The sequence below is a fragment of the Methyloceanibacter methanicus genome (genome assembly GCF_001723285.1).
GTDB classification, from domain to species: domain Bacteria; phylum Pseudomonadota; class Alphaproteobacteria; order Rhizobiales; family Methyloligellaceae; genus Methyloceanibacter; species Methyloceanibacter methanicus.
This window is the reverse complement of the sequence record NZ_LPWG01000011.1, coordinates 54,671-111,266: the sequence shown is the minus strand read 5'-3', so window position 1 is coordinate 111,266 and position 56,596 is coordinate 54,671. Positions and strand designations below refer to the sequence as shown.

Annotated in this window: 49 protein-coding genes, 1 tRNA gene and 4 pseudogenes (2 of these 54 cut by a window edge); 34 read left to right on the top strand and 20 right to left on the bottom strand. The window is 64.4% G+C overall.

Annotated elements, in window-relative coordinates; genetic code table 11:
* Positions 1-428: the 3' portion of a hypothetical protein gene (locus AUC68_RS08020; RefSeq protein WP_069437160.1), read on the top strand. The gene continues 118 nt to the left of window position 1, outside the view; the window shows 428 of its 546 coding nt (coding positions 119-546); its start codon lies off the left edge, out of view; it ends in the stop codon at positions 426-428.
* 59 nt (positions 429-487) lie between these two features.
* Positions 488-1,659 (top strand): annotated as a pseudogene (locus tag AUC68_RS18685) (outer membrane beta-barrel protein).
* Here AUC68_RS18685 and galU read toward each other — a convergent pair.
* On the bottom strand, positions 1,607-2,545 hold the full coding sequence (gene galU, locus AUC68_RS08005; protein WP_069437157.1) for a UTP--glucose-1-phosphate uridylyltransferase GalU: 939 nt from the start codon (positions 2,543-2,545) through the stop codon (positions 1,607-1,609). The pseudogene AUC68_RS18685 and the gene galU sit on opposite strands and share 53 nt — an antisense overlap.
* Before the next feature lie 159 nt (positions 2,546-2,704).
* Here galU and galE point away from each other — a divergent pair, with 159 nt between their 5' ends.
* The 8 genes from galE to AUC68_RS15825 all read left to right on the top strand — a co-directional run bounded on the left by galE (position 2,705) and on the right by AUC68_RS15825 (position 10,960).
* Positions 2,705-3,697: a UDP-glucose 4-epimerase GalE gene (gene galE / locus AUC68_RS08000; protein WP_069437156.1), complete on the top strand. Its 993-nt coding sequence runs from the start codon at positions 2,705-2,707 to the stop codon at positions 3,695-3,697.
* 101 nt (positions 3,698-3,798) lie between these two features.
* Positions 3,799-4,092 carry a hypothetical protein gene (locus AUC68_RS15830; protein WP_141701160.1) on the top strand — a complete coding sequence of 98 codons (294 nt, stop codon included), beginning with the start codon at positions 3,799-3,801 and terminating at the stop codon, positions 4,090-4,092.
* Positions 4,089-5,105, top strand: a complete 1,017-nt coding sequence (locus tag AUC68_RS07995) for a lytic murein transglycosylase (protein ID WP_083240546.1) — start codon at positions 4,089-4,091, stop codon at positions 5,103-5,105. Before AUC68_RS15830 ends, AUC68_RS07995 begins: the two co-directional genes overlap by 4 nt.
* Before the next feature lie 84 nt (positions 5,106-5,189).
* A complete protein-coding gene (locus AUC68_RS07990; RefSeq protein WP_069437155.1) occupies positions 5,190-6,725 on the top strand; it encodes a lytic murein transglycosylase in 1,536 nt (511 codons plus the stop codon).
* Between the two features lie 48 nt (positions 6,726-6,773).
* Positions 6,774-7,964, top strand: a complete 1,191-nt coding sequence (locus tag AUC68_RS07985; protein ID WP_069437154.1) for an SGNH/GDSL hydrolase family protein — start codon at positions 6,774-6,776, stop codon at positions 7,962-7,964.
* A gap of 190 nt (positions 7,965-8,154) precedes the next feature.
* The gene (locus tag AUC68_RS07980; RefSeq protein ID WP_069437153.1) at positions 8,155-9,978 is read left to right on the top strand and encodes a S1 family serine peptidase; all 1,824 of its coding nucleotides are present in this window, start codon (positions 8,155-8,157) and stop codon (positions 9,976-9,978) included.
* A 17-nt stretch (positions 9,979-9,995) separates the two neighbouring features.
* Positions 9,996-10,697, top strand: coding sequence for a S1 family peptidase (locus AUC68_RS18170; protein WP_141701158.1), 702 nt, complete (start codon positions 9,996-9,998; stop codon positions 10,695-10,697).
* Entirely contained in the window at positions 10,613-10,960 is a 348-nt protein-coding gene (locus tag AUC68_RS15825) for a serine protease (protein ID WP_342027470.1), read from the top strand. Before AUC68_RS18170 ends, AUC68_RS15825 begins: the two co-directional genes overlap by 85 nt.
* Before the next feature lie 2 nt (positions 10,961-10,962).
* Here AUC68_RS15825 and AUC68_RS07965 read toward each other — a convergent pair whose 3' ends face one another.
* Both AUC68_RS07965 and gltB read right to left on the bottom strand, forming a co-directional pair.
* Positions 10,963-12,378 carry a glutamate synthase subunit beta gene (locus tag AUC68_RS07965; protein ID WP_069437150.1) on the bottom strand — a complete coding sequence of 472 codons (1,416 nt, stop codon included), beginning with the start codon at positions 12,376-12,378 and terminating at the stop codon, positions 10,963-10,965.
* Positions 12,379-12,467: 89 nt separating this feature from the next.
* Positions 12,468-17,177, bottom strand: a complete 4,710-nt coding sequence (gltB, locus tag AUC68_RS07960) for a glutamate synthase large subunit (RefSeq protein ID WP_069437442.1) — start codon at positions 17,175-17,177, stop codon at positions 12,468-12,470.
* A 521-nt stretch (positions 17,178-17,698) separates the two neighbouring features.
* Between gltB and AUC68_RS07955 the strand changes: the two genes are divergently transcribed.
* The 3 genes and pseudogenes from AUC68_RS07955 to AUC68_RS07945 all read left to right on the top strand — a co-directional run bounded on the left by AUC68_RS07955 (position 17,699) and on the right by AUC68_RS07945 (position 19,699).
* Positions 17,699-18,013, top strand: coding sequence for a BufA1 family periplasmic bufferin-type metallophore (locus tag AUC68_RS07955; protein WP_069437149.1), 315 nt, complete (start codon positions 17,699-17,701; stop codon positions 18,011-18,013).
* Positions 18,013-18,855: pseudogene (bufB, locus tag AUC68_RS15820) on the top strand (MNIO family bufferin maturase); the annotation flags it as partial. The gene AUC68_RS07955 and the pseudogene bufB, both read left to right, overlap by 1 nt.
* Before the next feature lie 52 nt (positions 18,856-18,907).
* Positions 18,908-19,699 (top strand): HvfC/BufC N-terminal domain-containing protein, encoded by a 792-nt coding sequence (locus AUC68_RS07945; protein ID WP_069437147.1) that lies wholly within the window; start codon positions 18,908-18,910, stop codon positions 19,697-19,699.
* Positions 19,700-19,800: 101 nt separating this feature from the next.
* Here AUC68_RS07945 and AUC68_RS07940 read toward each other — a convergent pair whose 3' ends face one another.
* The gene (locus AUC68_RS07940; RefSeq protein WP_069437146.1) at positions 19,801-20,262 is read right to left on the bottom strand and encodes an Hsp20 family protein; all 462 of its coding nucleotides are present in this window, start codon (positions 20,260-20,262) and stop codon (positions 19,801-19,803) included.
* Between the two features lie 299 nt (positions 20,263-20,561).
* On the opposite strand from AUC68_RS07940, the gene AUC68_RS07935 reads away from it, so the two are divergent.
* Positions 20,562-21,515 (top strand): alpha/beta fold hydrolase, encoded by a 954-nt coding sequence (locus AUC68_RS07935; protein ID WP_069437145.1) that lies wholly within the window; start codon positions 20,562-20,564, stop codon positions 21,513-21,515.
* Between the two features lie 30 nt (positions 21,516-21,545).
* On the opposite strand, the gene hisN is transcribed toward AUC68_RS07935, so the two are convergent.
* Together hisN and AUC68_RS07925 are read right to left on the bottom strand one after the other, a co-directional pair.
* Positions 21,546-22,337, bottom strand: a complete 792-nt coding sequence (hisN, locus tag AUC68_RS07930; protein WP_193407079.1) for a histidinol-phosphatase — start codon at positions 22,335-22,337, stop codon at positions 21,546-21,548.
* Between the two features lie 314 nt (positions 22,338-22,651).
* Complete coding sequence (locus AUC68_RS07925; RefSeq protein ID WP_069437144.1) at positions 22,652-23,551, bottom strand: N-formylglutamate amidohydrolase; 900 nt, start codon at positions 23,549-23,551, stop codon at positions 22,652-22,654.
* A 260-nt stretch (positions 23,552-23,811) separates the two neighbouring features.
* Between AUC68_RS07925 and cpdR the strand changes: the two genes are divergently transcribed.
* Positions 23,812-24,201, top strand: a complete 390-nt coding sequence (gene cpdR / locus AUC68_RS07920; RefSeq protein ID WP_069437143.1) for a cell cycle two-component system response regulator CpdR — start codon at positions 23,812-23,814, stop codon at positions 24,199-24,201.
* 89 nt (positions 24,202-24,290) lie between these two features.
* Positions 24,291-24,365, top strand: a tRNA-Val gene (locus tag AUC68_RS07915).
* A gap of 74 nt (positions 24,366-24,439) precedes the next feature.
* On the opposite strand, the pseudogene AUC68_RS18360 reads toward AUC68_RS07915, so the two are convergent.
* Together AUC68_RS18360 and AUC68_RS07905 are read right to left on the bottom strand one after the other, a co-directional pair.
* A pseudogene (locus AUC68_RS18360) lies at positions 24,440-24,730 on the bottom strand (peptidylprolyl isomerase); the annotation flags it as partial.
* Between the two features lie 2,042 nt (positions 24,731-26,772).
* Complete coding sequence (locus tag AUC68_RS07905; protein WP_158008270.1) at positions 26,773-27,777, bottom strand: tetratricopeptide repeat protein; 1,005 nt, start codon at positions 27,775-27,777, stop codon at positions 26,773-26,775.
* 503 nt (positions 27,778-28,280) lie between these two features.
* Between AUC68_RS07905 and AUC68_RS07900 the strand changes: the two genes are divergently transcribed.
* The 13 genes from AUC68_RS07900 (at position 28,281) to AUC68_RS07840 (ending at position 47,806) form a co-directional block, all read left to right on the top strand.
* Positions 28,281-29,678 carry an FAD-dependent oxidoreductase gene (locus AUC68_RS07900; RefSeq protein WP_083240543.1) on the top strand — a complete coding sequence of 466 codons (1,398 nt, stop codon included), beginning with the start codon at positions 28,281-28,283 and terminating at the stop codon, positions 29,676-29,678.
* An 8-nt stretch (positions 29,679-29,686) separates the two neighbouring features.
* Complete coding sequence (locus AUC68_RS07895; protein WP_069437440.1) at positions 29,687-31,654, top strand: terpene cyclase/mutase family protein; 1,968 nt, start codon at positions 29,687-29,689, stop codon at positions 31,652-31,654.
* 198 nt (positions 31,655-31,852) lie between these two features.
* Positions 31,853-32,311, top strand: a complete 459-nt coding sequence (locus AUC68_RS07890) for a hypothetical protein (protein WP_069437139.1) — start codon at positions 31,853-31,855, stop codon at positions 32,309-32,311.
* A complete protein-coding gene (locus AUC68_RS07885) occupies positions 32,203-34,119 on the top strand; it encodes an efflux RND transporter permease subunit (protein WP_083240542.1) in 1,917 nt (638 codons plus the stop codon). The genes AUC68_RS07890 and AUC68_RS07885 overlap by 109 nt, the downstream gene beginning before the upstream one ends.
* A 27-nt stretch (positions 34,120-34,146) precedes the next feature.
* Positions 34,147-34,536 (top strand): hypothetical protein, encoded by a 390-nt coding sequence (locus AUC68_RS07880; protein WP_069437137.1) that lies wholly within the window; start codon positions 34,147-34,149, stop codon positions 34,534-34,536.
* Positions 34,537-34,820: 284 nt separating this feature from the next.
* Positions 34,821-35,873 carry a phytoene/squalene synthase family protein gene (locus tag AUC68_RS07875; protein ID WP_069437136.1) on the top strand — a complete coding sequence of 351 codons (1,053 nt, stop codon included), beginning with the start codon at positions 34,821-34,823 and terminating at the stop codon, positions 35,871-35,873.
* Between the two features lie 133 nt (positions 35,874-36,006).
* Positions 36,007-36,546, top strand: a complete 540-nt coding sequence (idi, locus tag AUC68_RS07870; protein WP_069437135.1) for an isopentenyl-diphosphate Delta-isomerase — start codon at positions 36,007-36,009, stop codon at positions 36,544-36,546.
* Positions 36,547-36,614: 68 nt separating this feature from the next.
* Positions 36,615-37,025 (top strand): hypothetical protein, encoded by a 411-nt coding sequence (locus AUC68_RS07865; RefSeq protein WP_069437134.1) that lies wholly within the window; start codon positions 36,615-36,617, stop codon positions 37,023-37,025.
* A gap of 125 nt (positions 37,026-37,150) precedes the next feature.
* Positions 37,151-38,410, top strand: a complete 1,260-nt coding sequence (locus tag AUC68_RS07860) for an efflux RND transporter periplasmic adaptor subunit (protein ID WP_069437133.1) — start codon at positions 37,151-37,153, stop codon at positions 38,408-38,410.
* Positions 38,407-41,571, top strand: a complete 3,165-nt coding sequence (locus tag AUC68_RS07855) for an efflux RND transporter permease subunit (RefSeq protein WP_069437132.1) — start codon at positions 38,407-38,409, stop codon at positions 41,569-41,571. Before AUC68_RS07860 ends, AUC68_RS07855 begins: the two co-directional genes overlap by 4 nt.
* Positions 41,572-41,683: 112 nt before the next feature.
* Positions 41,684-43,135 carry an OmpA family protein gene (locus tag AUC68_RS07850; protein ID WP_141701155.1) on the top strand — a complete coding sequence of 484 codons (1,452 nt, stop codon included), beginning with the start codon at positions 41,684-41,686 and terminating at the stop codon, positions 43,133-43,135.
* A 905-nt stretch (positions 43,136-44,040) separates the two neighbouring features.
* A complete protein-coding gene (locus tag AUC68_RS07845) occupies positions 44,041-44,733 on the top strand; it encodes a pyridoxamine 5'-phosphate oxidase family protein (RefSeq protein ID WP_244500443.1) in 693 nt (230 codons plus the stop codon).
* A 274-nt stretch (positions 44,734-45,007) separates the two neighbouring features.
* Complete coding sequence (locus AUC68_RS07840) at positions 45,008-47,806, top strand: AsmA family protein (RefSeq protein WP_069437130.1); 2,799 nt, start codon at positions 45,008-45,010, stop codon at positions 47,804-47,806.
* Position 47,807: 1 nt separating this feature from the next.
* Here AUC68_RS07840 and AUC68_RS07835 read toward each other — a convergent pair whose 3' ends face one another.
* The 8 genes from AUC68_RS07835 to AUC68_RS18355 all read right to left on the bottom strand — a co-directional run bounded on the left by AUC68_RS07835 (position 47,808) and on the right by AUC68_RS18355 (position 50,979).
* Complete coding sequence (locus tag AUC68_RS07835; RefSeq protein ID WP_244500442.1) at positions 47,808-48,335, bottom strand: DUF1579 domain-containing protein; 528 nt, start codon at positions 48,333-48,335, stop codon at positions 47,808-47,810.
* 72 nt (positions 48,336-48,407) lie between these two features.
* Positions 48,408-48,818: a VOC family protein gene (locus AUC68_RS07830; protein WP_069437437.1), complete on the bottom strand. Its 411-nt coding sequence runs from the start codon at positions 48,816-48,818 to the stop codon at positions 48,408-48,410.
* Positions 48,819-48,838: 20 nt separating this feature from the next.
* Complete coding sequence (locus AUC68_RS17135) at positions 48,839-49,039, bottom strand: SRPBCC domain-containing protein (RefSeq protein ID WP_204376985.1); 201 nt, start codon at positions 49,037-49,039, stop codon at positions 48,839-48,841.
* A 162-nt stretch (positions 49,040-49,201) separates the two neighbouring features.
* A complete protein-coding gene (locus AUC68_RS17130) occupies positions 49,202-49,339 on the bottom strand; it encodes an SRPBCC family protein (RefSeq protein ID WP_204376984.1) in 138 nt (45 codons plus the stop codon).
* A 1-nt stretch (position 49,340) separates the two neighbouring features.
* Positions 49,341-49,691, bottom strand: coding sequence for a YciI family protein (locus tag AUC68_RS07820; protein ID WP_069437129.1), 351 nt, complete (start codon positions 49,689-49,691; stop codon positions 49,341-49,343).
* Positions 49,692-49,695: 4 nt separating this feature from the next.
* A complete protein-coding gene (locus tag AUC68_RS07815) occupies positions 49,696-50,193 on the bottom strand; it encodes a VOC family protein (RefSeq protein WP_069437128.1) in 498 nt (165 codons plus the stop codon).
* Positions 50,194-50,201: 8 nt separating this feature from the next.
* Positions 50,202-50,648 carry an SRPBCC family protein gene (locus AUC68_RS07810; protein ID WP_069437127.1) on the bottom strand — a complete coding sequence of 149 codons (447 nt, stop codon included), beginning with the start codon at positions 50,646-50,648 and terminating at the stop codon, positions 50,202-50,204.
* Positions 50,649-50,823: 175 nt separating this feature from the next.
* Entirely contained in the window at positions 50,824-50,979 is a 156-nt protein-coding gene (locus AUC68_RS18355; RefSeq protein WP_342027469.1) for a hypothetical protein, read from the bottom strand.
* Between the two features lie 175 nt (positions 50,980-51,154).
* Here AUC68_RS18355 and ykgO point away from each other — a divergent pair, with 175 nt between their 5' ends.
* Both ykgO and AUC68_RS07795 read left to right on the top strand, forming a co-directional pair.
* Positions 51,155-51,280 (top strand): type B 50S ribosomal protein L36, encoded by a 126-nt coding sequence (gene ykgO / locus AUC68_RS07800; RefSeq protein WP_045368701.1) that lies wholly within the window; start codon positions 51,155-51,157, stop codon positions 51,278-51,280.
* A gap of 148 nt (positions 51,281-51,428) precedes the next feature.
* Positions 51,429-52,184 (top strand): tetratricopeptide repeat protein, encoded by a 756-nt coding sequence (locus AUC68_RS07795; RefSeq protein ID WP_158008268.1) that lies wholly within the window; start codon positions 51,429-51,431, stop codon positions 52,182-52,184.
* 176 nt (positions 52,185-52,360) lie between these two features.
* On the opposite strand, the pseudogene pyk reads toward AUC68_RS07795, so the two are convergent.
* Both pyk and AUC68_RS07785 read right to left on the bottom strand, forming a co-directional pair.
* Positions 52,361-53,763 (bottom strand): annotated as a pseudogene (gene pyk, locus AUC68_RS07790) (pyruvate kinase); the annotation flags it as partial.
* Positions 53,760-54,257 (bottom strand): DUF1036 domain-containing protein, encoded by a 498-nt coding sequence (locus tag AUC68_RS07785; RefSeq protein ID WP_083240540.1) that lies wholly within the window; start codon positions 54,255-54,257, stop codon positions 53,760-53,762. The pseudogene pyk and the gene AUC68_RS07785, both read right to left, overlap by 4 nt.
* Positions 54,258-54,472: 215 nt before the next feature.
* On the opposite strand from AUC68_RS07785, the gene AUC68_RS07780 reads away from it, so the two are divergent.
* The 3 genes from AUC68_RS07780 (at position 54,473) to AUC68_RS07770 (ending at position 55,961) form a co-directional block, all read left to right on the top strand.
* On the top strand, positions 54,473-55,255 hold the full coding sequence (locus tag AUC68_RS07780) for an N-formylglutamate amidohydrolase (RefSeq protein ID WP_244500441.1): 783 nt from the start codon (positions 54,473-54,475) through the stop codon (positions 55,253-55,255).
* Between the two features lie 14 nt (positions 55,256-55,269).
* Positions 55,270-55,524: a DUF1244 domain-containing protein gene (locus AUC68_RS07775; protein ID WP_069437434.1), complete on the top strand. Its 255-nt coding sequence runs from the start codon at positions 55,270-55,272 to the stop codon at positions 55,522-55,524.
* A 173-nt stretch (positions 55,525-55,697) separates the two neighbouring features.
* Positions 55,698-55,961: a DUF2312 domain-containing protein gene (locus AUC68_RS07770; RefSeq protein WP_069437433.1), complete on the top strand. Its 264-nt coding sequence runs from the start codon at positions 55,698-55,700 to the stop codon at positions 55,959-55,961.
* Positions 55,962-55,993: 32 nt separating this feature from the next.
* Here the strand turns inward: AUC68_RS07770 and AUC68_RS07765 are convergent, their stop codons facing one another.
* Positions 55,994-56,227, bottom strand: a complete 234-nt coding sequence (locus AUC68_RS07765) for a hypothetical protein (protein WP_069437124.1) — start codon at positions 56,225-56,227, stop codon at positions 55,994-55,996.
* A gap of 29 nt (positions 56,228-56,256) precedes the next feature.
* Positions 56,257-56,596: the 3' portion of a peptidoglycan L,D-endopeptidase MepK gene (locus tag AUC68_RS07760; protein WP_069437123.1), read on the bottom strand. It continues 716 nt past the right edge of the window; the window shows 340 of its 1,056 coding nt (coding positions 717-1,056); its start codon lies off the right edge, out of view — the gene reads right to left on this strand; it ends in the stop codon at positions 56,257-56,259.

The window sequence follows — 56,596 nt, the reverse complement described above, 5'->3', positions numbered from 1 at the left end:
CGGCCCCGAGCACGCCGCTCGGCGCCGGAACGGCCGCGCCCCCAAGACGCCAGCGCGCATTCCAGCTGAGAGGCGGGATCTTAGACGATGCCGCGGGCGGCGGCGCGACCGAGGACGGCGGTTTGGGAGGGGACGGATCTGGCCAGGACGGGTCAGGTCAAGACGGGTCGGGTCAAGACGGTTTGACCAACGACCTCGCCACCCAGCCGGCGATCTCGGACCCGCTCGGCGGTATCGGGGACGATACCGGCACGTCGCAGACGACGCGGAGCGCGCGTCCCGACGTCACCAACGAACTTAGGCCGTCCACCGTCGATCCGGGCTTGCGCGGCACGGTCGTCGCCGATGAGGCGGTTCCAGGCTTTGGGATCGATGAGGAAAGAACGGACCGCCGGGCGAGGAGGATCCCTTCGGCCCGCCCCTGTTGACACCGCTCCGCGGCGACATCTTGGACGTCGATCCGGCGGAGGACCCTCTGGGCCTGCGCGTGCGTCAGCTCGACCCGTTCATTCCGCTCGGCACGCGCATCGGTTCGTTCGTGCTCTTCACCGAGGCAGAGATCGGCGGGATCTTTACGGATAACGTGCTCGGCACGCCGAACGGGATTTCCGACTACGCCTTCGAGTTCGCGCCGGAGGTGCGTCTTGAGTCCGACTGGGCGCGGCACGCCTTCCAGGCCGAGTTCACCGCCGACCGGAGCTGGTTCAACAGCTACTCGGTGGAGGACGACAAGATCTACGCCGCGCTGCTGCGCGGCCGGCTCGACGTGGGCGCCCGAACGCAGCTCGAGCTCGAACTCGGCAAGGCGCAAGCCCAGGACGGACGGAACGCGACCAGCATCACCGATATTGCCGGCTTCCAAACGAATGTGCAGCAGGAGCAAATCTCGGCCACGGCCAGACACAACTTCAACCGGGTCACGGTCGAGGTGGAGGGCAGCATCTCCACCTTCGACTACGAGGATCTGACCGGCACGCAGGTGACGATCGCGGATACCCTGGCCGGGACGCAGATCCCCCAAGCGGACGTCCGGGACTACCGCGAGAACGAACTCACCATGCGGGGCACTTATGAGTTCAACCCCGGTCTGTCGGTCTATGTCGAAGGGGAACTCACGGAGGATGTCTACAAGCAGCCCGTGACGGACTCGGGCATCACGCGGGACTCGAGCGCTTCGCGACGCTCGCCGGCGTGACCTATTCGGTCAGCGATGCCTTCTATGGCGATATCAGTCTCGGTTGGGGCGAGCAAACCTCGATTGCCGATGACACCGCGCCGATCGAGGGCGTCCTGTTCAACGCGGACATCGTTTGGATGCCGACCCCCATGACCCTGGTCGAGTTCATCGCCAGTTCCTCGATCGAGACCGCCAATACGGTGGATTCGCTCGGGGCCGTCAGCCGCAGCTACCGGCTCTCCCTACAGCATGCGTTCTGGCGGTATCTCGTGGTGGGCGGCTATCTCAGCTACGAGACAGCCGATTACGTGGACAACGAGCTTGTCGACGAGCGGCTGCGCGAAGGGCTCACCTTCGAATACTTCTTCAATCCGAATATGTCCGTATACACCCGATACGAACACACCGACTTCATGTCGACCGACCGGTTCAGCGAGTACACGGAGAACGAGGTGCGGGTCGGCATGCGCATCCGCAACTAGGTGCGCGCCCTCGCGGAAGCAGTTTCTTGATCTCGGCGACCACGGTGTCGCGCAAGTCCGGCCGATCGAGGGCGTAGGCGACATTGGCGGCGAGAAAGCCGGGCTTCGAGCCGCAATCGAAGGCGCGGCCTTCATATTCGACCGCATAGAACGGCTGCGTCTCAAGAAGCGTCAGCATGGAGTCCGTCAGCTGGATTTCGCCGCCCGAGCCTTCCTCTTGCGCGGACAGAAGTTCGAACACCTCCGGCTGCAGAATGTAGCGGCCGAGAATGGTCAGGTTCGACGGCGCGGTGCCGGGTGCTGGCTTCTCCACCATGCCGGTGACGGGAAAGACATTCCCCTCCGCTTCGCCGATCGCCACCACGCCGTAGTTCTTCGTCTGCTCGTCCGGAACGGGCTCGACAGCCAGAACGTTGCCCCCGTGCGCATTGTAGACGTCGAGCATCTGCGCAAGGCAGCCCTTGTCCGGTGTCTGGACCAGGACGTCCGGCAAGATCACGGCGAAGGGTTCGTGTCCGACGATTTCCCGGGCGCACCAAACCGCATGGCCCAGCCCCAGGGGCGCCTGTTGGCGGACGAAGCTCGCGGCGCCCGCGTCTGGAAGGCACTCGGCGAGGATTTCGAGTTCGGCCGTCTTGCCCCGTGCGGCCAGCGTATCCTCAAGTTCAGGCAATCTGTCGAAATGGTCCTCGATCGCGCCCTTGTTGCGCCCCGTCACGAAGACGAAATGCTCGATACCGGCCTCGCGCGCCTCGTCAACCACGTGCTGGATCAACGGACGGTCCACCACGGTCAGCATTTCTTTCGGCATGGCCTTGGTTGCGGGAAGAAAACGCGTTCCGAGCCCGGCGACGGGAAACACGGCTTTGCGAATGGGAACGGGCATCAAGTCCTCTCTCGAAGCTATGGGCTGGACCCGGCGGCGAATCGGGGGCAGGAAGGTCGACGGTAGACATACCAAAATTAGGGCGCTTAGAAGTCCCTAACCTTGCTGCGATAACACATATGGACCAGGTGAATCGCAGTTTTTCAGGGGTCGAAATCGATGAGCGTGCTTGTCACAGGCGGTGCGGGTTATATCGGCAGCCATATGGTGTTGGAGCTCATCGGCGCGGGCGAAGATGTCGTGGTTCTGGACAATTTGTCGACTGGCTTCCGGTCGGCGGTCCCCGACACCGCCACGTTCGTCGAAGGCAATGTCGGCGATTCCGCATTGGTCGGCCGGATACTGAAAGAGCATGATATCGACGCGATCCTGCACTTTGCCGGGTCGATCGTCGTGCCCGACTCGATCACCGACCCCCTGGGCTATTACGGCAACAACACTTGCAATTCCCGGAGCCTCCTGGCCTGTGCTGTGGATGCGGGCGTGCCGCATTTCATCTTCTCGTCGACGGCGGCGGTCTACGGCGAGCCGGAGCGTTCGCCCATCACCGAAGAGGCGCCGCCGCGGCCCATTTCGCCCTACGGAAGTTCCAAACTGATGACCGAGACCATGCTCGCCGATACGGCGCGGGCGTATCCCTTGCGTTATGTGGCCTTGCGCTATTTCAACGTGGCCGGAGCGGACCCGGCCGGGCGAACCGGACAGTCCACGCCGCGGGCCACGCATCTGATCAAGGTTGCGTCGGAGGCGGCCGTCGGAAGCCGGCCCGGGATCGATATCTTCGGAACGGACTATCAGACCCCGGACGGAACGTGTATCCGCGACTATATCCACGTCACAGACCTCGTCCGGGCCCATCTCGATGCGTTGCGCTACCTGCGCGCCGGCGGTGAGAGCACGGTGTTGAATTGCGGCTACGGGAACGGCTTCTCGGTCTTCGAGGTCGTGGATGCGGTGAAACGGGTTTCGGGCGTCGATTTTCCCGTCCGCACGGTGGAGCGCCGTCCGGGCGATCCGCCTGACCTGGTTGCGGGTGCCGGGCGGATTCGCGACGTCCTTGGCTGGGAGCCGCAGTTGAACGACCTCGATACGATCGTCGGGCACGCCCTGGCCTGGGAACGGCACCTCAAGGGCGGGCGCGGGACCGCGTAAGGCGCGCCATTCCTCATTCCCCGCCAAAGTCGCCTTTTCAAGGCCAAAGAGGCTCGCCACAATCGGCAACGGGATTCGTTTGGAGGCTTGAAGGACCGTTCATGGCGGCTGCCTTGGTTATACGGATGCGCTTGGCGTTCGCGTTGCTGGTTGCCCTCGCGCTGGCCGCGATGCCGGAGGCGGGCGCCGCCAGTCCGACGTCCGATTACAAGCGGGCCGTCGAAGCTGGTTTCGCGCAGTGGCTGGAGGGCTTGTGGCCGGAGGCCGAAGCGGCAGGCGTCTCGCGGGCGACGTTCGATGCGCAGCTCAAGGGCCTGAAGCTCGACTGGTCGCTGCCGCAGTTGGTGCCGCCGGATCCGGCCTATCCGGGTGGCCGTCGCTGCCGGCCGCCATGAAGCCCAAGCCGAAGCCGCAGGCCGAGTTCGGCGTGCCGCAGAACTACTTCAAGGCCAGCAGCCTGAACGCGCTCGCCAATAGCGGCCGTGCCAAGTACCGGCAGCTTGCGCCCACGCTCAAGGCCATCGAAGAGCAATATGGGGTTCCGGCCAGTATCGTCGTTGCCATTTGGGGCCGCGAGACCGGGTTCGGCGAGGCGGCGCTGCCACACGATGCAGTGACGGCAATCGCGACCCAGGCCTTCATGGGGCGGCGGCCCGACGAGTTCCGCCCACAATTGATCGGCGCGCTCAAGATCATCGAGCTCGGCCATGCGACCCGCAAGATGATGAAGAGCTCCTGGGCGGGTGCGATGGGGCACACCCAGTTCCTGCCGGGCGACTTCGAGGACTATGCCGTGGATTTCGACGGCGACGGACGGCGGGATATTTGGCGTTCGGTGCCCGACGCCCTGGCCAGTGCCGGCAATTCGCTGCGCAGCCAGGGCTGGGACGGCAAACAGCCGTGGGCTTATGAAGTGACCTTGCCGAAGAATTTCGACTGTACGCGGCAAGGCCCCGATCAGGCGCTCCCGATCAAGGAGTGGATCGACCTCGGCGTCCAGCGCGTCAAGGGCCGGCCGTTCCCGAAAGACCGGCTGGGCGATTGGACGTTTCTCGTGCTGCCGGCCGGGATGAAGGGGCCCGCTTTCCTGGCCACAACCAATTTCTCGGTGCTGAAGCTCTACAACAACTCCGACGTCTACGCGATTTTCGTCGGCCACGTGGCCGATATGATCGCCTACGACACGCCGGTGGACTTTGTCGGCACCTGGCATCCGGTCGAGCGCTTCACCCGCGGCCGTATCTTGGAGTTCCAAAAAGTGCTTGTTTCCCAGGGGCATGATGTTGGGAAGGTCGACGGTCTGGTGGGCTTCAAGACCCGGCAGACGATCGGCAAGGAGGAGAAGGCACGGGGATTGCCCTTGACCTGCTACCCGAGCCACGCCTTGATTAACCAGGTGCTAAAGTAGGTCCTGTAATTCTACGCAAATGCGTAACGGCGGGTTTGCCACGGTTTTGCCCGCCCCAATTGCTAGGTTCCCGGAATGCGACCCATGAACGTCCCCAAAGCTCTGATGTCGGCTGTTTTATCGGCCGGTTTGGCCTGCGTTTCCGCTGTGGCCGTCCCGAGTCCCGCGCAGGCGGACCGGTTTCAGAGCTGCGTGAAGAGCTTCTGGCCCGCCGCCAAGCGGGCCGGCGTGAGCTGGGATACGTTCGAGCGGGCGACCGCCGGCATTACCCGCGACGAAGAGGTGATCGAGTCCGCCAAGTACCAGCCCGAATACAAGAAGCCCATGGGCGAATATGTCGAGCGCGCCATCTCGCCGAAGCGGCTTGCAATGGGCCAGCAAAAGCTCATCGAATACGGGCCGCTTCTCGATGCGGTCGAAGCCAAGTACGGCGTGGACAAGCACATCGTTCTTGCGATCTGGGGCGTGGAATCGAACTACGGCACCAACAAGGGCGACAAGCAGGTCATCCAGTCGCTGATGACCCTGGCGTGTTCGGGGGTCAAGGCCAAGTTCGCTCGCGGCCAGATCGTCTCGGCACTGAAGATTCTTCAGCACGGCGATACGGATCCGGCCCATTTCAACGGGTCCTGGGCGGGTGCCATGGGGCATACCCAGTTCATTCCGACGACCTATTCCGCCTATGCCGTCGATTTCGACGGCGACGGGCGCCGCGATATCTGGGACACGATCCCCGATGCGCTCGGTTCGACGGCGGCCTACTTGAAGAAATCGCGTTGGATTGCGGGCCAGACCTGGGGCTACGAGGTCACGTTGCCCAAGAGCTACACCGCCAAGAGCTACAAGCGCGGGACGTCCCGGACCCTTGCGAGCTGGCAGAAGGCTGGGATCGCGCGCGTCAACGGCCAGCCCTTTCCGCGCCCGGGCGACAATGCACAGCTCTTGTCGCCGGACGGACGCAACGGGCCGTCCTTCCTTGTCCTGAATAATTTCCGCTCGATCCTCCGGTACAACCAGGCCGACTCTTACGCGCTTGCCGTAGGTCATCTGGCCGACCGGCTGGCCGGTTACGGTCCCTTCGTCCAGTCCTGGCCCACGAGCGAAAATCGCCTCTCCATGGAGCAGCGCATGGAGCTGCAGCGCCATTTGATCGCGCTCGGCCACCTTGAGGGCGACGTGGATGGAATTGTCGGCAGCGGTACGCTCGAAGGCGTGCGCGCCTATCAGCGCACCAAGGGCCTGCCGGTCGATGGCTATCCGACGCAGACCATTCTCAAGCAGCTACGGGCCGATGCCCCGGCTATGGCGCCCGCCATGGTGCCGCAATCGACGGCATCGATTCCGGCGCCGCAAGCCGCGCCGGACCAAGCTGTTCCGGCCCAGCCCGCTCCGGCGCAAGCCGCCGCGCCTCAGGCGGTTCCGGCCCAAGCTGCCATGCCGCAGGCCCTGGCACCGCAGGCGCTCATTCCCGCGCCTCAACAGGCTCAGGGCTTTGCACCCGCCGGCTACCCACAGCAGCCGCATCCGCTCCAGACTTCGCCCTGGGACGCCTGGCACACGGGCGGCGTCTCGACCCATCCGCGAAGCGCGTCCGATGCCGCGCCGCCGTCGGCGAATTAGTGTTATAATGGCAGCTTGATGTCCCGCACTAGGAACACGTGCATCCCGATGCCTCGTTTCATTGGCTTGATCATCCTGACGCTTGCGGCACTGCTCGTGCCCCTGGCGCCAGACGCCGTGGCGGCGCAAGACGCGCTCGCCCATCGCAGTTACATCACGCCGTTCCCCAATGGAGACCGCTACCGTATCGTGGTGCTTGGCGACGGGCTGGGGGAGGAGCTCTGGAACGGGCTGTATCGGACCTTCGAGGACGACCCGACCGTAGACGTCCTGCAGCAGTCCAAGAAGTGGACCGGGTTCACCGATCCGAAGCGCTACGACTGGAACAGCCAGATCGACAAAATCATGAGCGACGGCAACTACCATGCCGCGGTCGTCCTATTCGGTCTCGGTGAGAACAAGCCGATCAGCAAAGACGGCAAGGTGCTCAAGGTCGGGACCGAGGAATGGCGCGAGGCCTATGGCGGGCGCGTCGAGACGTTCATTGCGAAATTGCGGGGGGCCGGGCTCGGCGTCTACTGGGTCGGCCTGCCCGTCATGCGGTCGGAGGGACAGCGGAACGCGGCGGAGCGCCTCAATGACGTGTTTCGCGAGAAGGCGTTCGTCAACGGCGCCAAATTCGTCGACACCTGGTCCGAGTTCGCCGACGAGAACGGCCAGTACACCCTGGTGGGCACGGACGAGCAGGGACGGACCCAACGCATGCGCGACGGCGACGGCTTTACCGGGTACGGCAATCTCAAACTGGCCAAGCTCGTCAACAAGGAGCTTCGCCAGGACATCGAACTTGCCAAGAAGGAACGCGATATTCCGCTTGCCGGCGATCCCGAAGAACAGGCGAAGGTTGCCAGCGGGCTGACATCCGCGCCGGACCCCGTTGCCGGACGTGCGGCCCCGGGAGGCGGAGCGGCCGATGGCGGCGAGGAGGATGCCTTAAGAGAGGATCAGGTTGGCGATGTCAGTGTCTTCCGGCCAAACCGGGACGCGGCCGCGCCTGTTGCCGACCCGTCGGCGGATGCAGCCGGCGGAGGGGCGCGCGACCCGCAGGTGATCACGGCGGACTTGCCCGGGGGCTATACCGCGATCTCGTCGATCTCCGCCGTTTCCGACGTCACGTTGTCCTCGTCGCGACCGCAATTGCCGCTGGCCCAAAGGCCCTATTACCGGGTTCTCGTGCGCGGCGAGCAGTTGGAGCCGAAGTCCGGACGCGCCGACGATTTCGCCTGGCCACCGAGCTAGGCCCGGCACTGCCGCGGGAACGATTCCATCAGGACTTTTGTCGATTGCGTGGGCGGCTTGCCGGCCATTGCGGTTCGTCTCGAGCGCGAGCGACCGGCCGCGCGCACATCGCGCGGATGCGAACGACGTTGCTCGTATTACGATAACATTATAGCATTATCTCCCAAAGGTTGTGCCAAGGGTCTTAGCGATGATGCGTATCGTTGCTTGCACGATCGCGCTTGTGTCCGTTCTCGACGTGACGATGGCCTGCGCAGGTGTCGTGCTGCCGCTCAGCGACGAACAGGAGCAGAGGCTCTATGCGCAACTGGAGGCTCCCGACGGTGTCTATGCGTTTGCCACGGCACTGACGTTAGGGCGCGCTTCCGCCGGGCCGGCGGACACGTTCGTTTGCAATGCAACGCTGATTGCGCCTCGCTGGGCCATTACGCTTGCCCACTGTCTTGCAAGCAGCGACGGACGGCTGCCGCAGGATGATCTCCGCCTCCTGATCGGAAGCACGAATCTGGAGGAAGGCACGGCCGTACGTGTAACGCGAACGGTCCTGCAGGGTACTGACGACAAGGGCAACACCAGCCGGCGATCCAGTAACGATTCCCGGCTCGCCCTTCTCGAACTGGAACGGGATGTCGCGCCCAAACCGATCAAGGTCGCGCACTATTCTTATCGTCCGAGATCGAGCGATAGGCGCGAGATTGGGAACTCGATCGTCGCGGGTTGGGGACATATCGCCGAGTCCCGGATTGCGTCGGCCAGCCTCAATCGGCAGCGAAGTCTGACGGTTCGGTTGGTTCCCCGGGAGACCTGCAACCAGGACACGATGTACGCGGGCAGAGTCCGCGACGACGAGTTCTGTGCGCAGTCCGCGTTCGAGGGCGTCGATGCCTGTACCGGCTTCTCGGGCGCGCCTTGGTGGTGCCGGCACAAAGCGGCGACTTCAATCTTCTCGGGTTGGTCAGCGTGGGGAGGGTGCGCGCGAAAAGATCGGCCTACGGTCTATATCGACGTGACCCGATATCTGGGTTGGATCGAGAAGACGATCGGCCAATCCGTCGCTGGGGCTTCGCGCCCATGGCGGTCAATGGGAGAAACGGCGTCCGTGGCCCACCAGGACGGGGCGGTCCGGCAAGCCCGGCGGCCGCGGCATGTCGGAACAAGCGATTTGCCTGGCCTGGATGTCGTATACCTTCCGGCCGCCTTGGCGCCGCCGTCCGTCCAGGATCGCGTTGTCGCGCCGGGGTCCGGTTACCTTCTTGCCGCACGCGGGCAGTACCGGTACCTCGTGTCCATCGGCCATTCCAACCAGCCGCCGGACCAAGGGCATCTTTGCGGCGGCGTCATGGTCCAGAGCAGGTGGGACGATGTCGACGGCATCAGAGTGCCCAAGGGCTGGGTTCTGACCGCCGCGCATTGCGTCGCGCAGTTCAAGTCGGACCCGAGCCGGATCAAGCTGCGGCTGGCACTGGACAACGACGTCCTTTCCGAACCCGGTGGTCCTCGATTGGCCGCGACGAAGATCGTCGTCCACGAGCGCTTCCATACCCCGCCCTTCAACAACCACAAGAACGACATCGCTCTGATCGAGTTCAGGTTCCTGCGGACGACGCCCGTGAATCTGAGATTGCCGCCCCTCGTTCCTAAGGATGTGGAGAGCGAACTGCTGGACAAGATCAGGAGCGGGTATGTGGTCGGATACGGGATGGATTCGTTGTCTCCCTATGGCCGGCTGAGCGTCTATCTGAATCAGGTCAGGGTGAACCTGATTACGAAGGAGCAATGCGCCTCGCACCCCGATTTCGGATCGCTTGTCGGGGACAACGAACTTTGTGCCGGCAACGAGGCCGGCGATTCCTGCGCGGGGGACAGCGGCGGCCCGCTGCTGATCTGGGACGATGCCCAAGGATACATGGTGATCGGGCTGGTCAGTTGGGGGAAGGGCTGCGGCTCGAACCTGCCCGGCGTCTATGTCCGCGTATCGGCCTACAAGGACTGGATCGAAGCCAAGATGAGGTGACGGAGGAGGTCGGAATCATGACGCGAGATGTGCGAGGGCCTAATCCGGCCGTAACGGGCTTCGTGAGCGTTTGCCTGTTGAGTTGCGCGGTGACACTCGGGGCGCCAGCCCGGGCTCAGGACGATCTCCCCGCGCTGGGGCCGGCCCCGATGGATCAGCAGTCGCCGCGGGGACGCTCGGCCCAAGGGCCGACGACGTCGCCGTTTCTCGATGCCGCAAGCTTCGTCGACAAGGGACGCCGGACCTTCAGCGTGAACGGGCGCATCGTCGGCGGGGAGCCGGCTCCCGTCGCCGCATACCCTTGGATCGTGTCTCTCGGGGTGGCCGGGCAACCATTCTCCCTCGGCCATTTCTGCGGGGGGACGCTCATTTCCGATCGTTGGGTGGTTACGGCGGCCCATTGTCTTGAGGACGTCGCCACGCCGCAACAGCTCCAGATCAAATATGGAACGAACGTTCTGAGTGACGCTGGAACCGTTCGGAACGTCGCCTTGTTCATGGTCCACCCCGACTGGAATGCCGTCACCTTCGAGAACGACCTGGCGCTCATCAAACTGGCGGAACCGGCGCAGGACAGTATCCCGATCAAGCTGCTGGGGGCGCCGGTTCGGCAACGGATTCATTCTACGACGGCGTGCTCGCCGTGGTGGCGGGCTGGGGGCTCACGAAGGAGGGGAGTGCCGTCTCGAACGACTTGCGGCATGTCGGCGTGCGCGTGATCTCGAACGACACCTGCAACCGTTCTCCGCTTTATCCCGGACAGATCATGCCCAGTATGTTTTGCGCGGGCTTCGTCGAAGGCGGGAACGATTCCTGTCAAGGCGACAGCGGCGGTCCGCTGATGGTTCCCGACCGGAAAGGCAGCTATCTCTTGGCGGGCGTCGTCTCTTGGGGATATGGCTGCGCACGAAAGAACAAGCCCGGCGTCTACGGGCGCCTTGCGGAAAAACTCGACTGGATCAGGAGCCAGACGGAAGAATAGAGCTAGCGCGGCAGCAGGGTCGAACCCATCAGGAACTTGTCGATCGCGTGGGCTGCTTGCCGGCCCTCGCGAATGGCCCAGACCACGAGCGACTGGCCGCGACGCATGTCGCCCGCGGCGAACACCTTCTTCCGTGAGGTCTGGTAATCGATTTCGTTGGCCTTGACGTTGCCGCGCTGGTCGAGATCGAGTTTCAGGTCCGAGATCATGCCGTCCTGGACCGGGTGCAAGAAGCCCATGGCCAGAAACACGAGATCCGCCGGGATCGTGAATTCGGAGCCCTCGATCGGCTTCATCTGCTCGTCGAGGCGCACGCATTCCAGCTTCTCGACCTTGCCTTCGCCAAGGAACCGGTTCGTCGCCACGCTGAAGTCGCGGGCCGCGCCTTCCGCCTGGCTCGAAGAGGTGCGGAACTTGAGCGGCCAATGCGGCCAGGTGAGCGCCTTGTTTTCGTGCGCGGGCGGCTCCGGCATGATTTCGAGTTGCGTCACGGCGGTCGCGCCCTGACGGAACGAGGTGCCGATGCAGTCGGAGCCTGTGTCACCACCGCCGATCACGACAACGCGCTTGCCCTCTGCAAGGATGGGCTCCACATCGCCGAGCGGTTCGCCCGAAACGCGGCGGTTCTGCTGCGGCAGGAAGGTCATGGCGAAGTGAATGCCGTCGAGTTCGCGCCCGGGCACGGCGAGGTCGCGGGGCTGCTCCGACCCGCCGGCCAGCAGCACGGCGTCATGATTGCGCTCCAGGTCGCGCGTCTGCAGATCCTTGCCGACTTCCACATTGCAGTGGAAGGTGACCCCTTCGGCCTCCATCTGCGCGACGCGGCGCTCAATGACCGACTTCTCCATCTTGAAGTCCGGAATGCCATAGCGGAGCAGTCCGCCCGCATAAGCGTTCTTCTCGAAGACGTGGACGTCGTGGCCCGCGCGCGCGAGCTGCTGCGCGGCCGCGAGCCCCGCAGGCCCCGATCCCACGACGGCAACGCGCTTGCCGGTCTTCGTCTCGGGCGGTTGCGGCACGATCCAGCCCTTGTCGAAGGCACGGTCCGCGATGGCGCGCTCGATGGACTTGATGGTCACCGGCTGGTCGATGATGTTCAGCGTGCAGGCTGCCTCGCACGGCGCCGGGCAGACGCGCCCGGTCACTTCGGGGAAGTTGTTCGTCGAATGCAGGTTCAACGCCGCGTCCTGCCAATCGGCGTGGTAGACGAGGTCGTTCCAGTCCGGGATCTGATTGTTGATCGGACAGCCGGTATGACAATAGGGAATGCCGCAATCCATGCAGCGCGCGGCCTGCTTCGCGATCTCCGCATCGCTCGGTACGATGACGAACTCCTTGAAGTGGCGCACGCGATCGGCGGCCGGCTCGTAGCCTGGCTCTTCGCGTTCGATCTCCAGAAATCCTGTAACTTTGCCCATTCGATTAGGATCTCCGCCCTAACTCATCTCAACCCCGCCAGCGCCTCGGCCCTTACCGAAGCCCGGCCCTCAAATCTCAGCCGTGCAGCTTATTTGCCGGTCCCGCGCAGGCCGATTTCGATGTCATCGAGCCCGGACGGATCGGCGGCCTGCTGCCGCGCCATCTCCTGCAGTGCGCGGCGATATTCCACCGGCATCACCTTGACGAATTTCGGCAGATAGGTCGACCAGTTGTCCAGGACCTCCCGCGCGCGCGTCGAGCCGGTATAGTGCAAATGGTTCTCGATGAGCTTCCGCAGGCGCACGGCGTCGTGACGCGTCATGTCTGTGAGATCGACGAGACCATGGGTCTCCAGGTCGCCGCCTTGATGCTGATCCTTCTCCATGGCTTCGTCCTCGCTCGGGATCGGCTCGAGCTCGACCATGGCCATGTTGCAGCGCTGTTCGAAATCGCCCGCCTCGTCGAGCACATAGGCGATGCCGCCGGACATGCCGGCCGCGAAGTTCCGGCCCGTGGGGCCGATGACCACGACCACGCCGCCGGTCATGTATTCGCAGCCGTGATCGCCCGTGCCTTCGACCACGGCCGACGCGCCGGAATTGCGGACGCCGAAACGCTCGCCGCCGACGCCGCGGAAATAGCACTCGCCGGAAATGGCGCCGTACATAACCGTGTTGCCGACAATGATCGACTTCTCGGGAACGATGCCCGATTCCTCCGGCGGACGGACGATGATGCGTCCCCCGGAAAGCCCTTTGCCCACGTAGTCGTTGCCTTCGCCGACAAGATCGAGCGTCACGCCGTGCGCGAGCCAAGCCCCGAAGCTTTGTCCGGCCGAGCCGTTGAAGCGGATCCAGATCGTGTCGTCCAAGAGGCCGGCATGGCCATAGCGCTTGGCGATCGTCCCTGAGAGCATCGCGCCCGTCGACCGGTCCACATTCTTGATGGGGAGGTCGAGTTTGACGGGCGTCTTCTCCTCGATTGCGGGACGGCAGAGTTCGATCAGCCTGTTGTCCAGCACGGTCTCCAGACCATGGTCCTGGCGCTCGGTATTGCTGATGGGATGATCCATCGCGTTTTCGGGCTTGTGGAACAGCTTGGTGAAATCGAGCCCGCGCGCCTTCCAATGGTCGATCGCGCTTTCCTTGTCCAACACCTCGGTCCGGCCGATCATGTCCTTGAACGAGCGGAACCCCAGCGCGGCCATGTATTCGCGCACCTCTTCGGCAACGAAGAAGAAGAAGTTGATGACGTGCTCGGGCGTGCCGGTGAAGCGTGCCCGCAACACCGGGTCCTGGGTCGCGATCCCGACCGGACAGGTGTTCAGATGGCACTTGCGCATCATGATGCAGCCGGCCGCGATCAGCGGTGCAGTCGAGAAACCGAATTCGTCGGCGCCCAAGAGCGCCCCCACGATCACGTCGCGTCCGGTACGGAGGCCCCCGTCCACCTGGACCGCGATACGGCCCCGGAGACGGTTCAAAACCAGCGTCTGCTGGGTCTCGGCAAGGCCGATCTCCCACGGAGACCCGGCATGCTTGATCGAGGTGAGGGGCGATGCGCCGGTTCCGCCTTCGAAGCCCGAAATCGTGACATGGTCGGCCATGGCCTTCGCGACGCCTGTGGCCACCGTCCCGACGCCGACTTCCGAAACCAGCTTCACGGACACATCGCTTGCCGGGTTGACGTTCTTGAGGTCGTAGATGAGCTGCTTCAGGTCTTCGATCGAATAGATGTCGTGGTGTGGCGGCGGCGAAATGAGACCGACGCCGGGCGTGGAGTGGCGGACCTTGGCGATGGTCGCGTCCACCTTGTGGCCGGGCAGTTGGCCGCCTTCGCCGGGCTTTGCCCCTTGCGCCATCTTGATCTGGATCATGTCGGCGTTGCACAGGTACTCGGTGGTCACGCCGAAGCGGCCCGAGGCCACTTGCTTGATCGCCGAGCGCATGGAATCGCCATTAGGCAGCGGCGTGAAGCGATCCACTTCCTCGCCGCCTTCGCCCGTGTTGGACCTGCCGCCGATCCGGTTCATGGCGATCGCGAGCGTCGTATGCGCTTCGCGGCTGATCGAGCCGAACGACATGGCGCCCGTGGCGAAGCGCTTCACGATCTCGGTGGCGGGTTCGACCTCGTCGAGCGGGATCGCCTTCTGCCCGATCTCTTCGGCGTCCTTGATCCGGAACATGCCGCGCAAGGTGAGAAGCTCTTTATCCTGCTGGTTCACCGTGTCGGCATAGGCACGGTACTTCTCCGGAAGGCCGCCGCGCACCGCATGCTGCAGATCGGCCACGACCTGAGGCCGCCAGGAATGGGCCTCGCCGCGAACCCGGTAGGCATATTCTCCGCCCACTTCGAGCGCGTTCTTCAACACCGGCGCATCGCCGAAAGCCGCCTTGTGGCGCTGCACGGTCTCCTTCGCGATTTCCGCGAGGCCGACGCCTTCGATCTGGCTGTTGGTGCCGGTGAAATATTTGGCCACGAAGTCGGACCGGAGCCCGACCGCGTCGAAGATCTGGGCGCCGCAATAGGACTGGTAGGTCGAGATGCCCATCTTGGACATGACCTTCAACATGCCCTTGTCGACCGCCTTGATGTAGCGGGCGATCGCCTCGTCGAGGGTCACATCCTCGTCGAGATCCGGCAGCAGCGTTTCGAGGGTCTCGAACGCCAGATACGGGTTGATCGCCTCGGCGCCGTAGCCCGCCAGGGTGCAGAACTGGTTCACCTCGAAGGCTTCGCCCGTCTCGACGACCAGGCCCACGGACGTGCGCAAGCCGCAGCGGATCAGGTGATGATGCACCGCGCTCGTGGCCAGCAGCGAGGGCAGCGGAATGCGGTCGCTGTCGGTGGCGCGATCCGACAGGATGATGATGTTGTCGCCTTCCAGAACGGCGGCCTCCGCCTTCTGGCACAGTCTGTCGAGCGCGCCGGCCATGCCTTTCTCGCCGTCCTTGGCGGGATAGGTCATGTCGAGGGTCACGGTCAGGAACTGGTTGTCGGCGACTGCGCCAATGGCCCGAATGCGTTCGAGATATTCGTTCGTGAGAATGGGCTGCGCGGCTTCCAGGCGCTTCTCCTTCGAGGTGCCTTCGAGGCTGAGCAGGTTGGGGCGCGGACCGATGAACGTCACGAGCGACATGACGAGCTCTTCGCGGATCGGATCGATCGGCGGGTTGGTCACTTGCGCGAAGTTTTGCTTGAAATAGGTGTGCAGCAGCTTCGGGCGATCCGACAGGGCCGAAATCGGCGTGTCGGTCCCCATGGAGCCGATGGCCTCCTGGCCGGTCTGGGCCATGGGAAGCATCAGGAACTTCAGGCTCTCTTGCGAATAGCCGAAGGCCTGCTGGCGATCCAACAGGCTGACATTGGAGCGCGCGGCGGGCGCGGCGGCGCCCGGCAGTTCGTGAACGTGGATCTGAGTCCGGTCGAGCCACGCCTGGTAGGGATGCGAGTCGGTGAGCTCCGCCTTGATCTCCTCGTCGGAAACGATGCAGCCCTTCTCGAGGTCGATCAGCAGCATCTTGCCGGGCTGAAGCCGCCACTTCTCGACGATCTTGTCTTCCGGGAAGGGCAGGACGCCCGTCTCCGAAGCCATGACGACGAGATCGTCCTCGGTCACGAAATAGCGGGCGGGCCGCAGACCGTTCCGGTCCAGCGTGGCACCGATTTGCCGTCCGTCCGTGAAGGCCATGGCGGCCGGGCCGTCCCACGGCTCCATCAGGCAGGCGTGATACTCGTAGAAGGCGCGGCGCTTGGCGTCCATCAGCGGATTGCCGGACCACGCCTCGGGGATCAGCATCATCGCGGCATGGGCGAGGCTGTAGCCGCCCTGCACCAGAAACTCGAGTGCGTTGTCGAAGCAGGCCGTATCGGATTGCCCTTCATAGGAGATCGGCCACAGCTTCTCGATATCGTCGCCGAAGAGCGGCGTGGACACGCTCGCTTGCCGCGCCGCCATCCAGTTCACATTGCCCCGCAGCGTGTTGATCTCGCCGTTATGGGCGACCATGCGGAAGGGGTGCGATAGCTTCCAGGACGGGAACGTGTTCGTCGAAAATCTCTGGTGAACCAGTGCCAGCGCCGAAATGAATTTCGGATGGTGCAGGTCCTGGTAGTAGGCGCCAAGCTGATAGGCGAGGAACATGCCCTTGTAGACCACCGTGCGGCACGACAAGGAGACGATGTAGAAGCCGATGTCGTGGCCGCCGGTCTCGCCGTTGATCGTGTTCGAGATGACCTTGCGCAGCAGATAGAGCCGGGCGTCGAACTCCGACTCGTCGGTGATGCCGGGGCCGCGTCCGATGAAGACCTGCCGGTGAACCGGCTCGGTCTCGATGACCTCCGGCGACAGGGTCGCGTTGTCCGTCGGGACGGTGCGCCAGCCGAGCAGGGTCAAACCTTCCGATTCGACCACGCGCTCGATCGCGGATTCGCAATAGATGCGCTGGGCCTGGTTGGACGGCATGAAGATCTGGCCGACCGCATACTCACCGGGCTCGGGCAGGGTGATGCCGAGCGGCGCGCCAACCTCCTCGAAGAACGCGTGCGGGATCTGAATCAGCATGCCGGCGCCGTCGCCGTCGCGCGGGTCGGCGCCCGCGGCGCCGCGATGGGTCAGGTTCACCAGAATCTCGAGGCCGTGCTCGACGATCGTGTGGCTCTTGTTGCCTTTCAGGTCCGCGACGAACCCGACGCCGCACGCATCGTGTTCGTTGGCCGGGTCGTAGAGTCCTTGGGCGCGCGGCAGGCCGTTCGGGGCCGCGTTGAAAGGTCCAGGAATGAGCGCACGGGGTGCCATCTTCTGCATGAAATCTCGGCCTCGCCCTTCAGGGGCGAGCATTTGGTGTTGGGCCAACAGCCGTCTACCTCACCAATGTGACCGTACAGGCAGTAGTGAAGATCGGGCCCTGAGCATCGATCAGGAGGCCGCTAGCGCCTCCGCGCTAGCGAAAACGGCGATTCGAGGCAGCTGTACGCCCCGTGTGAGGCGGTGTGAAAAGCTACGCGCCGCAGACTCTAGTACAAAGGTCAGCAAGCCTGTCCTATTTGGTCCCAAAATGCCAGATTTCCGATGCGCACACAAGCGCAAGATTCAGGATGCGCCAGGGCCGGGATCTGCCAAACGGCTCGATGATTGCAGGGCCTGGAGCGGGCCCTGAAACGACCACCGGATCACACCATGCTGGCGGAGGCGTGATTTGACCGGAGCGGAAATTCGCGGCCCACTTGCGGCGCATCTGAGGCGGCCGGCGGTGAGATGCCGTTTTTCGCCGACCGTCACCTCCCGAGACGAACCGAAATCGATAGAAGGACCAGACTATGACGACCAATCCCAAGACGTTTTCCGGCGTGGCCGTTGCCAGCGCCTTTGCCGCCGCGCTCGGCCTCGCCGCATCCGCCGGCCCCGCTGCCGCCGAGGAGGAGCAGGAGAAATGCTTTGGCGTGGCCAAGGCCGGCGAGAACGATTGCGCCGCCGGCGCGGGCACGACCTGTGCGGGCACATCGAAGATCGACTACCAGGGCAATGCCTGGAAGCTTGTGCCGAAGGGCAAGTGCACCACGATGGAGCTGCCGGACGGCCGCACCGGCAGCCTCGAGGCGGTCGATCGCGATCTTCCTCCGACCCAAGGCTAATGGCCGACGCCCCAGCATTCGGGACGGGCCCGATTCCGCCGAGGGGCGGAGTCGGGCTTAAGCCTGAGCATTATCGCGACATTCTCGATGGCGCGCCGGATATCGGCTGGTTCGAGATCCACGCCGAGAACTATATGGGGGCCGGCGGGCCTCCCCATGCCTATCTGACGGCCATCCGCGAGCGGTATCCGCTCTCGCTGCATGGCGTCGGGCTGTCCATCGGCGGCGCCGGGCCGCTCGATGCCGGCCATCTTGCCCGTCTGCGCGCGCTCGCCGACCGCTACGAACCGGCCCTGTTCTCCGAGCACCTGGCCTGGTCGAGCCACGATACCGTCTATCTCAACGACCTCCTGCCGCTCCCCTATACCGAGGAGACACTGGCCCGCGTCTGCGAACACATCGGTGAAGTGCAGGATGCGATGGGCCGGCAAATGCTTCTCGAAAACCCGTCGACCTATGTGGCCTATGCCGAAACGACGATGCGCGAGGTCGAGTTCTTGCGCGAGGCCGTGCGGCGGACGGGCTGCGGCCTGTTGCTCGACGTGAACAACGTGTTCGTTCAGGCCGTCAATCACGGCTTCGGTGCGGATGCCTATCTCGAAGCGTTCCCCATGGAGCATGTCGGCGAGATTCACCTGGGCGGCCATGCGGAGGACGCGGACGAAGATGGCGCGCTCCTGCTCATCGACGATCATGGACGCGAAGTCGCCGCCCCCGTTTGGACGCTCTATGAACGGGCGCTTGCGCGCGGAGGGCCCGTGCCGACCTTGATCGAATGGGACAACGACGTCCCGGCCTGGCCTGCACTGTTCGCGGAGGCGCAACGGGCCGATCGCGCGCTCGCAGCACGCACCCGCGATGGCGCCCCGTTGTGCCGGAGCGGGTGGCCCCGTCATGAGGACGGCAGCGACCCGGCACCAAGGGGATTTGGAGCACCAAACCGCTTTTGCCCGCGCCGTGCTCGACGCGGAGGCGGACGTGCCTGTTTTTCTGACCGGCCGCACTGGCCGGAGCGCCGGCCGGCGCTTCGCCGTCTATCGCAACAATGTCTATGCGGGGCTCATCGATGTGCTCGCGGGCCGTTTCCCGGCGACCGCCAAGCTCGTGGGCGAGGCGTTCTTCCGGGCCATGGCGCGGGAGTACGTGGCGGCGTCTCCGCCACGCTCGGCGGTCCTGCTGCACTACGGGGCGGACTTCGCCGATTATGTCGGGGCCTTTCCGCCCGCGTCCGCCGTGCCTTATCTCGCCGACGTGGCGCGGCTCGAATGGGCTTGGCACAGCGCCTATCACGCGGCCGATGCCGCGCCGCTGTCCCAGGAGGCGCTGGCGGCGCTCGGTGCAAGCGCCGAGGCCATGACCTTCGCGCTCCATCCCTCGCTCGCTCTCGTCCGGTCGTCCTACCCGGTCATCACCATCTGGGAACTGGCCTTGCGCGATGGCGAAGACGAACCGGCGCGACTTCCCGCCGACCGCGAGGACGCGCTGGTGCTCCGTCCCGCGCTTCAGGTGGCCGTTCACCGCTTGCCGCCTGGCGGCGCGGCGTTCGTTCAAGCGCTTTCGGGTGGGAACCCGTTGCCGGCTGCGGCCGCGGCGGCATTGGACGACGACGCGGACTTCGACTTGGCGGCGAATCTCGCGGGGCTGATGCGGAGCGGCGCCATCGTCGCGATGCGCGAACCGGCTTAGGGAGCGACGTCACCTCAAGCACGACAAGAAGAAGGGCGCTCCGCGGATCGGGAACGCCCTTCGGTCGTCTCACATTTGGCCGGTGCCGGCCGATGGCGTGCTTAGGCCGCCTGGTTGTCGATCACCTTCGGCTCGTCGCTCTTGGTCGCGATCTCGATGGTGCGCGGCTTCATGGCTTCGGGCAGTTCGCGCGCGAGGTCGACATGGAGCAGGCCGTTCTCAAGGCTCGCGCCCCTCACGACCACATGGTCGGCAAGCTGGAAGCGCCGCTCGAAGCTGCGCGCGGCGATGCCACGATGCAGGTAGGTCGAGTTCTCCTGCTCAACGCGCTTCTCGCCGCGAATGGACAAGGTGTGCTCCTTCACCTCGATCTCGAGATCGCTGTCGCTGAAGCCGGCGACGGCCATGCTGATGCGGTAGTCGTTCTCGCTCACCCGCTCGATGTTGTAGGGCGGGTAGGCCGGCACGTCGCCGTCGTAGGTGTTCAGCGTATCGAGCAGCGAACCGATCCGGTCGAAACCGACGGTGGAGCGATAAAGGGGGGTCAAATCGAAATGCCTCATGTCACATCCTCCTGATGAAGCGATATGGTTGTGGGCCCGCTCCTTGGACGGAGCCGGGCAGTGATGCGCAAAGCCGAATGGCCTTCGCGCAATCCCCATATAGGATTGGTCTTGGACTGCTTCAAGAGGGGTAGAGAGCTGAACATAAAGGGAAATCTTAGACGGCGTCGATCATGGCCGAAAGGCGGTCGCGGTCGTGCGCGACCAAGGTCTGTTGTCGCCGGTGCCTCGGCGGCTGTAAGAAGGAGCCGACGGACCAATCGTCCCGCTCGGCGGGATTTCGAGGCCTTTCAATCACGATGACTCTCGTTGCCACACCAAAGAATCCTGTCCCGCTTGGCGCCAGCGCGGGCTATCTCGATGTGCGCAAGGGCATCAAGGTCCGCTATGCGAGCTGGCAATCCGCCTTGCGCGAGCGGCGCGGCACGGTCTGTATCTTCCCGGGCCGGAACGAGTTCATCGAGAAATATTTCGAGGTGGTCGGCGAGCTTCGCCGCCGGGGATTTGCCGTCGCCATTCTCGACTGGCGCGGGCAGGGCGGGTCGACACGGCTGGTCCGCGGGTCCTCGCGCGGGCATGTGCGCAGCTTCGTCGACTACGAGGAAGACATCCATCAGTTCATGAAGGGGGTCGTGCTCCCCGACTGTCCGATGCCTTATTACGCGCTGGCGCACTCGATGTCGGCGCCGATCCTCTACACGCCGCGACCAAGCGCGGCTGCTGGTTCAACCGGCTCACCACGGCGCCCATGGTCGAACTCACCAGCCTACCGCCTGCCCCAGACCGTTTGCGCCGGCCTTGCGACAGGGCTCTCGCTCATGGGGCTTGGCAAGCAGGCGGTCCCGGGCGATTCGTCCGCCTGGACCTGCGACGTGTTCGAGGGCAATCCCCTGACCTCGGACCGGGAGCGGTTTTACCGCAATGTGGAGGTGCTCGACGCGGCGCCGGGCCTTGCGGCCGGGCCGCCGACGATCGGCTGGTTGCATGCCGCATTCGATGCCATGGCGCGTCTTGAAAGCGAAAAATACGCGCCGAAGATCCGCGTGCCGTCGTTGCTGGTCGTGGCCGGTGACGACCGGATCGTGTCCAACAAGGCCATCGAAGCCCTGTCGTCGCGGCTGCGCGCCGGCACGCAGATCGTGCTGCGCGGCGCTCGTCACGAGATCCTGCAAGAACGGGATGCGATCCGCGAGCAATTCTGGGCCGCCTTCGACGCGTTTGCCCCGGGCGTCGCGATCAAGAGAACGGCTTAGCCGAAAAGGCCGCTCAAGCGGACAGGATCTTCAGGCTTGCGCGTGCAGAGCGGGGTCGCCTGCGGCCACGATGCGCCCGCCTCTGCTCGGATCGCCACCCTCCCAGGTCGTCACGATACCGCCCGCGCGCTCGACGATCGGCACCAGCGGCATGATGTCGAACGGTTTGAGGCCGGCCTCGACGACAAGATCGATCTGACCCATCGCAAGGAGGCAGTAATTGTAGCAATCGCCGCCGAACCGGCGCAGACGCACCGTCCGCGCCAACGCCTCGAAAGCGGGACAGTTCGTCCGCGCGAAGAGTTCCGGCGCGGTGCTCGCCAAGATGGCGCCGCCGAGCGCGGGACACGGTCGCACCCGGATCGTGCGCGTCTCCCCGCCCTGACCCAAGCCCCGGGCGAAGAAGCTCTCCGTTTCGCCGCTCCAGAACCGTTCGCCGGTGTAGGGCTGATTCATCATCCCCAGCAGCGGCGCCCCATGGGCCGAGAGCCCGATGAGCGTGCCCCACAGGGGCTGGCCCATGATGAAGGCGCGCGTGCCGTCGATGGGGTCGACAATCCAGCAGAAGTCGGCGTCCGGGCGCGCGTCCTCGAACTCCTCGCCGACAATGCCGTGTTCGGGAAAGGTCTCCGACAGGAGTGCACGGATGGCCGATTCCGCGTCCCGGTCGGCCACCGTCACGGGGTCGAACTGGGCGCCGCCTTTGTGGTCGACGGTCAGGTCCGTGCGAAAATGCGGCAATATGACCGCGCCAGCCCTATCGGCGAGCGCGTGCGCTGTCGCTATATAGCTCTGGAAATCGAGTTGAACGGTCTTGGTCACGGCCTTAAGGCTTGGCGGTCTTTACCATTGAGAGTCAAGGCCTCCGCGGCCCAGGCGTAAGTCTTACAGACAGGTTTGGGCGGATTGCGCCGGCCTGTCCACAGGGCTGCCGCCCTAGGGCGTGATCTTGCGGCACCACTGTTTCGGTTCTGTCGCAAATTTCCGTGCACACCTTGATCTTTGTGCGTTGCAATGACATATTGTTGCAATGCGGTATGGCTCTCCAGGCCATCCCGCTGCCCTCCTTGGGCGTTTCCTCCCTAGACTTGGGCCGTTCGTTCAATCGAACGGCCCTCTTTTTTTGGGCAGCGGATCTACTCGGCGGCGGCGCGCGGGACGATGATATCCGGAACGCCGGGCACGAGGCTGCGGATCATGGTTTCCAGCTTCTCCCGCATGTCGTCGAACCGAGCCGTCCGTTCGAACGTCGCCTCGTCCATGTAAAGCGCCCGGTTGATCTCGATTTGCAGGACATGCTGTGCCTTGTGCGGCCGGCCGTAGTGCTCGGTGATGTAGCCACCCGCATAGGGCTTGTTGAGCGCCACGCCAAAGCCCAATGCCTCCAACGACCGTGCCGCGATCCGGGTGAGTTCGCTGCTGCAGGACGTGCCGAAACGGTCGCCGAGCACGAAATCGGCGCGGGTCGAGCGCTTGTCCGCCCGCGGGCTCGAGGGCATGGAGTGGCAATCGATCAGCACGGCGAAGCCGAACTCCCGCTTGGCCTCGACCAGGAGCGCCGAAAGGGTCTCGTGATAGGGCACGTAGAGGCGATGGATTCGTTCCAGCGCGGCTTCGACCGCCAGCGGTTCCCGGTAGATCTCCTCGGATTCGGAGACGATCCGGGCAATCGTGCCAAGGCCCCCCACCACGCGGACCGACTGGGTGTTGGCGTAATGAGGCAGTCCGTCGCGGAACAGGATCGGGTCGAGCTCATAGGGCTCGCGGTTCACGTCGAGATAGGCGCGCGGGAAATGGGCGTGCAGCAGCGGGGCCCCGAGCGCGGCCGCGAAGCCGAAGAGTTCGTCCACATAGGCGTCCTCGGACCGGCGCAAGGTCAGCGGGTCGAGCTTCGAGGAGGCCAGGAACGAACTGGGATAGACACGGCCCGAATGGGGCGAGTTGAAAACGAGAGGAAGAGCGAGCTTCTCAGGGCGAACCACGGTGAAGGGCGGTGAAAGTTCCCGTTCGATCGCTTCGGCCTCTTTGCGGCTCATTCGCCAAACCTTGAATTTCTTGTGTTCCAGCGGCAGCGGCCGATCGTGCGGCCGCGCGCGGGTTAACTCTGCCAATGAGAGCTCACCCTGTCCAGGCGTGTTCCGGCTTGTGCCGGGGCCAAATAGCGGCAATGATTTGGCCGTTATCGCAGGGAGGCCGCTCCGAACCTTTCGAATTAAGGCAAGCGGTCGTTTACAAAATTCGTGTAGGCCCAAGGGACCGATGTCCTAAGGGGCGGGTTCGAAGGGGGACGAGGGCTATGGAGGCGAACGATCCGCGGGTGCGCAGCGTTCAACGTATTCTTCTTGCCGAAGACGATGACGATATGCGCCGGTTCCTGGTCAAGGCGCTGGAGAAGGCCGGGTACGACGTGGTGTCTTTCGGCAACGGCATGGAGGCCTACGAGCGGCTCCAGGAAGAGCCCTTCATGCTGCTCCTGACCGATATCGTCATGCCCGAGATGGACGGCATCGAACTGGCGCGGAAAGCCGCCGAACTCGATCCGGACCTGAAGATCATGTTCATCACGGGCTTTGCGGCCGTGGCCCTCAATCCGGACAACAACGCGCCCAAGGACGCCAAAATCCTGTCGAAGCCCTTCCACCTGCGCGATTTGGTCGACGAGGTGGAGCGGATGCTGGCGGCTTAGGCAAAAGCGCCGGAATCCGCGGCTTGCCATCTGGCGCCGCCACCCATATAGAAGGCGCCTTGCCTCGAAGGCACTTTGCCACAAAGACCGGGCGGCTAGCTCAGCGGTAGAGCACTACGTTGACATCGTAGGGGTCACTGGTTCGATCCCAGTGCCGCCCACCATTTCTCCTTTGAACCTATTTCCGATGCGCGTCGCTTCAGGGCGCGCCGGCGCCGCCTTGGCTACTGCGCCTTGGCTATTGCGCTTTGGCCGCGGACCCCGTGGCCTCTTCGACCACGATCACGTGCCAGCCGAATTGCGTCTTGACGGGTTCGGAGATTTCACCGGGCTTCAGCGCAAAGGCGGCGTCTTCGAAGGCCGGCACCATCTGACCGCGTTCGAAGTAACCGAGATCGCCGCCTTGCGGGGCGCTGGGGCCGATCGAGTTCTTCTTGGCCAGGTCGGCGAAGTCGGCCCCCGCCTTGAGCTTGGCGATGAGATCGCGGGCCTCCGCCTCGGTTTTCACCAGGATGTGCCGGGCGTGGATGCGGCCCCCTTGCGCCTTGGGCTTTACTCCGCTGGTCGAGGCGCTCTTCGCCTTCGCTTGTTTGGCGTTCGCCTGTTTGGACTCTTCGAATAGCCGGTCACCTTCCTTTTGGAAGGCTGAACCCGTTTCGGCCCAGGCCGCCGCGATGACGTCCTTGTCGGGTTCCTCCCCAAGACTGAAAAATGCCTTCTGCATGGGCGCGACCCAGATCTCGCAGGCAAGACCCGTCTGCGGTCCGTATTCCGCGATTGCGTCGACGGCCCGGATCGTGCGGTTCGGCGTGCCGAGCTTGGTCAAGAGCTGGGCCTCCCGCACCGCCGCCGAGATGGTGGCCATGGCTCCCGCCTGCGCACCCATTTCCTCGGTGACGGCTCGCCGCACCTTCTCCTGTTGCAAGTCGATAAAGACCAGCGCCTCAATAAGTTTCTCGGTCGCCGAGCCTTTGAATTCGGGAACGTCCAGAAGTCCGGCTGGTTTCTGTCCGCGGCTCTTTTGCGCATCGGCGACGAATTTGGACAGCGCCGTCCACGCCTTCGTCAGCTTGGAGTCTTTCTTCCCCACAAGGTCCAAGAGCGGCACCAGGCTCACGACCTGGCCCATGTTCCACGCCTGGCGCATGTCGGCGCCGCTCGAAGTCTTTCCAGTTTCGCCGTAGCGTTTGTTGAAGACCCCCGTGACCTCGCAGAGGAAGTCCTTGCTTGTCAGGGTCCGCTTCTTGAACTCGGCCTTAAAGTCGAGCGCCGCGAGCTTCTCGCGCGCATCGTCCGCGTCCTCGTCACGACCGGCCTCGATCAGCACAAGCAGGTGTTTCGCGTGCCACTTGCTGCCGTCCGGAAGTTTCGCGATCAGTGTCGCGTAGTCCTTCGCCGCTTCGTCGAGCCGTCCCTGAGTGTGGTACAACTCGGCGCGCTTGCTCACATAGTCCGTATACAGGTGAGATTTCGGGGGCATGACGCCGAGGCCAGTCGTCAGGCTCTTGATCGCGCTTTCGCGGTCGCCTGCGGACTCGTAAATCTCGGCGGCGAGTTTGTGGTAGTAGGCCTCGTTCGGTTCGAGCTCGATGGCCTTGTTGATGTCGGCGATGGCCTGGATGGTGGCGGCGACATCCTTCTTGTCCTTGTTGAACAAGGCGCGGCGGCGGTAGTACTCGCCTTTCGGATCGAGCTCGATGGCCTCGTTGATGTCCGCCAAGGCCTGGTCCGGATTCTTCAGCGTCTTGTGAAGGAAGTGCCGGCGGGCGAGGGCGTCCGCGCGCTCGGCTGGTGTCTTTGCATATTTGAGCTGGGCGTCGCGGTCGGCGAGAGCCAGCTCGGCGAAGGCCATTTGCTGCTCGGTGTCGCCCGTGATCCAATAGTCGTCGGCTTGGGACGTGCGGATGTCGGCCCGTGCCATATAGAACAAGGCATTCTCGGGCTGGCTCTCGATGGCGCGATCCAGGGCATCCGTCATCCACTCGAGGTCGTGCATCAGTCTTTGGCCCGCGAAGCTCCCGGCCCTCACAAGGAGCGTGATGTCGCGGGCTGCCGCGTCGTAATCGCCAAGACCGGCGCTCGCCTGGGCGCGGCCCTTGTAGTTTTCGAAAAGCTCGAAGTCGTTGACGGTGGCGCCGCAGGTTTCTTGCGTCCACTGAATTGCCTTTTCGTAGCCCGCGCGCGCCGCCTTGTAGTCCTTGTTTTTCAGAGCCTTCGCGGCACCGTGGGCGTTGTAGGAGCAATGATCGCCGCTCTGCGTGCGTGTGGATTCGTTTGTGCTGGTGATGCTCGCGCCGGAACTCGACTTGATGCTGTCGCCCTCGATCCAGAGCTTGGGTCCGCCTCCGCCGGATTCCTTGGGCGGCTGGCTTTCGGCATATCCAGAGGCCGTTGTGAGAATAAGGAGGGCGGTGGCGGGAAAAAGCGCCGCGGCGAAAATGGCCATTGCGATCAGTAGCGCATGTGCCTTGTTCGAAAACACGATCAGACGACGCATATTTGGTCTCCCGATTGCGGTCTTGCGCAGCCGGACCTGGGTGCGCCAGGCGCATGCGCTCGGCCAAACTGTTCCTAAGGTTCCGCGCCCAGCTTTCGCAGGGCCTTCTCGGCATTGGGGTAGCCTAACGCATCGGCCTTCTTGAAGTCGGCGATGGCATTGTCCTTGTCCTTCATCGCGCTATAGGCCGCGCCGCGATTGAAGTAGGCCTCCGCATAGTCCGGCTTCAGTTCGATGGTCTTGGTCAGGTCGGCAATCGACCGCATCCAGTCCCCATCGGCGACATTGTACGTGTACAGAAAGCCTCGGTTGTAATAGGCGTCGGCGAGTTCCGGGTCGAGTTCGATCGCCTTGGTGAAGTCGGCGATGGCAAGGTCGTGGTCTTCGCTGTCGCCCCGGTCCATATAGGCCCTGCCGCGCTTGTTGTAGGACGTGGCCGCTTCGGGCCGCAGCGCGATCGCCGTCGTGTAGTCGGCGATGGCGGCGTCGAAATCGTCGAGGCCGTCATAGGCGTTGGCGCGGCTGACATAGGCCTCCACATAGTCGGGCTTGAGCTTGATCGCGGTGCTAAAGTCCGCGGCGGCGCTGGCGTGGTCGCGCGCGCGTCCGTGCGAGATGCCGCGATTGAAATAGGCGGATACATAGTCCGGGTTCAGCTCGATCGCCTTCGTGTAGTCGGCGACGGCCGCCGCGTGATCGCCCATTGCGTCGTGGACATTGCCCCGGTTGTTGTAGGCCTTCACGTAGCTGGGATCGACTTCGATGGCTTCGTTGTGATCGGCAAGCGCCCGGTCGTAATCGCCCTTGTCGCGATAGGCGCTGCCCCGGTTGGTGAGGACCGCCGGATGGCGAAGATTGAGCCGCAACGCTTCGTCGTAGTCGGCAATCGCGCTGTCGAGTTCGCCCTTGATCTGGCGTTCGAGGCCACGATTGTAATGAGCGCGCGCCCGGCGATCCTCGGCTTCGCTCTCGTCGCCGATCACCGCCGTGCAGCCGGCGATGGCGGCATCGCCGGATTGGTCCGTGCACGCCTCCCAATCCCCCGGGGCGGCCGCCATTGCGGCGACGGCCTCGGACACGATCAATCCAAGGGCAAGCCCGGCAATAATCAGCAGACGGAGTCCGTCGCGGGGACGACCATGCCGATACATCTGTTTCGTCCGGATTGTTCGGCTGCGTGCATTTGGTTAGCTTACCACTCTAGCAGCGTATTGTCTCAATTTGGCGTCGGGTGGTGGCATGTCTTTCCGGAAACGTGCCCGGTCTTGGCCAGTCCTTTTGCTACTCTTCCTCGTGGGAATTCTACCGTTCGGGCGGCCGGCCGTCGCGGCGATCGCACGGCAGTACGAGCGGGTGCGCGAGTTCGCCGCAGCGAACGGTTTCGCGCGGCGCAGCGATCGCGGCGAAATACGGTCCAAGGGGGACGTTCCACTTGGTGCGCGGACACGCCCACTTTATTGCTCCTGGAGCCCGGTTGGGAGGGCCCGCGCGGGTCTGTCGCGACTGGATGGGGCGTGTCGCCGATAGCTAAGGCGGTGCAATCGGCCGCACCGGTCCACCCCTGGCTCTGCCCCATAGCGGGATGGCCAAGACCGGCGGAAACCGTTACGATTCAGCATGTTTCTCGACAGCCGGTGGAATCTCGGTGCGAACGGGTCATGACGTTGCAGTGATTGGTGCGGGACCGATCGGGTGTGCCGCCGCGATCGCCTTTGCGCGGCACGGCGCGACCGTCCTGCTGCTCGAGTCCAACCCCCGCGCGTCGGAGCGATTTGCGGGCGAGTGGATACATCCGTCCGGCGTCCAGAGCCTCGAGCGCCTGGGCTTGGGCGCCCTGGAGGCCATTACCGAGAACGGTCCGCGGCGGGGCTTCGTGGTGCATCCCGAAGACGGGTCCGAGCCCATCGTTCTGCCGTACCCCGACGGGATGACGGCCGCGAGTTTCGACCACGGCGAACTCGTCAGCGAGCTTCGCCGCAAGGCCGCCGCGCTTCCCGGCATCGATTATGTCACGCCGGCGCGGCTCACCAGGCTGTCGCCCGCGCCGGCCTATTTCGACAGCAACTCAGGGGCCGAGATTCAGATCAATGCGGCCCGGATCGTCGCCGCCGACGGCAGACGCTCCGGGACGCGCCGCCTGCTCGGTCTTGGCGACGGGTCCGTCGGCATCTCCATCATGGGCGGCATTGTCCTGAACGACGTGGACCTGCCGGCCGAAGGCTACGGCCACGTGATGAGCGGCGGGCCGGGCCCCATCATGGTGTACCGCATCGGTGCGAATAAGGTCCGGATGTGCCTCGACATCCCGCCATCCGCCGCGGGGCTCCGTCGCGACACCGCCGCGCTCCATGATGCGGTGGCGCCCGTGCTCCCTGCCGGGATGGCAAAGGCGTTTGCGGTCTCCTTAAAGGCCCGTAAGCCGGCCTGGATGGAGACGCGGTTCCAGACCCGGACCGAGTACGGGCGGGGCAACGTGGCCCTGGTGGGCGACGCGGTCGGGTGCACCCATCCGCTCACGGCCATCGGCATTTCGCTGGGGCTGATGGATGTGGAAGCGCTGCTCGACAGCGCCGATGTCGCCGACTACGCGCGCCACCGACGCACGGCCGCGCGCGTGCCGGAGATGCTGTCGAACGCGCTGTATCAGGTCTTTTCCGAGAACAGCTACGATACCGTCGCCATCCGGCGCTCCATGTACGATGCGTGGCGCACAAGCGCGGCCGAGCGCCGCCGGACCATGGGGCTGCTCGCCGCGACGGACCTCCGGGGGCGGAGCTTCGCGACGTCGTTTTTCCGAATCGGCTTCACGGCGGCGCGGCGAACCGTCGGGCGCGAAGCCAGGGCGGGGCATTGGCGCGGCGCGAGGCACGCGCTCTCCGCGTTCGCCTCTTGGAGCACGTGGCCCCTTGCCGGTCTCATTCCCGGTTACCGGAAGATCCCCGCACATCTTACGGCGCCGCGGGCCGGCCGGCCCGGGTGACCGGGCCCGTGCCGGAAGCACGGCAGGCGGCGCGGAACGGCCTGTCCGATGCCGTCGAACGGGCGCTGCGACATTTGCAGGACACGCAGTCCTCCGATGGCAGCTGGCACGGCGACTATGGCGGCCCGGTGTTCCTGCTGCCGACCCTGATCGCCGCGACTCACATTGTCGGCGCGCCCTTCGACCAAGAGACCGAGGCGGACTTCGTCCGCTATTTCCGGCACGAGCAGAATCCGGATGGCGGATGGCCGCTGCATAGCGGGGGTGAGAGCTACGTCTACACGACGGCTCTTTGTTACGTGGCGCAGCGGCTTCTCGGGATTCCGGCGGAGGACCCCGATCTGCGCCGCGGCCGGGCCTGGCTCCTGGATCGTGGCGGCGCGGCCAGCGTGCCGCCTTGGGGCAAGTTCCTGCTCGCGCTTCTCAATCTGTATGACTACGACGGCGTGATGCCCGTGCCGCCCGAGCTGTGGCTCTTGCCGAAAGCGCTGCCAGCCCATCCATCCCGCTTCTGGTGCCATAGCCGCATGGTCTACCTGCCCATGAGCTATCTCTACGGGATCAGGGCTCAGGCCCCGTTGACGCCGGCCTTGCGCGCGCTCCGCGACGAGATCTTTTGCGAGCCCTTCGAGGGGTTCGATTTCCGCGCGAGCCAGACGCGCTGCGCGGCGAGCGATGTCTATACGCCGCTCTCGCGCACCTATCGGGTCCTGAACGGCCTGCTGAACGGGTACGAGGCGGTGGCCGGCAAGAGCCTGCGGGATCGCGCCAACGCCTACGTTCTGGATCAAGTCCGCCAGGAAGACGAGAACACCAACTTCATCTGCATCGGCCCCATCAACAAGGTCCTCAACATGCTGTGCTGGCACTTCGCCGAGCACGGCGGGGAGCGTGTGGCTGCGCATCGCCGGCAACTGCCGGAGTATCTTTGGAAGGGGGACCACGGCACGCATATGCAGGGCTACAATTCCTCGCGGCTTTGGGACACGGCCTTCGCGGTGCAGGCCGTTTGCGCCACGGGCCGTATGGACCAGGCGCGGGCCATGCTCGAAGAGGCGCACGGCTATATCGAACGCAACCAGGTGCTCGAAGACACGCCGGACCGGGCGCGCTATTTCCGAGATGCATCCAAAGGCGGCTGGCCGTTTTCGAACCGCAAGCACGGCTGGCCGATTTCCGATTGCACGGCGGAGGGCCTGAAGAGCGCGATCGCCTTGCAGGCCCATGTCGCGCAGCCGATTTCCGCGGAACGGCTTCACGACGCGGCGGATCTGATTTTGGATTGGCAGAACGGCGACGGCGGTTGGCCGACCTATGAGAAGGCGCGAACGCCGAGCTGGATGGAAGCGCTCAATCCGTCTTTGGTCTTTGCCGATATCATGGTCGACCACTCCTACGTGGAGTGTACGTCGGCCTGCCTTCAGGCGCTCGTCGGCTACCGCGCACGCTATGGGGACACCGCGCGCGCGGCCCGCATCGAACAGGCGATCGAGCGGGGGCGTGCGTTCCTGCTGAAGCGGCAGCGGGCCGACGGGTCCTGGATCGGATCCTGGGGCATCTGCTTCACCTACGGCACCTGGTTCGCGGTTTCCGGTCTGCGCGCCGTCGGGCTCGCCGCCGACGCTACGCCGATCCGCCGTGCCGCCGCGTTTCTCATGTCACACCAGCTCCCCGACGGCGGCTGGGGCGAGACGATCGAGAGCTGCAAACAGGACTCTTATGTCAGTTGCCCGGACGGGCAGGTCGTCATGACGTCGTGGGCCGTGCTGAGCCTGCTTCAGAGCGACCAGGCCGACAGCGAGGCGGTCCGTGCGGGCGTGGCGTTCCTGCGCAGCCGGCAGCAACCCGACGGGGGGTGGCCCGACGAGACCATCGCGGGCGTGTTCAACCGCACCTGCGCCATCACCTACGACAATTACCGCAAAATTTTCGGGCTCTGGGCGCTGGCCGCGGCGGAGCCCTGTATGGAGCGCTAAGGCCATGGCGCCGAAGCGTTTTCCCGATCGGCTTTTGTTGCCGGTCGCGCCGTATGATATCTTAAGAGAATCACAGACAAGGCTCCGGCGGCGTGCTTCGACTCTCCCGTCAGCTTGGCTCATCAGCGGCGGGAACAGCGGGCGATAGTGTCCAGGGATTGACTCGATGACGGCTGGGTTCGGTCTGGAAAAGCTGGGATGCTGGCGCAGCGCTTTCCGAAGATCACCCTGCTGATTGTGGCCGTGCTCACCGTCCCCTTGGCTCTTGCGGCGGCCAAGGTCGAATTCTCCAGCGATGTCCGCGAGATCTTTCGCTCCGGAACCCAGGGCTTCCGCAACCTGCAAATGGTCGAGAAGCAATATCCGCAGAGCGGCGAGGACGTTCTGCTGCTGGTGCAAGCCGACGATCTCTTTACGCGCGACAATCTCAATCACCTCCGCGATCTGCACCTGAATCTGCACTTCGTCGACGGGGTGAAATACGTGTCGTCGATGTTCTCGGCGCATGAACCGCCGGATTCCTCCGCGCCGCCAAGGCGGTCTTCCCGATGGAGTTTGACGATGCGGACCTGCCGGTCTTGCGCCAAAGGCTCTTGGCCCACCCGTTCGTGTCCGGCAAGCTCCTGTCCGACGACGCCACGACGGCGCTGTTCGTGATCGCCATCGAGCCGCGGCCCAAGATCGACGATCTCCGGGTCGTCGCCGACGAGCTGCGAACGGTGACGGACGAGGCACTGGCGGGCACGGACATGCATGGCGATCTCAGCGGGGTCGCGTTCTTCCGCCTCGAGATCGTCGGAGCGTTGGAGCGCGATCAGCGCATCCTCATCGGGGCCGGCTTCACGGTCTCGCTGATCATCTGCCTGATATTCTTTCGCAGCCCCATCTATGCGCTGCTTGCCGGCGTGCCGGCCGGCATTGCCGTCCTGTGGACGCTGGGAATCACCGAGTTGCGCGGGCAGGAGATCACGGTTCTGACCGGCGTGGTGCCGGGTCTCGTCACGGTATTGGTCTTCGCGAGTTCTTTGCATCTGATGTTCGGCCTCAAGCGCAATTTGGTCGGAGGCGATGCGCCGCGCGAGGCCATTGCGGCATCGGTCCGCGAGATCGGGCCCGCCTGCGTGCTCGCCGCCATGACGACGGCCATTGCGCTCCTGTCGCTCCTGCTGGTCCCCCATACGCTCGTCTCGGGGTTCGGCCTTACCGCGGCCATCGGCACCGCCGTGGCCTTCCTGGTGACGATCACGGTGCTGCCGGCGCTTGCGGTGTTGCTGCTCGGCCGGCGCGGGGCCAAGGAAAGCGCCGATCGCAGGCTGGACCGCATCTTTGCGGCGACCAGTGCGGGCTGCCGGCGGCTGGGCCGAGGGATTCTTGCCAACCCCGGCGCCTTCCTCGCCGTCGGGCTCCTGGTGGCGATAGGCGCGGGCCTCCTCTACGCCACGATCAGCCCCAGCTATCAGTACCGGGACTACCTGCCCGGCGGCAGCCGGGCCTCGAAGGTCATGGATGTCGTCGACGAGCAGTTCTCCGGCACCGAAGCGATCCTCCTCCATATCCAATGGCCCGAGGGAAAGCCGCTCGACTCGTCCGAGGTCCTGGCCGTCGTCGGCGAGGCGCACGAAACCTTGGAGAAGCTGCCGCTCGTGACAAAGGTGGTGTCCCTGCACAGCATCGAAACCTGGATGCTGGAGGGCGGGCTCAAGAAGGACCAAATTCTGGGCTTTCTCGAAGAGGCACGCTCGCCCTTCATCGAACGCATGATGTCCGTGGACCATAACTCGGCGCTTGTGGCCGGTTATTTCCCCGCCGTGGACGCCTCCGAGCTGGTGCCCGTCCTGGATGCGCTGGACGCTGACCTGGCGGCGCTGCGCGCGGCCCACCCGGATGTGGGCTTTGTCGCGACGGGAATTGCGGCGCATTCGGCCCGGGCGAGCTACGAGATGATCGTCGAGCTCAACCGGAGCCTTCTGATCGCCATCGGGCTCAATATCCTGCTGATTGGCCTCGTGTTTTGGTCCTTGCGGGCGGGTCTCTACAGCATGTTGACCAATATTCTTCCCATCGCCGTGGCGGGTGCGATTCTCCATCTTACGGGTGCCGGACTGCAATTCACCTGCGTGGTGGCGTTCACCATCGGGTTTGGCATCGCCGTGGACAATGCTATTCACATCTTGAACTACTATCGTTTGATGCGGTCCAAAGGCGAAGCCGTGAAGCCCGCTCTCGAGGAGACCATCGCCACGATCGGTCCGGCGCTGACCGTCGGGTGTCTCGTGCTGGTCGTCGGGTTCGGCGGCACGATCCTCAGCGAGCTTCCGAGCCTGCGCCTGTTCGGAGAAGTCGTCATAATGCTCTTGGCAACGGCGCTGCTGGCCAATCTTCTGGTCCTGCCGGCGCTCATTGCCTTCGTCGAAGGACGAAGCGGGCAAACGAGCGCCGCGCGGCAGACACTCAAAGGCGGCTAGGCTAGGCCGCGACCCAGGGAGGAACCCATGAGGAGCCTGTTTTCGCTGACCCTCATTCTATTCGTCGCGACGATCGCGCCGCTTCACGCAGAGCCCACGCCTCTCGAAGGGACGTGGAGTGGCAGCGGCACGATGCAGGCCATGGACAAGCCGCCCCAGAAGTTGACCTGCCGGATCAAATATCGACGCGAGACCGACAAGGTTTACAGACTCGCCGCGAAATGCGTGACCATCTCGACCGCGATCAACCAGACGGGGCAGCTTTTGAAGGTCAACCCGGGAGTGTATGTCGGCGAGTTTCACGTCGCGACCTACGACATCGCGGGGCGCATCCGGGTCACCATCGACGGCGACGTTCAAACCATGTCGTTCAAGAGTTCTCGGGCGAACGGAAGCGTAACCCTGACGAAGTCGTGACACGGCGGCGGGGCGCGTGTGCTAGACTGAGTCGGCATGCCAACGCGGACCGCGTTGCGAAAATGATCTGAGGAGGCCCCAAAATCGCCTCCCGGGGGGGATAACTCCAGGCGTTCTATACGGACCTGTACATAGGCGAGTTTGGGCAGCAACCGCAGCCAGCCAGAGATCCGCGGGCCTCGTGTGGACGGCGACGCGCATCTCCGATGTGCCGCCTTCGTCAAGGGGCGACACATCCTGGATGGGCTCAATGGGAGCGCCCGCGCGCGGCGTAACGGTGCAAGATGGGGACTTTGGACGGAACCGTGGTGGAAAGCGCAGTCGGCAAAGAAGAGCTCCCGCTGCTGTTGGTTCCGCAGTTGTCGCGTACCTTTGCGCTGACCATCCCGAAACTGCCGCCGGATCTGCGGCACACCGTCGGCGCGGCCTATCTTCTGTGCCGCGCCGTGGACACGATCGAGGATTCGCAGCTTGCGGACCGCGACGGGAAACTTGCCCAGCTCGATATGTTTCTTGCCGCCGTCGAGGGGCAGGGCGACTTGGAAGACGTCTCCCGGCGTCTCGCGGCCGAGCTTTCCGGTCAGGTCAGCGGCGAGGAGATCGGTCTTCTCGAGAGTCTGCCGGGTCTGTTCGAGATCTTGAGCGCGCGTCCCGCGAGACAACAGGACGCCGTCCGCACATGTCTGACGAAGATGGCCTCGGGCATGAAATCCTATGTCAACCGTCCGGCGGGATTGGCCGACATGGCCGAGCTGGACGACTATTGCTACGTCGTGGCGGGCGTCGTCGGCGAGATGCTCACCGAGCTCTTCTGCGATCATGCCCCGGACATCGACGAGCACCGGGATGCGCTGGAGAAGCGGGCGGCCAGCTTCGGCCAAGGTCTGCAGATGACGAATATCCTCAAGGACATCTGGGACGACCGGCGCCAGGGCCGGTGCTATCTGCCGCAGAGTCTGTTCTGTTCGGCGAGCCTGGATCTCGGCGACTTCGACGATGCCGCGAGGAGCCCAAAGTTCCGCCCGACCATTCATCGGCTCGCGACGATCGCGCTTGGACATTTGGCCGATGCGGTCGATTACACGCTGGCGATCCCGCGTCAGCACACGGGCATCCGGCAATTCTGCCTGCTGGCGATCGGCATGGCCTATGCGACCCTCAACCGGGTTGTGCAGGTCTCGCAGTTCACGTCCGACTATAGGCCGAAGATTTCGCGCTCGACGGTTCAGGGCGTCATGCTTGCGGCGCTCGTCATCTGCCGCAGCGATTCTCTGACCCGATGGACGATGTCCGGCATGGCCAGCCGGTGCCATGCCAATGCCATCAGCGAGAGTTGAGTCCCGCGGCGACGGGGCATGCCAAGCCGCGTCGTGACGGCAAAGATGGAGTGCTGACGCGCCGATCGCGAGCTCCCCGCCAACCGCTCCTGCGCCCCTTGACAGCGCCAGCCCAATTCAAGACGTTGGCGTCATGGAAACGCTTGAGAAGGTCATTCTCGTTGACGATTGCGATCGCGAGATCGGCACCGGCGAGAAGCATGACGTTCACAGGCAAGGCTTACTGCATCGCGCCTTTTCCGTGATCGTCTGGGACCGTGCGGACCGCCTGCTCCTGCAAAAGCGCCATATCGGCAAATATCATTCGGGCGGGCTGTGGACCAACGCGTGTTGCGGGCATCCGCGCCCCGGAGAAGACTGCGCCGCCGCCGCGGAACGCCGATTGCCGCAGGAGATGGGTTTTCTGTGCCCCCTCGAGGCGATCGGCACGATCCGCTACCGCGCGGAGCTCGATCACGACATGATCGAACATGAGATCGTCCATGTCTTTCATGGCGTCCACGACGGCCCCATCGTGCCGAACCCCGAAGAAGCGGAAGACTATCGCTGGGTGTCCGTCCGAGAGGTGCAAGCCGACGCCTTGGCGGCTCCTGCGCGATACACCGCGTGGTTCCGCAAATATCTGAAAGCGGAATGGCCGGTGATGCGCGCCGTTTCCGAGAAGTCCAACTGAGCACCGTTAACGACCTCACGGCCTCGTCACTTGACGTTCCGGGCCGCCGAGACGAGATTCGACCTGACATGGCCAGGTTCAGAACCATCGTGACGACGCTGATCGTATGCGCGCTTGCCGCTTTGCCCGCGGCGAACGCCAGTGCGGCCGTGCATATGGCTGGCACGATGGGCATGACGCATGCCATGGATGCGGCTGGGCCGGTCCCGCCCGCGATGCCTGCCGATTGCGAGAAGCACGCGACACGGGCGTCGACCCACCACGATGCGGGCCCAGCGAGCCCCGCCAAGCCTCACGGGCCGTGTTCCGACGGCGCTTGCGGCGGGAAATGCCTGTGCCTCGGCCTCGCCATGAGCGGACTGTTGGCCGTGGCGCCCACGACACCGTCTCTCCCGCTCGCCGCCGTTCGGACGGCGCGTCCGACCGCACAGCTTCGGGCGGCGTCCGTCGTCCCGCCGTCTCCTCCTCCGCGCGTCTAACCCTCGACAGCAACACGGCACTTATGGGTCCGCGCACTGTATCCGCTTGCGCGCGGCCCGGTGCATCGAGGTCTCCTGCAGCTTTAGGGCAGGGGTGACGCAACGATCATTTGGAGACGCAACACATGAAGCGTCTGACAAGCGCCGCGGCACTTGCGGTGGGACTCCTGGCGGGAGCCGGGGCCACGTATTGGTTCGTGAACGCGCGGCCGGCCGAGCAGCCCACGCCGATGGACATGGCGGGAGCGCCCGAGGGTAACGCCGCGCGGTCCGAACGGAAGATCCTCTACTATCGCAACCCTATGGGACTCGCCGACACCTCGCCCGTGCCGAAGAAGGACTCCATGGGCATGGACTACATCCCGGTCTATGCGGGCGACGAGCCCGACGACGGCACCATCTCGATCAGTCCGGGCAAGGTGCAGCGTAGCGGTGTGCGTACGGAAAAGGCCGGCAAGCGGATCATCTCGCGAGATGTCCGTGCCGCCGGTGCGGTCGAGCACGACGAGTCCCTGCTGACGATCGTAACCGTGCGGTCCGACGGCTATATCGAGGATCTCTTCGTCGACAAGACTGGGCAGGAGGTGACGAAGGGCCAGGCGCTGTTCCGCTTTTACAGCCCGCAGATCCAGCTGGCGCAGGCCGACCTTCTCGTCGCGTTGCGCGCGCAAGGCCGCGGCCGGCGCGATCTCGAGGGTGCGATCCAGAAGATGCGCAATCTGGGCGTGCCGCAGAGCCGCATCCAAGCGGTGCAGAAGACCAAAGACAATCCGCGTACGTTGGATTGGCCCTCGCCCGCGACGGGTGACGTGACCTCGAAAAGCGCCATCAACGGACAGTTCGTGGAGGCCGGCGAGGAACTCTTCCGTATCGCCGATCACACGCGCATGTGGGTGATCGCGGAGGTTGCCGAAGCGGATATCGGCGACATCGCGGTGGGGACGCCCGCCACGGTCACGCTGCGCGCCTTTCCCAACGATCCCGTCGAGACGGAGGTGAGCTTCATCTATCCGGAGATGCGCAAGCTGGAAACGCGCACGATCCCGGTTCGGATCGTGCTGGAAAACGAAGACGGCCGCATCAGGCCCGGCATGTACGCCGACATCGTCTTGCACCCGGGCCGGAAGACCGGACCCGTCACGGCCGTGCCGGCGAGCGCGGTGATCGACAGCGGTACGACAAAGACCGTCCTCGTCGCCAAGGGCGACGGCAAATTCGCGCCGCGCCCGGTGAAGCTGGGACGCAGGGGCGATGGCTTCGTGGAAATTCTGGACGGCCTCGGCGAGGGCGAAGAGGTGGTCACGTCCGCGACGTTCCTGATCGATTCGGAGAGCAACCTGAAAGCCGCGCTCCGGAACCTCGACCATGAGGAGGCGGCGCCATGATCGCGGGCATCATTCGCTGGTCGGCGCGGAACGTCGTCCTGGTGGGCATCGCCACGGTGTTCGTGACGCTGCTCGGCCTTTACGCGGTGCAGAAAGTTCCCCTGGATGCGATCCCCGATCTCTCGGATGTGCAGGTGATCGTCTACACCGAATATCCGGGACAGGCGCCGCAGGTGGTGGAGGATCAGGTCACCTATCCGCTCGCCACGGCCATGCTGACCGTGCCGAAAGCGCGCACGGTGCGCGGCTTCTCCTTCTTCGGCGTTTCGTTCGTCTATGTGATCTTCGACGACGGCACGGACATCTACTGGGCGCGTTCGCGCGTGATGGAATCGCTCAGCGCGGCGGCCGGAGACGTTCCGGCCGGGGTGACCCCCGAACTCGGGCCCGATGCCACGGGCGTGGGCTGGGTCTACCAATATGTCTTGCGGAGTGCGCAACACAGCCTCGCCGAACTGCGGACGCTGCAGGACTGGTATGTGCGCTTCGGCCTGTCCAAAGCCCAGGGCGTCGCCGAGGTGGCGAGCGTCGGGGGCTTCGTCAAGCAGTACAGCGTGATCGTCGATCCGCGTCGGCTGCAATCGCTGGGCATTCCGCTGTCCAAGATCACCGACGTGATCCGCGAGAGCAATATGGATGTCGGCGGGCGCACGCTCGAACTCTCCGAGCGGGAATACATGGTGCGCGGCCGTGGCTACATCTCCGGCATCGAGGATATCGAGTCCATCGTCGTCAAGAACGACGCAGGCGTGCCGGTGCTCCTCAAGGACGTCGCGCGCGTCGCGCTTGCCCCGGACGAGCGCCGGGGGCTGTCCGAGGTGAATGGGGACGGGGAGGTGGTCTCGGGCATCGTCCTGCAACGTTATGGCGAGAACGCGTTGTCCGTGATCCGGAGCGCCAAGGAGCAGCTTGCCGAGATTGCGCCCAGCCTGCCCGAGGGCGTAACCGTCGAGACGGTCTACGACCGTTCCGATCTGATCTACCGCGCCATCGATACGTTGAAGCGCACGCTCATCGAGGAAAGCCTGATCGTCGCGTTGGTCTGCGTGATCTTCCTCATGCATGCGCGGAGCGCGCTCGTAGCGATCATCACCCTGCCGCTCGGCGTGCTCATCGCCTATATCTGCATGTGGGCCTTGGGGCTTTCGTCCAACATCATGAGCCTCGGCGGCATCGCCATCGCCATCGGCGCCATGGTGGACGCCGCGATCGTGATGATCGAGAACGCACACAAGCGGCTGGAGCATGCACCGCCCGGCAAACCCCGTCGCGAGGTCATCATCGAGGCGGCGGTCGAGGTCGGGCCTGCCCTGTTCTTCAGCCTGTTGATCATCACGGTCTCGTTCCTGCCTATCTTCGCGCTCGAGGCGCAAGAGGGGCGTCTGTTCAAGCCGCTCGCCTATACGAAGACCTTTGCTATGGGTGCGGCGGCACTCTTGTCCATCTTCGTCGTGCCCGCGTTGATGATCCTGTTCGTGCGCGGCCGTATTCTGCCTGAGCACAAAAACCCGCTGAACCGTGTCCTGAGTTGGCTCTACCGGCCGGCGATCGCGCTTGCCATGCGCTTCCGGGTGGTCACGGTCCTGATCGCGGCCGCCGTGCTCGCCGCGACGTGGTGGCCCGCCTCCAAGATCGGCAGCGAGTTCATGCCCGCCCTCAACGAAGGCACGCTGTTCTATATGCCGACGACCCTGCCCGGCATCTCCGTCACGGAGGCGAGCAAGCTGCTGCAGACCCAGAACGAGATCATCAAGAGGTTTCCCGAGGTGGAGTCCGTCTGGGGCAAGGCGGGACGCGCGGCGACCGCTACGGACCCCGCGCCGATGAGCATGTTCGAAACGGTGATCAACCTGAAGCCGGAAGTTGCCTGGCGGGACGGCATGACCGTCGACAAGCTGACTGCGGAGATGGACGCGGCGCTGCAGTTCCCTGGCGTGTCCAATTCCTGGACCATGCCGATCAAGGCGCGCACGGACATGCTGTCCACCGGAATCCGCACCCCCGTCGGCATCAAGGTGATCGGCCGCGATCTCGACGAGATGGAGCGGCTCGCGCGGCAGATCGAGGCGGTTGTTCGCGACGTGCCGGGCACGACCAGCGCCTATGCGGAGCGCGCCACCGGAGGCTATTACGTCAATATCGACCCCGACCGCGCACGCCTGGCGCGCTACGGGTTGATGGTGGGCGATGTGCAGAACGTCATCGCCACGGCGCTTGGCGCCAATGCCGTCACCACGACGGTCGAGGGACGCGAGCGGTACAAGGTCGCGGTGCGGTATCCGCGCGACTATCGCAACGATCCGCAGGCCATCGCCAACGAGGTGCTGATTCCGACGCCGGCCGGCGGCACTGTGCCGTTGAACGAAGTGGCCACCGTCACGGTTGCCCAAGGTCCGTCCATGATCCGGACGGAGAACGCGCAGCTCGCGCTCTACATCTTCGTGGACTTTCGCGACCGCGACATCGGCAGCTATGTCGCCGACGCGCAAGAGGCTGTGGCTGAGAATGTCGCATTTCCGCCCGGCTATTACCTGACCTGGAGCGGCCAGTTCGAATATCTGCAGCGCGCCGAGAAACGGCTGCAGGTCGTCGTGCCGCTCACGGCGCTGATCATCTTCGTGCTGCTGTACCTCAATTTCGGGCGCCTGACCGAGACGCTCATCGTCATGCTCTCCGTACCTTTCGCCATGGTCGGCGGGATCTGGCTCATGTGGTGGCTCGATTTCAATTTCTCGGTCGCCGCTGTCACGGGCTTCATCGCGCTGGCCGGTGTGTCTGCGGAAACGGGCGTGGTGATGCTGATCTATCTGGATCGCGCCGTGAAGGACCGGATGGCGGCGTGCGCGCATGAGGGCCGTGCCTTCGGGGCACGCGACCTGCACGCGGCGATCGTTGCGGGCGCGGCCGGCCGCCTGCGCCCGAAGATCATGACGGTGGCGGCGATCGTGGCGGGGCTCTTGCCGATCCTTTGGGCGCATGGTGCCGGCAGCGCGGTGATGCAGCGTATCGCGGTGCCGATGATCGGCGGCATGGCCTCGTCGATGGTGCTGACCCTGATCGTGATTCCCGCCATCTATAGCCTCGTCAAGAGCGCCGGACTGCGCCGGAGCGCGGCCAAAGACCCGCGCGGGCACTCCGAGGTTGCGCCGCACCGGGTGTAAGCGGCATGGTGTCGTTCGTCTTTTGAGGACTCGCGCCGTCTGATTTGCGGTGCAAGGCCACGTCGCGTTGGCGGCCTCACGGAGATGCGGGAAGCGAAGGAGGGCGTAACCGGTGCGGAAGCTCTTAGGGATCTTGGTGTTCATTGCGGGCGTCGCGGGGCTGTGCTGGTACGGCGCGAAGCATGATGCCAAGCGGATCGAGCAAGCGGTGACCGATGGCGCCAGCGGCGCCGTCGCCGGATCGGTGCACGGCGTGACGACGGCCGTCTCCGGCCGCGACATCGAAGTGGGCGGCCTCGCCGACAGCAACGGCGAACGGTACCGGCTTCTCGAGACGCTCGGCATCGTCAAGGGCCGCCGGGTCGTGCGCGACAAGATGACGGTCCTGGAATCGGCCTCGCCTTATACCTTCTCCGCGGAGAAATCCGGCAACGTCATCACCGTTTCGGGCCACGTGCCGACCGAGGCCGCGCGGGAAGGGATCGCGGTCGTCCTGGACCACGATGCTTCGGCCTTGAAGCTTGCCTCGGGCGCCCCCGGCGCTTGGACGATCGTGGCGCAGGACGGGCTCAGCGCGCTGTCCAAGCTCACCAAGGGCACGCTGACCATGTCGGACAAGACGCTGCGCCTTTCGGGCCTCGCCGCGAGCCCGGCCGATGGGGAGGCGGCGCTGGCGGAACTGAAGGACGTGCCGCCCGGCTACATGATCGACTCGTCGTTCGACTATCTCGACGACGGCAAGCCGGTGAACTTCCAGTTGGCCTATTCGGCGTCGGACGGGGCATCGGTCAACGGCAAGCTTCCCAAGGGGCTGACGCCCGAGGCGCTTGCCGACGCGCTGGGCTTGGCTGTTTCGGGCGATCCAACCACGGGGATTTCGGGTGAACCGGGGCCCGTCCTGGCGGCGCTCAAGAAGCTGACGCTCTGGTTGCCGGAGTTCGAGACGCTGACCTTTAAGACGGCCGGCGGAGACAAGGGCTTCGATCTCACGGGGACTGGGTCTCCGGGCGTGGACCTCGAGCTTCTGAAGCAGGGCCTGTCGACGGATCTCGGCGGCGATGTCGCCGTTTCGGTCGCGGCGGCGGACGACCTGCCGCCCGAGGGCACGCAACGGGTGAACGCGGCGACCGGCGAGACCGAGGTGCTGACGGCCGGCTACTGGCTGCCGCAACTGGACTTCGTGGCGGGCTACGGCCAGTGCCGGGACAAGGCCAACGCCCTTCTGTCGAAGCGCGACGTCAATTTCGTGACCGGCTCGGCTCGGCTCGACGCCCGCTCCATGGGGGTCATCAATGCGATGACTTCGGTTGTTATGAAATGCGTTCAATCCGGCGACCTGCGCGTCGAGGTCGGCGGACACACGGATAGCCAGGGCGACAGCGCGTTCAACAAGACCCTGAGCCAGAAGCGCGCCGACGCCGTGGTGGCGGCCCTTCGCGCGCGGGGCGTTCCGGAGGACGCGATCTCGGCGACCGGCTACGGAGACACCCAGCCGATCGCCGACAACGACACCGAGGAAGGGCGGGCCGCGAACAGACGCGTCACTTTGGCGTTTTCTCAGTGACTGGCTCGACAGGAAGATAGAGGGGATTTCGTATGTTCAAGAACTGGGGCTTTTTGGTCGGAGAAATCTGGGTCCTGATCCTGCTCGCGGCCTTGCTCGGGCTCTTTGCGGGGTGGCTCATCTGGGGTGGACGCCGCAAGGCCGAATCGGACGGCGCGGCCGCCGAGGTCCGGTCCTTGCGTGCCGAGCTGGAGAGATGCCACACCGCCGGCCACGAGAAGGATGAGCTGATCGGTCGCTCGAAGCGCGGCTCGAGGGCCGGGGAACCGGGATCGCCGATGCAACCGTCAAGCCGGCGGTCTTCGCACCGGCTGCCGTCGCCGAAAGAACCGTGGATCCGGATTCGACCGCGACGGTGTCGACGAAGGCGTCAACGAAGGCGTCAAGCCCGTGACGCTCGATGCGCCGCGCGGCGGCAAGGGCGACGATCTCAAGAAGATCAAAGGCGTCGGGCCGAAGCTCGAGAAGCTCTGCAACCGGCTGGGCTTCTGGCATTTCGATCAGATCGCCAACTGGACCGAGGACGAAGTGGCCTGGGTCAACGCCAACCTCGAAGGCTTCAAGGGCCGCGTGACCCGCGACGATTGGGTAGCGCAGGCCAAGCTCCTGTCCGAGGGCGGCGAGACCGAGTTCTCCAAACGGGTCGAAGCCGGGGACTCTACGACAAGGACAAGAGTTGAGCAGGTTCGGCCTCGTGGCCTGACCGCCCGCCCAAGGCGTGCAACCTCGTGCGCCCGCCATCGGGTCCGGAGTCTTTGGGCCTCCACGGCAATCGGAATCGGGGCAGGCGGCAGCAGAAACGGACAAGCCCGCCAAGGGCACGGTCTGGTACGATACGGCCGCACAGAACGAGACGGACCGGCCTCGCGAAGGTCCCCGACGGGAACCACAAAGGGAGAGAGACGATGGAGACGGAAGACGAAGCGTCCATGCCCAATCCGGACGCGTTCTATACGCCGCAACAGCGCGCACTTCAGGATGAGTTGCAGACCCGGCCGCTCGCAAACGCAGTGGTCTTTGCGGTTGTGCGCGATACGCTCGATCCCGAGATGGCGGGCTTCATCGAGACCCGCGACTATTTCTTTCTCTCGACGGTGAACGGCGACGGAGAGCCCACGGTCTCCTACAAAGGCGGCAATGTGGGCGTGGCCCATGTGGTGGACGAAAAGACGATCGTGTTTCCGAGCTACAACGGAAACGGCATGTATTTCTCGGCCGGCAACATCTCCGCCACGGGCAAGGTCGGCCTGCTGTTCATCGACATGTGCACGCCCCATCGCGTGCGGGTGCAGGGCACGGCGTCCCTGTCGCAGAACGAGGCGCATATGCGGCGCTATCCCGGCGCCGAGTTCGTGGTGGAGGTCACGGTCGACAAGGCGTTCATCAATTGCGCGCGCTACATCCACAAGCATGAGCGCGACGGCAGCACGAGCCGCTACGTGCCGGACGCGAACGGCGAGGCGCCCTTCCCGGCCTGGAAACGGATCGACATGCTGCAGGAGTTCCTGCCGGCCAACGACGCCGGCAAGACCGCCGAGAGCGGCGGTACGATCACCGAAGACGAGTACAAGCGGAAGGTCATGGACGGAACGTCCTAGCCATGACCTTCGCGGCGCCGGTCTGTCGGGGTTGGCGGGAAGTGGCCCGGCCAGGAGCCCATTCCTGTCCGGGCCGAAACGCCTTTATTGTTAACTTCCCGTTCGGTTGAGCCCTGAAACGCTAGCCCCTCAATTCTTAACGAGGTGTTAACGGGCCGCTCTGTCCACAGCGCGTTACACGGAGTTGCATCGCCACCGCCGACAACCTCGTGGCTTTCCGGGCTTCCGGCATTGGAGTAGGCTCGCGGCTCCGCAACCGTGGCAGCCGTTCTCCATGAGTCTCTCATCGTTCCTCCGAACGATCCTCCAGGTCGGTTTCGTCTTCCTTCTGATCCTCGCGATCCCGGTCATGGGCCTTGTCGTGCTCTCGGCCGGACCCTTGGAAGAGGTGCGGCGGAAGGCTGCCGAGTACTTCCTGACGGAGGCGATCGACGTCCCGGTCAAGGTCAGCGGGCCCGTCGAGATCGGCTTCAGCCTTGCGCCGACCGTGTCGCTGCAAGACATCGCGGCGGCCGAGAGCGGATTGCCGTCCGACATGAAGATGCTCTCGATCAAGGCGGTCTCTGTGGAGATTCCGCTGCTGCCCCTGCTGAGGGGCCACCTGGACCTCAGCGGCCTGACCGTCGACGGCCTCAAGGTCGCGATCGACATCCCCGCGGGCCGGGACACCGAAGCGGCGGGCGTTGAAGCGATCGCCGCCTTTGTCGAAAACGTGGTGCACTCCAACGTCTCCAGCAATTTCGAGCTGCGCGACGCCACGCTCGATCTTACGGATCAGGAAAGCGGGTTCACGCTCGGCTACCGCCTCGATGCGGTGGTCAGCAAGGCCAAGGACGACGGGTCGATCGACGTGCACGCGAAGGGGAGCCTGAACGGCGAACCTTGGAAGCTCGACGGCGACGTGAAGCCGCTGGCGGGCGGAAACGAACGGACGTTCGACTTCTCGGTCGCCCATGCTGGCCTGGCGGCGGGGTTCACCGGCGACTACACGTTCGGTTCGGCCGGCGACGCCGTCGATCTCAAAGTGACGGCCAAGGCGCCGTCGCTCGGGCGGCTCCTCACCATTTACGAGATCAAGGGCGACTTGCAGGGGACCTTCGACCTTTCCGGGCAGATATCGGGTTCGCTCGAAGCCCTGAAACTGTCGGATCTCGATCTCGAGCTCGCCTTCGAGTCGGGCGATGTCTACACGCTCACCGGCGGTATCGAGGATCTATCCGCCGGGACGGGACTCGACCTCGTGCTGGACGGCAAGATCAAGCAGCACGAACAGCCAGACAGCCAGGTCTGGCCGTTCCTGAAAGTCGGCGTCACGGGCTTCTCGGGAAAGTTGCAAGGCTCCCACGCCGGCGTTCTGGTGCGCGACCTCACCATCGACACCACGGCGCTCGACACCACACTCAGCACCTTGGGGCCGATCACGGCCGAGCGCCTGTACAAGGACAAGCAGGGCCGGCTCGGAGTCTACGATTTGGTCGTCCTCGCGGGCGATGCGAAGCATCCGGGCGTCCGCATCACAGGCGACGTGAAGGACATCATCGACTTCAAGGGCGTCGACCTGAAGGGCGATATCGATATTCCGACAACGGAGTTCCTCGACCTGACCGTGAAGAAGAACGTCGAAGGGCTCGGCCGGTTTACCGGGGACTTCGCCGTTTCCGATGCGGACGGATCGCTCGGGCTGGAGGCGCTTTCCGCGAAGGTGACGGGCAGCAAGCTGCTTGCGCTTGCGCTGACCTTGAGCTTCGACGATGTGCAGGCCGGCGACGACTTCAAGCTTGTCACGAGTCTCGACGTTCCAAGCTTCGAAGCCCTGGCCGCCGCGCTCGGCTCCAAGGTCGCCGATGTCGGTCCGGTCAAGTTCGACGGCACCGTCTCGGGCGGCAAGAACAAGATCGACCTGGCCGGGACGGCCTTGGCCGGCGAGACCACGATCAAGGGCGAGCTCAGCGGCACCGTCTCAGACAGCAAGCCGGCCCTGACGGGCAGCGTCTTCTCGCCGCTCCTGCATTTGTCGGACATGCGCAAGCTTCATGCGGTCGGCGTCACCTATCTGGAGAACGTCGACAAGAAGGATCTGGATGTCGTCGATTACGGCAAGATGTGGAAAGACCTTCCGGTCGACCTCAAGATCGATGTGGCGAAAATCGCGGGCGGCGGAAGCGGCGCCAGTGAGATCAAGGGACGCGTCACCTACCTTGACGGGATTGTCGGACTGGAGCCGCTGTCGCTCACCTATCTCGGCGGCCGGGCGAGTGCGTCGGGCAAGATCGACACCCAGAAGAAACCGACCAGCTTCGCGTTGAAGGGCAGCGTGGACAGTCTGCGCATCGGCCGCATCTTGAACGAGGCGAAAATGCCGTTCCCGGTCCGCGGCTCGCTCGACGTGGAGTACGATCTGTCCGGCTCCGGCGACAGCGTGACCGAGATTCCCCGCACCTTGAGCGGGTCGGCGACGTCGTCCTTGCGCGACGGCTGGATCGGGTCCGATCTGATCAACCTGACGGGCATGAGTATCCCGGCCTGGCTTCTATCGCGCGGGCGCGACGGCGGCGGTGCCGAACTCGTCTGCGTGGTCGCCCCGTTCGCGTTCGACGAGGGCCGTGCAACCACCCACGGCCTCGTGTTCGAGACCCGCGAAGTCCAGATCGTCGGCGTGGGCTATGTGAACCTGCGGCGCGAGACCATCGATTTGCGCTTCAAGCCGCAGCCCTTGCAGCGGGAGCTCATCGAGACCTCGCAGCCCTTCGCCATCCAGGGCAATCTCGACCATCCTAAGCTTCATCTCGAAGGCGCGCCGGTGTTGAACGCGCTCGCCGGATCGCTCGCCTTTCCGTTCAACGCGCTCGACCACATCATCCAGCCCAAAATGGACGAGGTTCGTCACCGGCCCTGCCATGTGATCCATACGGCGGCTCCGGAAGAGCGCGAGGGGGAGCGGCGCGAGGAGGAACGCGGGCCGCTCGGTCTCGGCATCTTCGGGCACGAAGGCGAAGCGGCGCGCGCCCGCGAAGGCACGCGCGAACGGCGCCCCGAACATGAGGGACTGTTCGGCCGGGAACGGCGCCGCTGACCTAGGCCGTGCGCCGGTAATGCCCCGTCATGAATTCGACCCACGCGCCGTCTTCGCCCGGTGTCCGGGATTTCAGGATCCAGTGATCGTCGCTCTCGATCTCGACGATGTCCTGGTAGGGGACAAGGCTCCCATCGCCTGAGAAGCTCGGCCCTTGCGTGTCGAGCGTGAGGACCTTGCCGCTCTCGTCCAGCTTTCCGTCATAGATCCAAAGATGGGTCATGCACGAAGCAATGAAACTGCCGACGAAGCGCTTCTTCTGCGGATCGTAGCCCAACGTGATGATGCTGTTCACGGGCGTGCCGTCCGGCGCATCGCCTGTGCCCTCGCACAAGATCCACAGACCGCCGAGCGAGCGGACCGTTGTTTCGCCCGTGCTCTTCATGGGCGGCTGGTCGGGCCCCATGACGCATTCGCCTTCGAAGCGCCAGTTCCCGATCAGCCTGTGCAACCAGTCATGCTCCTCTTGAGGTTCGGGCTGCATGCACGTGCCCTCGGCGTTTTCTTCGGATGTCGTCGTCTCGGTCATTGTGTGTCTCCCTATTGTGCCGGGGCCTCGCCTGAGAACCGGACGGCACCGTGTTGGTCAGTCCCTTTGGCCTCAGTCCGGTTTCATGCAATTGATCATCCAGCGTGTTCCGAAGCGATCCGTCAGCGTGCCGAATTTGAAGGCCCAGAAGGTCTCCTGAAGCGGCATCTCGGCGGCGCCTCCCTCGGCGAGCGTGGCGTAGGTGCGTTCGGCCTCGTCCGGATCGTCGATATTGAGCGTGACGGACGTGCCCTGCATCGGCTTGTAGTGATCCGGGCCGGCATCGGAGGCCATCAGGACCTGATCTCCGATGGCGAGGCGCGCGTGCGCGATCATGTCTTTGAGTTCAGGCGGCGGGGTATAGTCGCCCGGCATCTCGGCGAAGGTCATCATGGCCACGATGTCGCCGCCGAGGATTTTCTGGTAGGCTGTGAAGGCTTCGCGGCAGGTGCCTGGAAAGTTCAGGTATGGGTTCAGTCGCATGTTGAGCTCCAATCGGAAAATTATGCTTGGTCCAGATGATCTGTGAGTTTCTCGAAGGTCCCGGTCCAGCCCGCTTGCATGGAGTCCCGGCCCTTGTCGAATGTTTCGCACTCCAATGCGGTCGCCTCGTAAGGCACCCATTCGACGGTCACCGTCGTCTTGCCGTTCTCTTCGGTGAAGCTGATCGTGGTGTGCGTTTGCTGCGGCCAATCGGGCGTCAAGGGATGACGCGTCAGACGCCGGTCTCGTCGGAGAAGGAATTGATGAAGACCAGCCGTTCCTCGGGAACAATCTCGCGAAAGACCATGCGACCCCACATTTGCTGCCTTGCGGCGATTCCAGGCAGTAGTGGAAGAGACCGCCCGGCTTCAGATCGAGCGTCTTCACATCGGATTTGAATCCTTTGGGGCCCACCACGCAGCCAACTGCTCCGGCTCGGTCCAGGCTCTCCACACGCGGTCCAGCGGTGCGTCGAATGTGCGGCTGATGACGAAACGGGGCACGGTGCGGGTGTCGCTCATATCAAGCGCCCTCCAGGTTGACGGCGTTCATGGCCATGATCGGCCTGATCTCGACCCGGCCGTTCGCGCGCGCGCACGGCGTATCCGTGACCAGTCGAATGGCTTCGTCCAAGTCGGCGGCTTCGATGACGCCGAACCCCGCAAGCGGGAGCTGCGTCGCGTCGGCCGGGGCTTCGCTGGTGACGGGCGTGCCGTCCCAGGCCCTCAGCGTGGTGACGTGAGGTTTAACGGCGGCGACGAGATCGCCCCTGTTCCGCAGCACGTCGTCCTGGGCGAGCAGGGCCTCCTGCTCCGTCTTGGACAGGGTCTTCCAGTCCTCCGCGCGGCCGTAGGCGAGGCACAGATACTTCATGGCCTCAGGTCCCCTCGAAGGCGCGGTGCAGTGCGGCGATGTCGTATTTCTTCATCTGCATGAACGCCTTCATGACGCGCTGGGAGGCTGCATAGTCCTTGTCCGTCAGCAAGTCGGAGAGCACGGTCGGTACGACCTGCCAGGACAGTCCGAACTTGTCCTTGAGCCAGCCGCACGGCCCTTCCTCGCCGCCGGCGGTCAGCGCTTCCCAATAGTAATCGACCTCCTTCTGGTCCTTGCAGGCGACCTGGAAGGAGACGGCCTCGTCGAACTTGAACAGTGGCCCACCGTTCATCGCGGTGAATTTCTGCCCGTCGAGCTCAAACATGACGGACATGACGGAGCCTGCGGGCTTGCCGTGGATCTCGTGACCTTCCTCGCCGTAGTGGCTGGTGTAGGTAATGTGCGAATTGTCAAAGACCGAGCAGTAGAACTTCGCGGCCTCTTCGGCCTCGGTGTCGAACCAGAGGCAGGGTGTGATCGTCTTCGATGGAATGGGCATGGTTCCTCCTACGCGACGAAACGTTCCAGCTTGTCGAGGCATCCGGTCCATCCTTCGCGGTGGCGGTCACGGGCCTCCTCGTCGAAGAATTGCTCGTGGATCAGCGTGAGCAGGGTGCCATCGCCATCCGGTGTGATGAGAACGGTCAAGAACGATTCCCGTTCCGGCATGGTGCGCCAGGCCCAGGTGAAGGCGAGCTTCTCGCCCGGGATCACGTCGCGATAGATGCCGCTGACATTGTGCTCCTCGCCGTCCTCGGTGAAGAAGCAGACCGCATAGCGGCCGCCGACGCGGACATCGGTCTCTGCGTGGCGGACCTCCCCGGAATCCGGCCCGAACCACTTCACGATTTTTTCGGGGTCGGTCCAGGCGTCGTAGACCTTTTCCGGCGGGGCATTGAGATGACGTTTGAGGGTGAGGCTTGGCTTGGCTGCGAGGCTTGCGTTGGCGGACATGGTGTCTCCTCCACAAAGGCTGCGAGATTGTCGAGCCGTTCGGTCCAGAAGCGCTGATAGCGGTTGAGCCAGTCCATGGCGTGCTCCATGGGGTCGGCGGCGAGGCGGCAAATCACGGTGCGGCCGGTCTTCTTGCGTGTGATCAGGCCGGCGTCCGACAGCACCTTCAAATGTTTCAGGATCGCAGGCAGCGACATCGAAAGGGCTCGGCCAGGGCGCTCACCGGCATGCCGTCGGCCTCCGGCTCGAGCCTTGCCAGCAGCGCCCGCCGGGTCGGGTCGGCGAGGGCGGCGAAGGTGCGGTCGAGTGCGGTGTTTGAATACTTAACCATATGGTTCACTATATGGGCCTGCAGCTGCGCCGTCAACAGGCGGCGTGAGGGACCCGTGCCCGAGACCCTCAAGTTGACAGACGCGGCCGCCCTTTCTATGGTCCGGCCAAATTCGCGGGCGGCCTTTGTCCAAGGGCCGCCCGGACTGTTTTTCAGCCGAAATGGATGGCGTGAGATGAAGATCAAGAATTCTTTGAAGGCCCTGGTGAAGCGCCATCGGGATAACCGCGTGGTTCGCCGTCGTGGCCGGCTCTATGTGATCAACAAGACCAATCGCCGCTTCAAGGCGCGCCAGGGGTAACCTCAGGGTGCGCCCTATATGGTTTTGCCTCCCATCCGAGCGGATCGGTGGCGCCAATGCGGAAATGCTTTGACGGGGCCCCTCGGGGCCCCGTACCTTTTGGCCCATGGGACTTTCGGGCCATAGGTTAGCGGTGTTTGGTTTGGGCTTGGCGCTGCTCGCGCCCACGCCCGCTTTGGCCGGACCGCCGGTGGTCCTCGCCCAATTCTTCGAACATTTCGACGACGAGCCGGAGCCGTCGGCGCCGCCCGCGGAGGATCCGGCGCTCGAGGGTCTCGATCTCGAAGGCTTAGACGACGGCGGCCTAGACGCCATGCCGGAGTCCGAACTCGAGCTACCTGACGCGGCGGCCGGCGAAGCGCTGGACGCGCCCGAAGAGGATGTTGCCGGCGTTGTTCCCCCAGATTTCGATCCGGCCGAGCGCCCGATCTTGTTGGAAGGGCTTTACGAGCGCCTCTCTGCCGCCAAGAGCCCGGGCGAGGCTGCCCCGATCACCGAGGCGATCGAAGAGTTGTGGGCCATGTCCGGCAGCGACACGGTCGATCTTCTCATGAGCCGGGCGATGCAATTCGCCAACGATTCCGATGTCGACCTCTCGCTCGCCGTCCTGGATGCGGTAGTGGATATCGCGCCGGAAGAGGCCGAGGCTTGGTATCTGCGCGCCAAGGTCAATGTGCTCGCAGGCAATCCGGAGCGGGCGCTGGCCGATCTGCGGCGGACGCTGAATTTGGATGAGAAGCACTACCGGGCGATCACCGACCTTGGGCTCGTGCTGGAGCAGCTCGGCGCCAAGAAGGAGGCACTGAAGGCCTACCGCCAGGCGCTGACGGTCAATCCCTACATGGACGATGCCAAAGCCGGCGTCGACGCGCTCGCGCGCGAGGTCGAAGGCCAAGACATTTAGTCGAGACATTTAGCCGAGATATCTAGCCAAGACATTTGGTCGAGATATCTAGCCAAGACATTTGGTCGAGACGTTTAGTCATGCCGCGCGATCGAGCGTCCTAGCCGGGAACCGCTGAGCTCGTCGCGTCCGCCGCCGGTCCTACGGAAATTCCACGTCCTCGGTCGGATCGACTCGGCGATGCGGAGCAGGTTCGTGGCGCCCGATTTTCCGAGCGGCACACCGGCGGTGACGATGACCTGCTCCCCGGCCTTGGCGAAGCTTCCTGGTAGGCGATGCGGCAGGCCTTGGCGACCATGTCGTCGAGATTGATCGGGTCGTCCGCGAGTACGCAATGCTGCCCCCAAACGATGGTCAGCTTGCGCGCCGTCCGCGGGATCGGCGTCAGGGCCAGGATCGGCTGCTGCGGCCGCTCGCGTGCGGCCCGCAAGGCCGTGGCGCCCGAGGCCGTGTAGCAAACAATGGCCGCCAGATTGAGCGTCTCCGCGACCGTCCGGGCCGCGGCCGAGATCGCGTCCGCCCCCGTCGCCTGCGGATCGATGCGCTGGGCATGGATGATCGCGGCGTGGAGCGGGTCGTGCTCCACTTCGATGGCGATGCGGTTCATGGTGGCCACCGCGTCGACCGGATACTTTCCCACCGCCGATTCGGCCGACAGCATGACCGCGTCCGCGCCCTCGAACACCGCGGTCGCGACGTCCGACACCTCGGCCCTGGTGGGAACCGGCGCATAGATCATCGATTCGAGCATTTGCGTCGCGACCACCACCGGCTTGCCGGCGTTGCGCGCGGCGCGGCTGATCTGTTTCTGCAGCCCTGGGACCTTCTCGACCGGCATTTCCACGCCGAGGTCGCCGCGCGCCACCATGATCCCGTCGGCCAGGTCGACGATCTCCTTGAGGAAATGGATCGCGGTCGGTTTTTCGATCTTCGCCATGATGGCGGTGCGGTTGCGGCTGAGCTCGCGCGCCTCTTCGATGTCGGCAGGCCGCTGCACGAAGGATAGCGCCAGCCACGAGACGCCGATGGAATTGGCGCATTCGATGTCGGCGCGGTCCTTGTCGGTCAGGGCACCGAATGGGAGCACCGTATCGGGCAGGCTGATGCCCTTGCGGCTGCCGAGGAGACCTGAGTTCAGCACTTCGGCGTCGATGCGCACGTCCGAGGCTTCCACCACGCGCAGTTTGAGCTTGCCGTCGTCGAGCAGCATGCTGTGCCCGGCCTCGACGGACTCGAAGATCTCGGGATGAGGCAGGTGGATGCGGCCCAAGCCGCCCACGTCCTCGCGGCGGACGAAGCTCACGACGTCGCCCTTGGTGAGGCGCATCGTCCCGGATTCGATCTTGCCGATCCGCAGCTTCGGCCCTTGTAGGTCCACGAGAATCCCGATGGGGCGCGAAAACTCGGTCTCCAGCTTCCGGACGATCCCGTGGACCTCCCGCAAGCCGTCATGGGTCGCGTGGCTCATGTTCACGCGAAAGACGTCGGCGCCCGCTTCGAACAGGCGCCGCATGGTATCTTCGTTGGTGGAGGCAGGACCGAGCGTTGCGACGATCTTGACTCGTCGGTTCCGCCTCATTGGGTCTTTGCTTCGCCTTCTGGGTCCGTCAAACGCACGGTCCAATCTCTCTCTTCGCCGGTGTCGACCTCGAAAAAGCCCGTGCTCTTGTGGCCGCGCTTCTCGCAGTCCGCTGTATTGCGGATGGTGAAGGACTTGTCGTCCGTGCACATATAAAGGCCGCCCGCCCATTCACCGCCACGGTCATAGTCCACTGCGTGGATATAGTAATAGCGTCCGATCAGCACACCCTTGAGCAAGGTCTCGCAAGTGTGCGAAGCGATGTTCCACCAGCCTTCGCTGGCCCAGCCCTCGGTGTCCTTGTAGCCGATCGCGACGCCCACGCGGCTGGCGGTCGTGTTGCACAACTTCAGATCGGCCATTGCGGGCGAGACGCCGGGCCCCGTCAGGACGCCAAGCACCGTGAGGCAGGCCGCCAGAGCGGCGGCGGCGGACCACCGGCGCGCACTGGCCCAGATCAAGGCGGACTTATGGATCGCGTGAGAGGCAAACATCCGAATCTCGAGGTTTGATGCCGTGATTGACCAACGCCGAACGGTAGCGTCGAATAGGTTGCATTTCTCTGACCGGCAGGGCTCGATTATAAGACTGGGCCCCGCGTCTATAAAACACCGCCCAACTTTGAGGTAAATGTGTCGCGGCCCTATGGTTGCTTTGTTGGGCCCTACCGCTTGAGGAGTTCAGTCTGGATACTTTGATACAAGAAGATTTGAGCGAGAAGCCATACCGGACCATTGAAGGGGATGTAAAGCTTGGTCTTTTGATCCTTTGCGATCACGCTCGGAACCGCGTCCCGGAAGACCTTCACACGCTCGGGTTGCGGTCCGAGGACCTCCACCGGCACATTGCGTTCGATCTCGGCGCGGAGGGCGTGGTGCAGTTCCTCGCCACGATGCTCGGGGCCCCGGCCGTGCTCAGTCAGTTTTCACGGCTTCTCGTGGATCCGAACCGGGGGCTGGACGATCCGACTCTCATCATGGAGGTCGCCGACGGGCTCGTCATTCCGGGCAATGTGGGCTTGAGCCCCGCCGCCCGGGAGGCGCGTCTCGACCGCTTCTACCGGCCATACGACGCGGCAATCGGCCGGGCGATCGATGCGGCCATCGAGGCGGGCAAGCCGCCGGTGATCCTGTCGATTCACAGTTTCACCCAGGCCTGGAAAGGGGTGCACCGGCCCTGGCACGCCTCCGTCCTCTGGGACAAGGACCCCCGCGTGCCTGTGCCGCTCATCGACGGCCTGAAGACCGTTCCCGACGCGGTGATCGGCGACAATGTCCCGTATTCGGGCCAGCTCAAGGGCGACACGCTCTACCGGCACGCCACCCAGCGCGGCCTTGCCCACGCCCTGATCGAGCTCCGCCAGGACCTGATCCTGGGCGAGGAGGGCCAGGCGGAGTGGGCGGCCCATCTTGCGCGCGTGGTCTCCGACGTGTTCCAGTCGACTGAAGGATTGCACCGGATCGAGAACTACGGCTCCCATACAGGCAGTTGATTGGCGGTGGCGTGATGGACGACAGACAGAGAACGGAGATCGAGGCCGCGGCATTCCGGCGGCTGGTGGAACACCTGCAAGAGCGGACCGACGTGCAGAACATCGACCTCATGGAGCTTGCCGGTTTTTGCCGCAACTGCGTGTCGGGCTGGTACCTGGAAGCGGCCGACGAGCGGGGGATCCCGCTCAGCAAGGACGAGGCCCGGAAGATCGTTTACGGCATGCCCTATGACGATTGGAAGGCGAAGTTCCAGACCGAACGCTCATAGGGTCGCGAAAAGAACCTTTTAAAACGAGACAGTTGCGCCGACGGCGCCGCCGCGTGCGGCGCGTGGCTTTGGATAAGCGGGAAAAGCTGCGCCTTGCGCCTTGCCGGTCCTCGCGATTCGGGCCCAAGCTCGCCACTTCATCGAACCATCACAAAAGCCCCGAGGAAACCAACGTGCAGCTTCAGACATCGACCAAAGATCAGCTTCGTGCCTTCGTCTCGCGTATCGAGCGGCTTGAGGAAGAGAAGGCGGCGCTCGCCGCGGATCTGAAAGAGGTCTACGCGGAGGCCAAGGGCACGGGATTCGACGTCAAGGCGCTCCGCAAGGTGATCAGCCTTCGCAAGCAGGACGACAACAAGCGGCGTGAAGAGGAGATGGTGCTCGCCACCTATCTGCACGCGCTTGGCATGGATGCCGAGGAGTCCGAGGCGGCTTAGGCGCGGATCCGGAAGACCGACCGAAAATCGGCTTAGTTGGCGCGGGCCAGGCGGGTCGGGCCCTGCTTGGGCAGGCTCGCGTAAAGGTGCCGCACGGCCGGTCCCGTCAGGGTCTGGACGCTGGCAAGGCCGAGATAGCCGGAGGTCCGGCGCAAGACAAAGCGCGCGGGCTGGTCCATGTCCTCGAACAGATAATCGATATTGCCTTGCTCGGGATGCGTGAGCGGCGCGATTTCGCGGTCGTGCGCGATCGAAACATCGGACATCAGGCTCGCGGTTTCGATCGGCTGATAGCTCAGCTCGTCGGGATGGTCGTCATCGAACTCGGGCGCGCGACGACGGCGGCTTGCTCGTAGCCGGGGCCCTTAGGCCGGGCCGAGACGGGCGCGGCGCTCGAATCCGAAAGCTGGGGCGGAACTGGCGGCCGGGTTTGAGTCGGCCGCAAGGTCTCCCGTGCCCAGGGCAGCGCGCCGCCAAGACTTGCGAGCGCGAAGCTCTTGGGCGGCTCGTTCGGCTCGGGAATCTCCGCATCCGGCGGGGCAAGGGCCATCGGCTTGAACTGCGTGTCCGATGCCGAAGCGACAACCGGCATCGCTGCCGGAGGCTCGGAGAGCTGCGCCAGGGCCCGGACCGGA

What these genes read in the sequence shown, in the direction of transcription:
- galU (WP_069437157.1), bottom strand. Translation starts at nt 2,545, where the DNA reads ATGCCCGTTCCCATTCGCAAAGCCGTGTTTCCCGTCGCCGGGCTCGGA.
- galE (WP_069437156.1), top strand. Translation starts at nt 2,705, where the DNA reads ATGAGCGTGCTTGTCACAGGCGGTGCGGGTTATATCGGCAGCCATATG.
- AUC68_RS15830 (WP_141701160.1), top strand. Translation starts at nt 3,799, where the DNA reads ATGGCGGCTGCCTTGGTTATACGGATGCGCTTGGCGTTCGCGTTGCTG.
- AUC68_RS07995 (WP_083240546.1), top strand. Translation starts at nt 4,089, where the DNA reads ATGAAGCCCAAGCCGAAGCCGCAGGCCGAGTTCGGCGTGCCGCAGAAC.
- AUC68_RS07990 (WP_069437155.1), top strand. Translation starts at nt 5,190, where the DNA reads ATGAACGTCCCCAAAGCTCTGATGTCGGCTGTTTTATCGGCCGGTTTG.
- AUC68_RS07985 (WP_069437154.1), top strand. Translation starts at nt 6,774, where the DNA reads ATGCCTCGTTTCATTGGCTTGATCATCCTGACGCTTGCGGCACTGCTC.
- AUC68_RS07980 (WP_069437153.1), top strand. Translation starts at nt 8,155, where the DNA reads ATGATGCGTATCGTTGCTTGCACGATCGCGCTTGTGTCCGTTCTCGAC.
- AUC68_RS18170 (WP_141701158.1), top strand. Translation starts at nt 9,996, where the DNA reads ATGACGCGAGATGTGCGAGGGCCTAATCCGGCCGTAACGGGCTTCGTG.
- AUC68_RS07965 (WP_069437150.1), bottom strand. Translation starts at nt 12,378, where the DNA reads ATGGGCAAAGTTACAGGATTTCTGGAGATCGAACGCGAAGAGCCAGGC.
- gltB (WP_069437442.1), bottom strand. Translation starts at nt 17,177, where the DNA reads ATGGCACCCCGTGCGCTCATTCCTGGACCTTTCAACGCGGCCCCGAAC.
- AUC68_RS07955 (WP_069437149.1), top strand. Translation starts at nt 17,699, where the DNA reads ATGACGACCAATCCCAAGACGTTTTCCGGCGTGGCCGTTGCCAGCGCC.
- AUC68_RS07945 (WP_069437147.1), top strand. Translation starts at nt 18,908, where the DNA reads ATGAGGACGGCAGCGACCCGGCACCAAGGGGATTTGGAGCACCAAACC.
- AUC68_RS07940 (WP_069437146.1), bottom strand. Translation starts at nt 20,262, where the DNA reads ATGAGGCATTTCGATTTGACCCCCCTTTATCGCTCCACCGTCGGTTTC.
- AUC68_RS07935 (WP_069437145.1), top strand. Translation starts at nt 20,562, where the DNA reads ATGACTCTCGTTGCCACACCAAAGAATCCTGTCCCGCTTGGCGCCAGC.
- AUC68_RS07925 (WP_069437144.1), bottom strand. Translation starts at nt 23,551, where the DNA reads ATGAGCCGCAAAGAGGCCGAAGCGATCGAACGGGAACTTTCACCGCCC.
- cpdR (WP_069437143.1), top strand. Translation starts at nt 23,812, where the DNA reads ATGGAGGCGAACGATCCGCGGGTGCGCAGCGTTCAACGTATTCTTCTT.
- AUC68_RS07900 (WP_083240543.1), top strand. Translation starts at nt 28,281, where the DNA reads ATGGCCAAGACCGGCGGAAACCGTTACGATTCAGCATGTTTCTCGACA.
- AUC68_RS07890 (WP_069437139.1), top strand. Translation starts at nt 31,853, where the DNA reads ATGCTGGCGCAGCGCTTTCCGAAGATCACCCTGCTGATTGTGGCCGTG.
- AUC68_RS07885 (WP_083240542.1), top strand. Translation starts at nt 32,203, where the DNA reads ATGGAGTTTGACGATGCGGACCTGCCGGTCTTGCGCCAAAGGCTCTTG.
- AUC68_RS07880 (WP_069437137.1), top strand. Translation starts at nt 34,147, where the DNA reads ATGAGGAGCCTGTTTTCGCTGACCCTCATTCTATTCGTCGCGACGATC.
- AUC68_RS07875 (WP_069437136.1), top strand. Translation starts at nt 34,821, where the DNA reads ATGGGGACTTTGGACGGAACCGTGGTGGAAAGCGCAGTCGGCAAAGAA.
- idi (WP_069437135.1), top strand. Translation starts at nt 36,007, where the DNA reads ATGGAAACGCTTGAGAAGGTCATTCTCGTTGACGATTGCGATCGCGAG.
- AUC68_RS07865 (WP_069437134.1), top strand. Translation starts at nt 36,615, where the DNA reads ATGGCCAGGTTCAGAACCATCGTGACGACGCTGATCGTATGCGCGCTT.
- AUC68_RS07860 (WP_069437133.1), top strand. Translation starts at nt 37,151, where the DNA reads ATGAAGCGTCTGACAAGCGCCGCGGCACTTGCGGTGGGACTCCTGGCG.
- AUC68_RS07855 (WP_069437132.1), top strand. Translation starts at nt 38,407, where the DNA reads ATGATCGCGGGCATCATTCGCTGGTCGGCGCGGAACGTCGTCCTGGTG.
- AUC68_RS07845 (WP_244500443.1), top strand. Translation starts at nt 44,041, where the DNA reads ATGGAGACGGAAGACGAAGCGTCCATGCCCAATCCGGACGCGTTCTAT.
- AUC68_RS07840 (WP_069437130.1), top strand. Translation starts at nt 45,008, where the DNA reads ATGAGTCTCTCATCGTTCCTCCGAACGATCCTCCAGGTCGGTTTCGTC.
- AUC68_RS07835 (WP_244500442.1), bottom strand. Translation starts at nt 48,335, where the DNA reads ATGACCGAGACGACGACATCCGAAGAAAACGCCGAGGGCACGTGCATG.
- AUC68_RS07830 (WP_069437437.1), bottom strand. Translation starts at nt 48,818, where the DNA reads ATGCGACTGAACCCATACCTGAACTTTCCAGGCACCTGCCGCGAAGCC.
- AUC68_RS17130 (WP_204376984.1), bottom strand. Translation starts at nt 49,339, where the DNA reads ATGAGCGACACCCGCACCGTGCCCCGTTTCGTCATCAGCCGCACATTC.
- AUC68_RS07820 (WP_069437129.1), bottom strand. Translation starts at nt 49,691, where the DNA reads ATGAAGTATCTGTGCCTCGCCTACGGCCGCGCGGAGGACTGGAAGACC.
- AUC68_RS07815 (WP_069437128.1), bottom strand. Translation starts at nt 50,193, where the DNA reads ATGCCCATTCCATCGAAGACGATCACACCCTGCCTCTGGTTCGACACC.
- AUC68_RS07810 (WP_069437127.1), bottom strand. Translation starts at nt 50,648, where the DNA reads ATGTCCGCCAACGCAAGCCTCGCAGCCAAGCCAAGCCTCACCCTCAAA.
- AUC68_RS18355 (WP_342027469.1), bottom strand. Translation starts at nt 50,979, where the DNA reads ATGGTTAAGTATTCAAACACCGCACTCGACCGCACCTTCGCCGCCCTC.
- ykgO (WP_045368701.1), top strand. Translation starts at nt 51,155, where the DNA reads ATGAAGATCAAGAATTCTTTGAAGGCCCTGGTGAAGCGCCATCGGGAT.
- AUC68_RS07785 (WP_083240540.1), bottom strand. Translation starts at nt 54,257, where the DNA reads ATGTTTGCCTCTCACGCGATCCATAAGTCCGCCTTGATCTGGGCCAGT.
- AUC68_RS07775 (WP_069437434.1), top strand. Translation starts at nt 55,270, where the DNA reads ATGGACGACAGACAGAGAACGGAGATCGAGGCCGCGGCATTCCGGCGG.
- AUC68_RS07765 (WP_069437124.1), bottom strand. Translation starts at nt 56,227, where the DNA reads ATGTCCGATGTTTCGATCGCGCACGACCGCGAAATCGCGCCGCTCACG.